The organism is Proteus faecis (assembly GCF_003144395.1).
GTDB lineage: Bacteria > Pseudomonadota > Gammaproteobacteria > Enterobacterales > Enterobacteriaceae > Proteus > Proteus faecis.
Window position 1 is genome coordinate 173,015 of sequence record NZ_PENZ01000007.1, and the last position, 57,455, is coordinate 230,469.

Genomic DNA, 57,455 nt, shown 5'->3' on the forward strand with positions numbered 1-57,455 from the left:
TTATTAGGGGCATCGTTATTAGCTATTGTGCTATTTATGACGATAAATCTAAACGGCAATATCTCTTATATTCTGACCCACCGTGCTTACATTATTCTTACGATGATTGTGGTAGCTTTTGCCGCAGGTGTCTCCACGATATTGTTTCAAACTATTGCCAATAACCGTATTTTGACCCCATCACTTATGGGGTTAGAAGCCCTGTTTGTGTTGTTACAAACCGTGTTTGTTTTCTTTGAAGGTGATATGCCTGCCTCGTGGATGCTAAACCTATCAAAGTTCTTCTTAGAATCAACATTACTCGTACTATTTTCCGTTGTACTCTACCGCTGGCTGTTTAGCTCTGTACGCTTTAACATCAATTTAGTCCTCATGATTGGGATTATTTTAGGAACTCTATTTCGTAGTTCAGCTACGCTATTACAACGCTTGATGGATCCTAATGAGTTTTCCATCTTACAAGGTCGCATGTTTGCCACCTTTACTCGTGCCACTCCTGATCTTATCTTTTGCTCTTTAGCCATTATTGTGGTTGTTGGTGTTTTACTTTGGCGTATGCGTTATAGCTTTGATGTAATGGCATTAGGACAAGCCAATGCCATTAACCTCGGTATTAATTACCGTAAACAGACCACTTATATTCTATTACTGATTTCTGTTTTAGTTGCCGTTTCTACCGCTTTAGTTGGCCCATTAACCTTCTTGGGTTTAATTGTAGCTAACCTGGCTTATCATATCAGTGGCAGTAGCCAGCACCGTTTCTTGATGCCCGTGGCCTTCCTACTGGGTACTATTGCCTTAATCGGTGGACAACTGGTTTTAGAATATGGCTTAAAAATGACAGGAACACTTTCTGTTGTGATTGAGTTTGTTGGTGGGATGTTCTTTATCTATTTGGTGTTAAGAAGACTTTAATATGATTGAAATCAGCAAGATATCAAAACATTATCAAGACACAACTGTTCTCGATAATATAACAACAACAATTCAACGTGGCGGTATTACTTCGATCATAGGTCCTAATGGCGCGGGGAAATCCACACTACTTTCAGTTATTGGACGTTTACTACTTCCTGAAAGCGGGATGGTTAGCGTTAATGGTATGGATGTTGCTGCAACTGATAGCGATGTTCTTGCTAAGAATCTCTCAATACTACGCCAAGAAAACCAGTTTGTTAGTCGTTTAACCGTAGAAGAATTAGTCGGTTTTGGACGCTATCCTTACAGTAAAGGGCGTTTAACACTAGACGATAAAAAAGTCATTGATGAGTCATTAGCCTTTTTAAATTTGACTGAATTTCGTCATCGCTATCTAGATGAGTTATCAGGCGGACAACGTCAACGTACCTATGTTGCGATGGTGCTATGCCAAGACACCGAATATGTGATGCTTGATGAACCACTGAATAATCTTGATATGAAACATGCAGTGATAATGATGAAACTTCTGCGAAAAGCCGCAGATGAATTAGGAAAAACCATTATTATCGTGATCCATGATATCAATTTTGCCTCTGTTTACTCTGACTATATTTTAGCCATGCGTAACGGACAACTGTATTATCACGGTTCACCAAAAGAGATCATGAAAGCGGATATTATTGAAGATATTTTCGATACACCCGTTGACGTTAAAGAGCTCGATAATAAACTCATTGCTATGTATTACTAATTCCATTTAGCTCAATTATCTTCAATAAAAAGCATGTTCTTCTTCTCATTAACAACATGCTTTTTTATTGCCCTTTCCCTTGCTGAAGTAACTCTGAACCAATATCTTCAAAGATAGATTGCCATTCATTATCATCGATATCCATTAATCCAAAATAACGCAATAAAAAGGTACCTTCTGTCGCTAAAAATGCCAATCGAGCACGTTTTCCGGCTTCTGTTGTCGTATCTACACCTGCTAATCGTTGCTGATACCACTCTTTTGTACTTTGTAAATATTCAGGCGTTTGTAGCAATGCAGCCATCAAACTCGCGCCTTTGGCAAAAGAGACTTTATCGTGATGATGTGTGGCGTGAATATGTGCAGTGACCCGATTATCAGGTGAGTTATTATTTTCAACGATTTTTTTAAATTGCGTTTCATAACTGCCTTCCCAGTGTTCAAACATGGCATCAATCATTGCCTCTTTACTGCTAAAACAGTATTGAACCCCTCCTTTTGAGATCCCCATTTTTTTGGCAACTGTGTCAATCGTTAATGCAGCTGCCCCTTGCTCCATCACAATGTCGAAGATAGCTTCTAACAATTTTTCTCTATCAATGGTTCTTTGACGCCCCATAAAAAAACCCCTTTTCAATACGACCGTATGGATTTATATTGTAGCCGTTAATAAAAATAATACACATAAAAATAACTGAGATTTCTATGATAAAAGATTATAAACGTTGGATAGTATTACTTCTGGTATCTAGCATGCTGTTTCTCATTGTTGTAGATGTAACCGTGCTTTATACCGCATTGCCACGTTTAACTCATGATTTAAACGCAAGTGCATCAGAAAAACTTTGGATAATGAATGCTTATCCATTAATTGTTGCCGGATTATTACCCGCAGCAGGTATGCTCACAGACAGAATAGGTCATAAAACATTATTTATTAGTGGATTACCGCTATTTGCGCTCGCTTCATTGTGTGCCGCATTTTCACCTACAGCAACCTCATTAATTGCTTCTCGAGGTTTTTTAGCTGTGGGGGCAGCAATGAGTATGCCAGCAACACTATCAATAGTGCGTCAAGTTTTTAGCGATCCACAAGAGCGCGCTATTGCCATTGGTATTTGGTCTGCAGTTGCATCTGGCGGTGCAGCTTTAGGGCCCTTAATTGGCGGTATTTTATTAAATAACTTCTGGTGGGGTTCTGTCTTTTTAATTAACGTCCCTATTGTTCTTTTGGTGTTGCCGTTTTCTATTTGGCTTATCCCTAAGTTTTCAGGACATGGTGATCATAAAATTGATTATTTAAGCTCAGTACTCATTTTAGTGGGTTTGATCAGTGCCATTTATGCCTTAAAAGAGATAGGAAAACCTTATACACAGTGGAGTGAAGCTACGACTGCCACCCTTATTGCCGTCGCCTTTCTCACTCTATTTACTCTACGTCAACGTAAACAAACTCACCCAATGATTGACTTTAGGCTATTTAAAAATCGTTTTTTTAGTATTGGTATTTTAATGGCTGTACTTTCTATGGTGATCATAGTGGGCATTGAATTATTGCTTAGTCAACGTCTACAGCTTGTTGCCGGTTTTACCCCACTTAACGCTGCGCTGGTCATTTTACCTATTCCTGTTGGTTCTGTACTTGCTTCGCCATTGGCAGGTTATTTCTTGGTGCGTTTAGGTGAAGTTCGCTTAATTATTGCTGGATTTATGCTCACTTTAGTGGGAAATCTGTGGTTAATTGCCGTTTATCAAACAACATCACCCATGGTGTTAATGGGTAGCTTATTCTTAATTGGCTTTGGTTTAGGTATTATTTTTACCACCGCATCGGCGTCAATTATGTTGAGTGTTGCCGATAGGCAAGCAGGAATGGCCGCATCAATTGAAGATGTCGCTTATGAGCTAGGTAGTGTGATTGGTGTGACATTTATGGGCAGTTTGATGAGTACGGTATATACCTTAAAACTGGTATTACCTAATTCATTAACCGTTGATGAGGCGGTATATGATAGTTTAGATGAAGCGCTTATTGTGGCAGAAAAATTGCCAATTGACGTGGCTTCTCTTGTAATATCCCAAGCAAATTTAGCCTTTGAAAATGCCTTTTTCGTCGTATTAATCGCCACAGCAATTATTACAGCACTTAGTTTGATTTTTTTACCTTATTGCTTACGTAGCACAGTAAGATAAAATCCACTTAATGATAAATAACCTCACGCAATATAATGGTGCGTGAGGTTATTAACTGCAATATTAAGTGATATTAAAGCGTAATAATTCCTTTCATTAATAACCCTACTACGACGACATCAAGCAATAATAAAATGGCTAAATAAAGTATCTCTTTTGCTTGGAAAATAGGTTTATTATCATGTTTTTCTTTACGTGACCAAATAAAAATGGGCAATCCGCAAGTTAACAAAATAGGCACTAACGCCACATACTGAATTTGGCTTGCATACAAAATAAAGAGGCAGAAAATAACACCTAATACACCACTCAATAATGCTAATTGTCTTCCCGTTTTTGCATATTGATCATATTGGCGATTAATACAAATCTTGGTGATATAAAGTGTTGTAGTAATATAGGCAGGAACAACCATTAACGCGCTAATGTTATACATTGTATTCCACGCATTATTAGAAAAATAAACTAATAGCATTGCCGCCTGCATAACAATACTACTTACCCACAATGATGTATTTGCCGCTTGATTTTTATTCGTACGAGCAAAGACCTTAGGAAATGCGCCCTTTTGACCTGCAACCATTGGGATTTCAGCACATAACATTGTCCATGCTAACCACCCCGCTAATACAGAAATAATCAACCCAACATTCATTAGCCAATCTCCCCAATTTCCAACAACTTTCGCTAATACACCCGCTGTTGATGGATTACTTAATTGAGCTAATTGTGTTTGAGGCATAACACCAAAGGGTAATACTGATAATAGAATATAAATAATTAATGCCAATAAAAATCCTAATAAGGTTGCTTTACCCACATCTTTCTTATTTTTTGCTCTACCCGATAAAACAACAGCACCTTCCACACCAATAAATGACCACAATGTTACCGTCATCGGTGCCAAGATTTGTGACATTAACGATACAGGCTCTGACTTATTACCAACAGTGCTCATGATTTGAGGAGATGTTCCCCAAAAATTACTAAATAATTGGTAATAATCAATAAGAACACCAAGCACAATAACAAATAAAATCAATGGCACTAATTTAGCAATGGTTCCGAGTGTATTAACAAAGCCTGCTACTTTCGTTCCTGATAACACTAAAAAGTTATAGCCCCAAATTAAAATAGAACCACAGATAATCGAATTTAAGTTATTACCGTCAGTAAAGACACCGGGGAAAAACTGATCAAATGCATCCATCAAGATAACGGCAAATGCCACATTACCAAATGCAGTCATTAACCAATAACCCCAAGCCACATTAAATCCAATAAAAGAACCAAAACCCTCTTGTGCATACATATATACACCTGCCTGAAGGTCGGGTCTTAAATCCGATAACAAGCGAAATGCATTAGCAATAAAATAAACGCCAATACCCGCAATAATCCATGCAATAAGCACAGGACCTATTGCTGAACTTGCTGCGGTATTTTGTGGCAAGCTAAACACACCACCACCTAACATTGAACCTACAACAATTGCAATGAGTGCCAATAAGCCCAATTTGGCACCACTATTTCCCGTTGTATTCGTGGCGTTACTTGATGATGTTATTTCAGATTTGTTCGCCATAAAAAACCTCTTATCTCCAGATAATCCTATCTGGCACTTTAATCAGTGCCAGATATTTTGATAAAATTGTTATCTCGTTATTGATTATTGACGGCCTTTCTTAATAGCAGAAACATGGCGTTTAAATTTTATATGTGAAGGCAACACTTTCGCCTCGCGTTCATCTTCAACAATGGCTCTAACCCAAAAATCTCCGTTTTCATCTACATTAATTCCCTGAATTTCATGCTCAAATCCTGGGAATTCTTTATCAAAGTTCTGTAATGCTTTAAGGTAACCAATAATACCTTGATCCCCTTTAGGTAGGCGTTCACCAGGCATAAGTACAGGAATTCCTGGTGGGTAAGGGACTAACATAGTCGCAGAAATACGGCCTGAAAAATCATCTAGAGGGATATGCTCTGCTTTATAACGAACCACTTTTTGGTAAGCATCAGCAGGGGACATTACAGGTGTAGGGTCAGTATTTACCGCCTCACTAATATGTTTCATTAAATCCAACTCATCCATCTTATTGTGCATAGTTTGGCAAAGTTGTTTTAATGTCATTTTTGCATATTTAGGAGACGCTTCTTTAAGTGATGGGATTGCTTCTGTCGCTAACGCATTTGAATCATAGAGTTTTTTAAAGGTGAGTAAACTTTCTAATAGTGTTCCCCATTTTCCTTTTGTCACTCCGACAGAGAACAGAATTAAAATGGTGTAATCTCCTGTTCTTGCGATCTCAATACGACGATCATCTAAAAATTTCGTGATGATATAACCAGGAATACCCATTTTTTGGTATTGGCCATCCGCGGTAATTCCGGGGCAAGTTATCGTCACTTTCACAGGATCTAGCATACTGTCGCTATCGGCAATATCTTCATCAGAAAAACCATGCCATTTATCACCCGCTTTTAATGTCCAGCAATCTGACTCTTGGCTTAACAGATTAAGAGGCGCTTGCTCAAAACTGTGGCTTTCACCTGTTTTCGGATCACGTACTTGGGTCGGTTGTAATACATCAAAGAACCACTCTGATTCACCATTCTGTTCTTTTAATTGACGTTTGACAGAGACAACCGCCTTACGAAAACCAATGGCTTCTTCAATCGATTCCTGTACTAAAGATAGACCTGATTCACCTTTCATCATACCAACAGCAACATCAATAGAAGCAATAATTGGGTAATAAGGCGATGTTGTGCCATGCATCATAAATGAGTCATTAAAATCATCAAAATTTAAAGGTGCACGATCACTTTTCTTCACATGGATCATCGATGCCATAGAGAGTGATGGCAACATTTTATGTGTTGATTGCACTGCAAAAATGGTAGGACGGTTTGGCATATCCTCAGCAACATCCATCGCAAAACGATTTTTATACAGAGGATGAAAACGCGCATAAGCATACCATGCTTCATCAAAATGAATACGAGGTACACTGACGGCTAAATTCTTTACGACATCATTGACATTGTAACAAAAACCATCATAAGTACAGTTGGTAACCACGGCATAAGTAGGCTCCGTACTAACGGCACCTTCTGCTAGCGGGCTCTCTTTTATCAGTTGACTAATACTTGCTTGTGATAATCGTTTGGTTGGAATAGGGCCAATTAATCCATATCCATTACGTGTTGGTTTCAAATAAACAGGGCGTCCTTGTGAAAGCGTCAAACCATGATTAAGCGATTTATGGCAGTTTCTATCAACGACTACGATTTCATTAGCGCCTACAGCACCTTGAGCAACAATACGGTTAGAGCCTGATGAACCAGACACACCATAAAATGTCCAATCAGCACCGAATAGCTCTGCGGCAATTTCTTCTGATGTTTTTGATGGACCGGCATGAATAAGATAATCACCCATTTCAGCCGTAGCGACACCAATATCCGCCCGCATCATATTTTCACCAAAGAAATTAATAAACTCGATGCCAATAGGATGTTTTAAATATGCCATACCGCCCATATGCCCAGGGCAATCCCAGTAATAATCACCATCCTCAGTGAAATTTTTTAATGTTTTAAAATAAGGCGGTAAAAGGCTTTCTGCATAGCGATGGATTAACGTATAAATGCGATTCGCCGTAAATGTAGCTGTTTCTGAATAAAGATAGATATATTCGCTAACTTCTTTGAGAATATTGATAGAGACATTATCTGTAATATTTTCTTCGGAGATTAATAATATCGGTGTATCTGAATTTCTCTGTCTGAATAATGAAATAAAACCTTCGGCTTCTATATTCATTTTGGGATTGTTATTATCCCAAAAAATACCAATAGCACTATATTTTGGGCTTTCTTTTATATATTTAATGCCATGATGAATATTATCTGCAATTTGGGCTACAAATCCACGTTCAGCAATTGCTTTTTGTAAAGATGTTAATGCCTGTTTAGCCGGGCTATCTTCTTTTAGCCCAGATGAAGAGACAAATAATACATTATGATTAAATTTCACGGACACCTCCATAGGTATCAAATACCTATATTTATTAGGTTTACATTACATTACTCATTTTACTTCACAAAAAATAAGTTAGTCATTTCACAATAATCAAATTAAAATTTAATAAAATCATTCAAATATAAAATAATAGTTAATATGTCCAGCATGATAATAAAAATAAAGAACATGCGTTCTGTGGGCGTAAATATCACTTTTTTCTCTTGGTATCGAGACCACACAAAGAGGGGAATACCCAAAGTCAGTAAAATAGGAACCATTGCTAAATACTTTATTTCACAGGCATAAAACATAAATAGACAAAAGGCTAATCCAATAAAACCACTAACCAAGGCTGAGATTTTTCCTTTATCTGCATATTTAGAAAAATCACCTGATAAGCAGAGTTGTAATAAATATGCAGAAGAAGTTAAATAAGCAGGTAAAACCATTAATGCGGAAATGGCTAACATTGTTAACCAAGCATTATTGGAGAAATAAACAACAAAGACGACTAACTGCATAAATAGGCTACTGACCCAAAGTGATACGCTAGCAGCGCCATTTTCATTTTTAGTGGCAAAGGCTTTCGGGAAAGTTCCATTCTGAGCCGCGGCCATAGGAATTTCAGCACAAATCATTGTCCACGCTAACCAACTGGTTAATACGGAAACCAAAACGCCGATATTAATTAACCATTCCCCCCAATCTCCTGACACTGTTTTTAATATTCCTGCCGTAGATGGGGTTGGTATCATGCTCAATGTTTTTTGAGATAAAACACCAAAAGGTAATATTGAAATAAAAATACAAATAATAAGTGAGACGATAAAGCCGATCAAAGTGGCTTTACTCACATCTTTCTTATTTCGAGCGCGTCCAGATAACGCAACAGCGCCTTCTACACCGATAAAACACCACAAAGCAACATCGAGTGGCGCTAATATTTGTTCTGAAATAGAACCCAGATTATCAGCGGGTATAGAGGCAGAATTTCCCCAAAAATTATTGGTGAGTTCTTCATAATTAAGAAAATAAACGAGAATAAAAACAAAAATACTTAAAGGAATTAACTTAGCAAATGTACCAATAATATTAATTGCACCCGCTAGCTTTGTACCAGATAAAACAAGGTAATTAAATCCCCAGATGAGAATGGAGGCACCAATAATAGAAGGAATATTATTTCCCCCCTTAAAATCACCAGGTAAAAAATAATTTAAAGTATCCATAACCATAATAGCAAAAGCAACATTGCTAAATATGGTCATTAACCAATAGCCCCACGCCACAATAAAAGCGACAAAAGATCCAAATCCTTCACGAGCATACATATAAATACCCGCTTGGAGATCTGGACGAACGTCAGATAGCACCATAAAAATGCGAGCAATAAAATACATGCCAAAACCACAAATAAGCCAAGCAACAATAACTGGACCGACTTCCGATGTTGCAGCCATATTTTGTGGTAGACCATCAACACCACTGCCTATCATTGAACTAATGACGATAGCAACAAGTGCAAGCAAGCCTATTTTTTGGCTTGTATTTTTATTAGAAGCGCCCTTTGACATATTATTATTAACCCTATTGCAACAATAATTTTATTAAAACTATTAGTTAATTTTTAATTATAGTTAAATATAAAAATGATACAGGTTTTATCCTATATATCACTGTAATAATGATGTGTATAACCTATTTAAGATGAACAATCGTATACTATGTGATAATTATTTAATCATCTTGAGATAAAAAATAACAAACAAAACAACTAAAAAATAGATATAAGTCAAAAAAAATACTCACATAAGAATAATTATAATTTATTCATTGTGTTAGACATAAAAAACTAATTATTATTAATCTTATTAAGATGATTATAATTGTATATTTAAACCTTTATAAAAAAGTCACCATATAAAAAATTCAAGTAGTTAAAGACAAAAAACCTTATTTAAAAACAATCTACATAGTTAATATTACTTACGTATTAATATGTAGATGTTTATATTAAGAATATACTTTTTAAATAGGTGTTCTTAATTTGGATATTAAAAACAATCTATATTTAATCCATCCATACTAAAGTGAGAAGGCGATTGCCCCATCTGCTTTTTAAACATCGTTGAGAAAGAGCCAGCGCTGTTATAACCCAAATCAAAAGCAATTTCGGTGATCCCACGACCGGATAAGATTTGTGTTAATGAATTCAACAAACAGACTTGTTGTCGCCATTGTGAAAATGACATCCCTGTTTGTTGACGGAAAAAACGGCTAAAAGAGCGCTCACTTTTATGTAATTTATCTGCCCACTGTTGAGGTAAAGAATCTATTTTAGGATCACGAATAAAATCACGGCATAATTTCGCTAATTTACTGTCTTGCGGAATAGGTGCAAAAAACGGTAACGGTTTTGCTTTCGCTAATTCACATAAAATTAGCTGCATTAAAAAGCCATCTCGCCCTTTTTTATCATATTCTGCGGGCACATCTACCGCTTCAAGCAATAGTTGACGAAAAAGAGGAGAAACACTGACCACTTCACATTGTTTGCTATGACGAGGTGCTGCTGAAGGCTCAATATACAAGCTTCGGGTGCTCACATCTAACATACGAGTTTCATGCCCAGTTTCTGGCGGGATCCAAACGCCACAAGACGGTGGAATAACCCACTCACCATCATCTGTACTCACTTCAATTAAACCTGTGGCAGGGTATAAAAACTGAGCTCGGCGATGTTGATGAGTTTCTAACAACGTATTGGGCAAATAGTCTGTACCCAGCGCAATAACATCTCGGTCAAGTGAATCAACGCTTTTTAAAGGTACATTTCTCACAATTTAGGTAGCTCTCTTTCTATTTTCGTTCTTTTAATATAGCAGTTATCCCACACTCTACACACCAGCAAATAATGACCTATATAATTAAAATCGCTATATATTTAAATAAACAATGCAAGTGACTTATATGAAATTTCAACCTTCTTGATATCTATTTAATAAATTCTATTAACAATCAAAAAACGCGCTTTTAACACACCTCGGAAATAGGCTGAAATTCAAATGTCATTGTCTGGTTTTAGAATGTTGGCAAAAGATTAATCAACTACTATCCCTCTCGCAGAGGTGATTTAGAGCACTCTGCAATTATCTATGCATTCAATAATAATGCAGCGGATACCAGACATTCCCTTTATTCATAGCCTAGAAAAATCACGCACATTCTTTATATCAAGTATCGGGTATATCGGGATCCGCCTATTATGTTTAAGGTAGAGTTCATATGAGCAATCAGTCCGATCACGATAGTGATACAAAGAGTATTCTCAACAATGTTAGCCGCCGTCACTTTATTCAAGCGAGCTCAGCATTAGTCACCCTTCCTTTTCTCGCATCAAACTCTTTTGCTGCGACAACAGATAACGCTATCCCAGTAAAATCAATAATGACCGAAGAGGGTGAACGCGTTGTTTCAACTTGCAGCAGCTTTGACTGTGGCGGTAAATGTGATATTCGAGCCCATGTAAAAGATGGCAAAGTCACCCGAATTAGTACACGCCCTGATGCTGACTTAGATGAAGAAATGCCAATTATGCGTGCCTGTGTACGAGGCCGTGGTTATCGTAAATTTGTCTATCACCCAGACCGCTTAAAATACCCAATGAAACGTGTAGGTAAACGTGGTGAAGGCAAATTTGAACGTATCACGTGGGAAGAAGCGACCACGCTTATTGCACAAAATATGCAACGTATTAATGATCAATATGGCCCAGCATCTCGCTTTGTTAGCTTAAGCACAGGTGTCACTGGCGGTATTTTCTCAGGTGCGAATATGTTACGTCGCCTGTTTAATATCACTGGGGGTTTTCTGGAGAACTATCACTCTGTCAGTAACGGCAATACTCTTGCTGTCACCCCTTATACTTACGGCACCGCCGCCAGTGGTAGTACACTCGACACGTTAGAAGATACCCCGCTTGTCATTTTATGGGGTCATAACCCTAACGAAACTATTTTTGGCCATTCAAACCATTTCTTCCAAAAAATGAAGAAAAACGGCACTAAATTTATTGTCGTTGACCCTCGTTATTCTGATACCGCCTCTTCTTTAGCTGATCAGTGGATCCCATTACTGCCAACAACAGATAATGCCATGATGGATGCGATGATGTATGTCATCGTCAGTGAGAGCCTGCACGATCAAGCATTTATCGATAAATACACTATTGGCTTTGATGAACACCAAATGCCAGAAGGTGTAGGTAAAAATGAATCTTTAGTTGCCTATTTGATGGGTAAAAAAGATGGCATTAAGAAAACCCCTGAATGGGCAGAACCTATCACTAAAGTGCCTGCTGATACTATCCGCCAATTAGCCCGTGAATATGCTTCGACAAACCCAGCGGCATTAATACAAGGCTGGGGTCCTCAGCGCCATATTTGTGGTGAACGGACGGCGCGTGGGGCAACATTACTTGCCACTATTACCGGTAATGTGGGTGTTCGTGGTGGTTGGGCTGCTGGTTATGGTATGGCATTAAACTCTGAACTGCGTAAAACCATCGCGGGACCAAGTCTATTAACCAATCCAGTAAAAGCGAAAATCAATATCACCAACTGGGTACAAGCATGTGAAGATAAAAATTTAGTCACACCTGAGAATGGGTTACTGAATGCCGAGAAACTTGATACGGAAATCAAGATGATTTTCTCAATGGCCGGTAACTACATGACAAACCAAAATACCGATATTCTTCATGCCGCGAAAGTACTTGAAGATGAATCGAAAGTAGAATTTATTGTTTGTAGTGATCTCTATCTGACACCAAGTGCAAAATACGCCGATATTTTACTGCCAGAAACTAGCTTCTTAGAACGCTGGAACATCGGTGGTACATGGAGTTATGGCGACTATATTATTCTTTCTGAAAAAGTGATTGAACCTGAATTTGAGCGTCGCACTGACTACGATTGGTTACGTGAAGTTGCCAATAAATTAGGGGTGGGCGAACAATTTAGCGAAGGTAAAGAGACAGACCGCGATTGGATTGAATATTTAGTTAATGACGCCAGTGTTAAACGCCCTGAAGACGGTATTCCAACCTTTAAAGAGCTATTGGTTAAACGCCGTCATCTATTAAAACATCGTCCTCATACTCAAAATGTAGCGTTTGAGAAAAATATCCAAGATATCGAGAATAACCCATTCCCAACGCCATCAGGCAAAATTGAAATTTTCTCTAAACGCTTATATGACATGAATAATGTCGATATTCCTGCACTCTCTCATTATGTACCCGCCATTGAGGGCCCTGAAGATAGGTTAACAGATAAATTCCCGTTACAACTTATCACATGGAAAGGGCGTAACCGCGCAAACTCGACGCAATTTGCCAACCCGTGGTTACAAGAAGTACAACGCCAAGAGCTCTGGTTAAATCCGCTAGATGCCGAAGATAGAAACATCAAAGAAGGCGAAAAAGTCAAAGTATATAACGATCGTGGGGTAACGATGGTTCCCGTCAAATTAACACAACGAATTATGCCTGGTGTCGTCGCCTTGCAAGCAGGTGCTTGGTGGCAACCTGATGCAAAAGGTATAGATCAAGGTGGATGTGCCAACGTATTAACATCATCCCGTAGCACCGCAATGGCACACGGCAATGCTCACCAAACATTATTGGTCGAGGTAGCAAAAGCATGAGTAAATTTATCGTTTATCCCGCTGTAAGTAGCAAGCAGTTAGGATTTTATATCGACAGCGCTCGCTGTTCAGGTTGTAAAGCGTGTCAGGTGGCTTGCAAAGATAAAAACAATCTTGATGTTGGACGCAAATTTCGTCGTGTCTATGAAATCACGGGTGGTGGTTATACCCGTAATCCTAAAGGCGCGCTGATCAATAATGTCTTTGCTTACACGTTATCCATCTCTTGTAATCATTGTGACGACCCGATTTGCGTTAAAAACTGTCCAACAACAGCAATGCATAAGCGTGAAGGTGACGGCATCGTCATGGTAGATACAGATAAATGTGTCGGTTGTGGTGCTTGTGCGTGGTCTTGCCCTTATGGGGCGCCACAGATGAACCCTGAAACCAAACAGATGTCAAAATGCGATTTTTGCATCGATTTGCAACAAAAAGGTGAACAACCGGTTTGTGTCGCCACTTGTCCACTAGGTGCAATCCAATTTGGCCCTATTAATGAACTCCGTGAACGCTATGGTGATTTAGATTATGTCACGGGTTTACCTTCACCTGAAATAACACATCCCAACCTTGTTATTAACCCACATCAGGGTGCCAATAATGACGGAATTAATAATAAGGGAGAAAGAAAATGAATGAATGGTCATTATTAATCTTCACATTTATGATGAATGCGACCATTGGTCTTGCGTTAACAACAGGGCTTTTTGCGCGTCGCCTTTCTCATTATCTCAATACAGAAAGCTACTACCGCTTTATGCTATTGGCCTTATTTATTATTTGTGGATTAGCAGGTTTAGGCTCTATTGCCTCAATCACTCACTTAGGTGTGCCATTAAATGCCCCTAATGCGATTAGAAATGTTTTTTCTGCTTGGCTAAGTCGTGAAGTTGCCATCACAGCTATATTTGTTGGTTGTCTAGGTTTAACCTTTTTATGGCTCTGGCGCACTCGCAAACTCTCAATGCTGTTATTAAGTACCAGTATTCTGATTGGGCTATTTGATATTTATTGTATGGCATCGATTTATCGCCATACCTCTATTTTGACATGGATGAACCCTAACACTTACATCATGTTCTTCGGGGCGATGTTAACACTTGGTGCCACTATTTTCTTTTTGATGATCAAAGTATTACAACGCATAGGCAGTAAGTTAGGTATTGAAATACCACAAGACTCTTTCCCAATGCGCTGGAAATGGCAATTATGGGGAATAATGGCATTTAGCTTAATCGGTCGACTACTGTATCAACCTTTTTATGAGCAATATTTAACTAGTATGCTCTATAGCCAAAAATCGGTGACATTTCCGTTATCACCTATTCAAGTCTATTACTCCATTGGTTCGTTACGGACGACATGCTGGATCTTAGCCACCTTTGCAGTATTGGCTTGTGGCTATAGTTTAGTGAAATTCCTCACACCCAAAAACCAAGATAAATCAACAGAGTCTATCTTTGCGCTTGGCTGTGTGATCGCAATTATCGCTGACTTTATGTTGCGCTATGTTTTCTACTCAATTCACTAGTTGTCATTGAGCAAGTCGTTTAAATAATAAAAAACAAACCTCATTAATTGGGGTTTGTTTAAGGAAGTATCAAAAATTATGAGCAGACTCTCTTATTATGCAGCTGCATTTAATTTATTGGGAATTTGTTATTTATTCCCACCAGATGATGACACCAATAAAACTGCACTCAACTTTTTTAAAACAGGGGATTTTATCACGCAGTGGCCTTGTAAAATTGAAAACCATCTGTGTGAACGTTTAATTGATTCCGTTTCTATCAATACAGAGCAATTAAAAACTCAATGGCAAAATCTTTTTGTTGGCCCCAATGCGTTGCCCGCTCCTCCTTGGGGTTCGGTCTATTTAGATCCTGAAGGTTTATTACAAGGGGACTCTACCCTTGCACTGAGTGAATTTTTAAAACGAGAACGTTTAAAAATAAACACGCCTTTTCCAGAGCCTGTTGATCATATTGGTTTGATGTTATTTCAAGCTGCGGTATTGGCATCAGAAAAAAGAGAAGACGCGGTTAATGAATTACTTTCCCTTCATTTGACCACCTGGCTACCTCACTATTTAAATAAATTAAAAATGAGTGGGTATAGCCAATTTTATAGCACGTTAACAGAACTGGTAACCATCACGGTGAACGCATTCAGAAAATAGAAACTTATTAACAAATTATCATCCTAACATAATTATTTAAGGTAATTTGGACCACGCACCCAAATTACCTTTTTTTATTTAGACATTCTTTTTAGATTATTATGATTTTAATCCTAAACGTTTTGTTAAACGACGTAGGTTAGCCGGATCAAGTGATAATTCTCGTGCAGTAGCCGCCCAATTTTGGTTATTACGCAACAATGCTTGTTTAATTAAACTTCGCTGAAATTCATCAGTTGCTTCTTTTAAATTATTTTCTTCAGAAACTAGGGGGTGAGAAACAGAGTGAACTGGATTTTCTGTACCTAAAGCAAAATGACTAACTTGTAAAATAAGACTGTCTGTCTTATTCCCTGCCCTCGCTAATACGATTGCACGATGAATAGTATGTTCTAATTCACGCACATTCTCTGGCCAGGAATAGTGCAATAAATAAAGGCGTAATTCAGGGCTAATAATCACTTGAGTAAGGTTAAAACGCTGACGATATTGCTCACAGAAATAACCCACTAATAGCAAAATATCTTCGTCTCTTTCTCGTAATGGCGGAACATGCAAAGGAAAGATACTTAAACGATGGAAAAGATCGGCACGGAAATTTCCCGCTAATACCTCCTCCCATAAATCACAATTTGTTGCTGCTAATACACGCACATTAACGCGTAAATTGCGATCATCACCAATTCGTTGAATATCACCATATTGTAAGACACGAAGTAATTTTGCTTGGAGAGATAATGATAACTCCCCTATCTCATCAAGAAATAGCGTTCCATTATCCGCCATTTCAAATTTACCGCTACGATGACTAATTGCGCCGGTAAAAGCCCCTTTCACATGACCAAATAATTCACTTTCTGCCACACTCTCAGGAAGTGCTGCGCAATTTAAATAGACTAACGGATTATCTGCACGATGAGACATTTCATGAATGGCTTTTACCACCAGCTCTTTACCGGTTCCTGTTTCGCCACTCACTAAAATATTCATCTCTGCGGGTGCAACAATTTCTATCTCTTTTTTCAGTTGCATCATCGAAGGCGATAAACCAATAATTTCTGTTTTTACTGTCGGCTTAAACGTATTGATTGGTGTAAATAACATATTTTGATTTTCGAGTTGCTCAATCAATAACGCATTATTTAATGCCCCAGAAGTTAATGTCGCAATTAACCTAAGCTCCTCATCACTAAAAGTATCAAACTGATGAGGATCCATTCCATCGAGTGTTAAAGTGCCAATTAAATCTTGTCCTGCAAATAGTGGTAACCCCACACAAGCATGAACTTTTAAATGTTCTCTATCTGGAATAAGGCCATCATAAGGATCCGGTAAATCACTGTCTGCAGGGAAACGTACCACATCCCCTGCTCGCGCTATAGTTTCAAGACGAGGATGCCCTTCTAGTAAAAAACGACGCCCTAATACATCAGGTACAAGGCCATCTATGGCTAATGGGATAAACTGGTGAGGCTCATAACGAAGTAGTGCTGCAGCATCGCAATTTAGTACTTGTCGAAGTGTAGTTACCAGTCGCTGAAACCTATCTTGGTGACCAACACCTTTTTGTAATTCAATGTCAATGTTAGCCAACACATCAACAGAAAAGCCCATAAAAACACCTCATAGTCATTATGACCGTTATTATGGTCATTTTGACATAGTAAAACGCCCATGCGCCATTAGCCTGACGCATGATGACCTATTTAACCGACAATTTAATGGATCATATTAGCTTAGAAAACAACTTATTATTTCCAAGAGCATTAGCTGGCGAGTGATAGTTCATACACAGGGGATCTCATCACCCCCTGCTATTTTTGTGACCACAAGCAAACCCTACCGTTCACCTTGAGTATCTATTAACAAACGCTGATTTATATATTCGATAGTCTCGTCTATGGTCATAATATTATTAACGACATTAGTAATACCTTGTCCGATAATAATTTCGGCTTGGCGTAAATTAAATAACTTACCATTAGGTACCGAAGATTCTCGTATTCCCTTATTAATTTCTTGATAAGCCAATGTCATCCATGGATAACGATGACTAATTTCTTGATTATGATTGAAATTTTGATGATTACTGTTTCCACCTAATAAAATAAGGTGATCCATTACTATTGGGGAATAAAGCCAACGATAAAATTGCTCTGCATATTGTGATTTTTGGCTATAACGCGAAACCCCTAATACGCCACCGCCTAATTGTGGAATACTTCCGGGTACAGGTGCAAAACCTATTTTAGGTAAAATATTACTATGAGCAACATCGTTAAATAAATTCATATAAGCGATCAGCATTGCAAGATGCCCTTGCTCAAATTGCCTAACCGACTCACTCCACCACTTATTATGAATATTCTCAGTAATCGACAACTGTTTTAAATACTCTTCTAATATTTCACCCGCTAAAGGCATTTTTAATCTAGGAATATTATCGTTTCCTATTAAACACCCACCTTTGGCGTAATAACGTAATAGATATTCTGTTGCAATCAACCCCGCACTACCCAATGTTGTTGAAGCGCCCATTGGTCGACTTAATTGCCCTTCTTCATGTTGTTCAGTAAAAAACTGCGTCACATTATCATATTCTTCAAATGTTGTTGGTACGGTTAATTCATTACCTGTTTTCTCGTAATACATTCTTTTTAAAATAGGATCTTCAAACAAGTCTTTTCGATAAAACAGAAGTTGCGCACTGGCATCAAAAGGCATCGCATAAGCAACATTATTTACTAAACTAAATTTCTGCTGAGTAGGTAGTGAAAAATTATTTAATAAGTCCGTTAGCCCATTACCAATCTTATCTAATGGCTGTAATATTCTTTCAGCAAACCAAGGAAAACAGGCCATATCAATACGCAATAAATCATAATAGGGATGCAAATGTAACTGGCTTAAAATTTGATAAACTTCATCGTAAGGATGTATTGCTAAATTAACTTTAATCCCTGTTTGACGATAAAAATGAGGTAACAGCTTTTTTAATGCGCTAGTTGAAGGACTGGGCAAAATCAGTAAATTAAGACTTATATCTGCTTTATCCTCACTCATAACGGCCGGCGTTAAAGTATAAAGATGGTCACTTTGATTACGCACACAAGTCACATTAGTTCCAGTTATTTCACTTTCGTCTTCTACTTGCATTAATGCATCTACGACTTCTAATCCAAGTTGAGCGTAATTCATAGGAAAGTAATACAACCCTTTTAATACAGGTGGAATATTATCGCTCAATGCAAAAATAGGAGGACAATCATTATGACTACCGAAATAACTCGCTTGCGTTAAATAACGTGCTTTCTCTATATCTTGAGCAATAAATATGTCTGGGATTTGCTCCAGAGAAAAGAAATCAAACGCAATTTTATAACTCTCTTCATCTGATGCACAAAGCACCACATTTTTTTTATTGGGAGCCGTTTCTAAAAGTCGATGTTGTAATTGAGTGGCAAAGTTTTGATTATTTAAATAATCGCTACTCCCCATAAAAATACCCACTAATTTACCTGGCGTTTTTGCAATTTGTTGACAAATTGCTTCGGCTGCTTGGGTAAAATCAAGCGTGAAGAATTTTTGCGTATTCAGTGGCTGGCGATAAACAAATGCAACTTGAGAAGGGGGTAATTTTAACGTGTCAAAATAGATATTGGCATCTTTAAGACAGCTAACGGTGATCACTTGTTTATAGCCACCCGCAGCAATTTTCTGTAATGCCTCTAATTCCGTTGTTTCAAGATCGTCTGTTAAAAAAAGATCGTAAGTAACCTCGGTGAAATGAGCAATAGACTGCCTTAGCGAATTAAAGAAAACCGCATATTTTTCAGAAACTAATTGGGGTAAAAGTATCGCAATTTTATGGCTCTTACTGGTTCTTAACAGTTGAGCCTGTGTATTTAATTGATAACCCATTTGTTTGGCGGCTTGATACACGGCTTCAATTTTCTCAACACTTACATTTCCACGTTTATTCAATACGTTAGAAACCGTTCCATGAGAGACACCTGCTAATTTTGCAATATCTTTAATCGTTGCCATTGACCTTTTTCCATCTCAATTTCTGCTTTCACTAGCATACCTGAATTATTTATCGCGACTACTGCTAATTGATTTGAACGTTCCATTTAAAAGTTGTTTATAAAACAAGCTCTTGTTACTTATGGTAAATAAATAATTATCAATCTCAATTGAAAAATATAACAATATTAATCAATAAGATAATAAATTTAATTTGAATAAGATCACTGATCTGATCTTCATTTATTGGCAAACAACCTCCACCATTTTATTATTGGAACGTTCAAATTCATCTATACCTTATAGATAGCCAACACCAGATAATTAATAAAATCATAATAAAACAATAGGATAAGGGGATTTCTTATGAAACTTCATTTTTTAGGGACGGCTGCCTCAGAAGGCATACCCAATCCCTTCTGCCGTTGTGAACACTGCCTGAAAGCAAGAGAAATGGGTGGGAAAGATATCAGAACTCACTCTTCTGCCATTGTCGATGACATTATGTTAATCGACGTATCACCTACATTTAGTTATCAATTAATGCGTGATGGAATGGATGCCACTCATTTTGAGAGCCTTCTATTCACTCACACGCATCCTGATCATTTCAATGTTGGCGATCTGTTTAGTCGAATGGAAGGTTATGGTTTTGAAATTAACCATCCCCTTCATATTTTTGGTAATGATCGCGCAATTAATGGCTGTATCGAAGTTTTACCTGGTTACAGCAAAGAGCGTTTTGCTTTTCACTGCTTAATTCCTTTTGTTACTGTCGAAAGAAACGGTTATAAAATTACGCCATTGCTGGCTAATCATGCTAAATGGGAACTCTGCTATGTTTATCATATCGAGAAAGATGGCAAGGTGATTTTCTATGGTCATGATTCTGGTTGGTTCCCTGAATTGACATGGAAATGGTTAGAAAACAAACCTCTTGATATTGTTGTTTTTGAATGTACTTATGGACTCAATGGTAAAGATCGTACTGATAATCATATGAGTCTAGAAACCGTATTTGCAGCGAAAGAAAAACTACAACAGCAAGGTTGTTTACATCAAGATACACAAATTGCCGTTTCACATATTTCACATAGTGGTAAATTGCTTCATCACGAATTAGAAGCTGTTTGTGCTCCTCACAATATCCGCGTTGCCTACGACGGGTTAACGTTAGAAACAAATTAAGAGGAGAACGATGATGGATATGAAAATAACCTCTCGCTTACTGATTATGATGTTTGTGCAATATTTTATGCAAGGTGCATGGAATATGACCATGGGGCTAGTATTAAGTAGCTATGGTATGGCAAGCATTATTGGTAATGCCTACGCTTTATTAGGCGTCGCAACAATTATCTCCCCATTATTTATTGGTATGGTGGCTGACCGTTTCTTTGCTTCACAAAAAGTCATGGGCATCCTTCATTTAATTAATGCCGCAGTCATTATTTGTGTTCCTCAATTTATTGAAGCACAAAATAGCGGTATGACTTTATTTTTAATTTTCATTATTGGATTATTGTTTTATCCAACAACTGCGCTTTCGAATAGTATTAGTTTCTCTCATATTAACGGCGTGAAATACTTCCCTATTATTCGTGTATTCGGTACGTTCGGCTTTATGGCTATCGGATTTATATTAGGTGAAATGGGCTTCTCTGGTAGTACTATGACTTGGTATATCGCTTCGGCTGTGGGAGTTTTACTCGGTTTCTACTGCTTTACTTTACCTAATACGCCACCTAAAGCGAAAGGTAAGCCATTCTCTGCTCGTGATGTTTTATGTTTAGATGCACTTTCATTATTTAAAGATCGTTATTTTGCTATCTTAATGTTTAGTATCTTTATTTTAATGATCCCTAAAACAGCTTATTCCGCTTATATTCCGGTATTTATTAAAGCATTAGGTTTTAATAATGCAGCGTCTATTATGCAAATCGGTATAGCTTGTGAAGTGCTGTTTATGTTTGTGTTGTCATTCTTCTTGATGAAGTTTGGCTTCAAAATCACGCTACTTTTAGGTGCTGTTAGCTGGATCATTCGCTCAATATTCTTCTCTTATGCAGCGGTAAATACCGAGTTTTATTTTATCGTTATCGGATTGATGTTGCAGGGATTATGTTGGGACTTCTTCTTTACTGCTGGTGATATCTATGTTGACCGCAAAGCCAAACCAGAAATTCGTGCTCAAGCACAAGGTCTACGCTTTATTGTCTCTAATGGTTTCGGCTTATTATTTGCTTCCACTATTTGTGGTCAAATCTTTAATTCAACCGTAACAGAAACAGGCGATGCAGCTTTACCACAATGGTCAACATTCTGGATATACCCAGCAATCGTTGCCACCGTTGTAAGCATATTCTTTATCTTCTTCTTTAAAGATGACGTGAGTAAAAAGAAAAATAACGAAGATAAAAAAGCACAAGAAAGTATTGCAACACCCTAGTTTTAAAATAAAGGAATAAGCCAACGTTAGGAGCAAACCATGAATGCATTAATACAGTTTGTTGACAGCATTGGCCCTTTATCACTTTCAAGTATCGCTAAATTACTGGCCGCCTTTATTTTGGGCGGCCTTATTGGCTTAGAGCGTGAATCAAAGGGGAAACCAGTCGGTTTTAAAACCTGTGTTATTATTGCTGTTGCCAGTTGTTTATTAACCATTGTTTCTATTCAATCCGCGGAATATTACGCCAATATCTCCGATAATATTCGTAGTGATCCCATGAGATTAGCCGCGCAAATTATCAGTGGTGTCGGCTTTCTTGGCGCGGGTGTTATATTGCATCGACGTGATGATGCTATTTCAGGCCTGACAACAGCCGCCATTGTATGGGCATCAGCGGGTGTTGGTATTGCTTGTGGCTCAGGTTTTTATTGGCATGCCATGATTGTGACCGTTCTCTTTTTTATGGCTATTCAACTTAGCCCGCAAGTGGTGCTCTTTCAGATGAAAAATCAACGTTTAGGTAAGATAAAAGTGCGTATGTTATTTACTCATGAAAGTGGTGTTCCTCTGTTAATTGAGTATTTAAAAAGCCATAAAAACGTGATTGAAAATCTGACTATTCGCGATATCAAAAAAGAACGCGTTGAAGTGAATTTAAAACTGTTAGTGAGACAAAAAATTACCTTACCTGAATTTTATTGTTCATTAAAACAGCTTGAACATGTTCATTCAGTTTCTCTTGATCATTAATATATTTAAAAATAAAAAGTGCGCTTTATTTTAGAATAACAACACTCTTTTTTATTGCGCACATTTTTTGATTATTAATTTATTTTAACTACATCTATTTATGAATTATTTTTTACTAAGATGATAACGATAGACAGTAGCTTCTAAAAACTTTTCTTCTGGTTTCCAGTTTTTAATAATATTAACAGAACCACCATCAGCATAATAATTACCATCTTCTTGTAGAAAAATATCGATATTATTTACAATATATAAATCTGTTTCACACTCATCTGAACAAGCTGATGCAACCTCATTACTAGTAACATAAACCGCACTACCTTCTGTCGTCGTGCCTTTAACTTCAACACGCCTAATCGTATCATTTTTATGACATTCTAAATCATAAGGACTATTAGAAGAGGTATCTAATACTTCAAAGCCTTGCTGTTCATAATGTTCTATTGCCTTATTCATTGCATACAACTCAATTACCTTTTTCTTTTTAACATCAGCAACTCGACCTTGATAGCTTAATTTTTCTTTTTTCAATATCTCGGGAAGTTTATTATCAATATCTAAAGTATCTATTTTTTCCCAGGCATAAATAGCACTTAATGCTTTATTGGGTTTTTTCTGATAATCAAGTACATCATATAAGACTTGAACTGGTTTATTGCCATTATGTTCTATATAAGACAGTCGACCGATATAAATAAAAGGTTGGCTACTACTTTTTATTTTTTCATGAGTTCGAACAAATAAAATAACTGTTTCTCCAGTAAAAATTTTTCTCATATGAGGTGTTTCTATTGTATTTTTATTCTGAGACTCCCAGTGAAACTTTTTACCATTATCAAGAAATATATCATTATATTTGTGACTGCTTTCTTTACCGCTTTTATCCAATGTGACAAATAAAACAATACAATTATTAAAACTTGTTATTCCCGTTATCTCCTTATTATTATTCAAAGGTCTTACATTAGCTGTTACCAAAGCTTCATTTTTACTATATGCATTTCCAACAACCAAGTTTTTGTAATCAAATACTTCATCTTTTCGCTGCATCATAGAACCTTATTAGATAATTTATATATTGCTAATTATATTAGCCCAAATATATCAATCATCAAAATAAGAGGGTTAGATCTATAAAAAATTTATACATATTGTGACTGAACACCATCAGAAAACTGACACCAAGAGAGTGCTTTAACTTTCAAGGTTACCCAGCTGACTATAAATTACCCAAAGATATGAGTAATGCTAATTTATATAAACAAGCTGGAAATAGTGTTGTAGTGCCAGTTATTGAACGAATCGCACAACAGATAAAATTAGCGCTAGGATAAACTGTAATAGTTTTGAAATTAAAATCCCAAATCTCAATTTTCTAAACCAATTATTATGGCCGTAAGACAAAGCGCGATAAAACGTTTATTTTATCGCGCTTTGTCTTAACAGAAATCTATTTACTATTCTTTATTTTTTAATGGATTAGCAAAGCGTTCTAGGTACATCATGCCAAAGATTGTTGAAGCATAATCTGTAATATGTCCTACATCTCGATAAACCGGTACACCGTCTATATCGGTTAAGCAGACATTTTTATCACATTGTACATCTTTAGGATCAATGATAATTAAAGTTGGATAGTCCTTTTTTAATTTAGCAAATAATTGATTCATCCATGTATTCCCCTCACCTTTATAGTCTTTCGGGTTACAGTTGTTATCTGCAAAATCTTTTCTTAATTTTGCATTTTCATAAAAACAGGTCATAAAACCACTTGGCATAGAATTGACTGCTTTAATAAAAACGGGCTTGGCCCCTGTGGCAATAATAATATCAAGTGCTTCACGCATCGCTTTTTCAACACGTTGACGAGACGCTTCGACGGTTCTCACATCACCTAATTTATTAATCACATGATTTGACGCATAGTTATTCCAAACTTGTCCAAATATTACATAATCAAAGTGGCTATTCTTAATAAGTTGATAATATTTCACCGTCTGATCGTAACAACGTTGATAAACTGCATTTTTATGATTAGACCAGTCATAAAGGTAAATATTAGGAAGTGTAATACATGATGAAGTTGCTTGAGCATATACATCTATCTTGGCGTCTTTACCTAATATATCCATAAAGCCCCAATAATGATTTGCATGAGAATCACCAAATAAAAAAGCTTTTCTCTGACTTCCCACTGCACCAATATGGCATATTTCATCTGGATCTGAGGCTTCAAAATTCATACATTTAGTTCGATTAGGATAATCAAACTGGTTCAATTTAGCTTCTAAATTAACGTAATTTTGCCCAAGCCTTGCTCCAATGCCTTGATATTTTTCATTTAATGCATTTAACCCAAATGCGCATAAAATAGGAATAATTAACAAAAGTGTGATCGAATATTTAAAGGCTAAGCGTTTTCTTCTAAACGGCTTTTCAATAAGAAAATAAGAAGTTATTGAGAGTAATAAGGTTAATGCTAACAGTGATCCTTTCTCTAGTTCTGTATTAAACACTCCAATATAACGTGCAACTGCAAATAATGGCCAATGCCATAAATAGAGTGAATAAGATAATAACCCGACGATCACGATCGGCTTTAATGAAAGTATTTTTTTTATAATACTCTCATGCTGCCCGGTATAAATAATAAGTGCAGCACCAAGACAAACATACAACGTATTAAAGTTCGGATAACCTGCAATAATATCGTTTTGAAATGCGACCCAAACAATAACACCTAGCGCAATTAAACTAATAACATCATTTATTCTTCGATTAAGTTTTATCTTTGTTGGGAAATAGGCAACACATGCACCCAACATAAACTCAAAGATCCGCGTACTAAAATAGTAGTAATTTTTCGGTTGATCTTTTTGATAATAAAACACAAAAACAAACGAAATAACAGTAAATAACGCCACCAAATAAAAATGATTAACGAAGCCTTTTACGTTGATTTTATGCAGAAAATAAAGTGCAAAAGGTAAGAACAGATACCACTGCCACTCTATTGCTAAAGACCATGTATGCAATAACGGTAAAAAGAGTGCATCTTGTGCGGCATAGCTGGTTGTCACTCTCGCAAAATATTTATTAGAGAGAAAGGCTGAGGCGTATTTTTCACTATTTGTAATATCTAAGTAATCGCTAGGAAGGTAAAAAAGCCCTGAAATCACTAAAACAGCGATTAATACAACTAGATAAAGTGGTTGTAATCGCCATAATCGACGATTATAAAAATCATGAAATGAAAAATTACCTTGAGATAATGAAATTTTAATTATCAGCGAGATCAAAAAACCAGAGATCACAAAGAAAATATCGACGCCAATAAATCCAGAAGGAATTAAGTGATTATCTAAATGGAAAAGGATAACTAGAATAACAGCGACTGCTCTTAAACCATCTATATCTGCACGATATTTTACATTCATAATTTAAACACATAATCCGAATAAAAAGAATCGCTGGATTATATACCAATTAGCCATATCGCTTTAGTCACAAAAAGAAGAAGATTATTTAATATTGACTATTAATAACACCTAAATGGCCATAATTGATTAAACTCCATCGTTAAACCCAATTGCACTTCAGATGAAAGTGAACCTTTGCTCACCACAAATTTGGGATGCCGAATAACGATAGGGGTATTAATATCATAAAGTATTAATGATGATCGGCTTAGTTCTAACTCATCATAAAGTGTCTTCATTTCTGCTGATGACGTATTTTCACATAATCGCCCAAGCGTGATATGAATAATATTTTTATGAAGAGTGTTATCAATGGGGATCTGCTGATAAATATTTTGTCTAAATTGTTCTAACTCCTTTGAAATACCCGTTAATATCACACTGCCGTTGGATGTTAGGACAACATTATTAAATAAAATTTCAATTCGTTTTGTTTGATTAAAGATTTTTGCAATCTCATGGCACCATGACAATAATACGGGGCGTTGCAGTTTAAACTGTTCATTTTGTTGATTAAAAATCGTTAATAATGTGGAGTGATATTCTTGTGGCTGAGCAAATTCAATAAATGGAAACTTAAGTGCAAGTTGATCACAATAAGCCATTAGTTTCTGACTAAAGGGAATAAAGCTTTCCTCAATTTCAGGCTGAGAAATCATTAATTGCCCCATATTTAAACTGACATCAATAATACTTTCATCATTAATTTGTTGTTGCCAACTTTCACCTGTTGCCAATTTTTTAAGTGTTGCTTGTGTCAGAAATTCGTATGCCATCCGCACACCTTAATTAAGAATAAAATAATCACTCATACTTTGGTTTGAATGACATTTAAAATCAAGTTTTAGAGCAGATAATAAAAAAGTGGCTTTCTTCTGAAAGCCACTGTCACATCAAAGGGGGAGTGATGTTAAAAGATGAGTCTATCTATAAATAATTCAATTAAAACTAAATGGATTACAGAAAATTAGCCGCTTTAAACTTCGCTAATGCATCGGCTTTTTGAGCTGCCGTCATTGGGCGTAATGGACGACGAGGATCACCCACATCAATACCATGTAGTTGCATCGCCACTTTTCCTGCTGCAACACCACCGTATTCGACTAACACACGAATAATCGCAATCACTTTATCCATGCAAGCTGTAACGCCTTCATGATCACCGGCTTTAAATTTCTCAATAATTTCAAGGTATAATGGTGCAGCATAGTTATATGTACTGCCGACAGCACTTGATGCACCGCAGGCTAATCCCGCAGGAATAAATTCATCAACACCAAATGGAACGTCATACTTTCCGCCATCTACACGTAAGCAACGCTGGAATTCATACATATCAGGGGAGTTAAATTTCATACCTGATAGATTTGGGATCACTTTCCCCGCGGCTTGTAGGAATTTTTCCATATCAATATTTAAGCCTGACATGGTGGAGTGATAATAATAAAAACCTTTAGATGGGGCGCTAGTTGCAGCCAGACGACAATATTCAACAAGATCATCAACATTGCCCGGTTTAAAGAAACAAGGACCAATAACGGATGTTGCTTTGATATCTAGTGTTTCAGCATGGCGAGTAAGTTCTACTGTATCAGCAATACTGAGTGCACCTGTATGAATAATAAGATCAAGCTTACCTTGACTGGCATTAACCCAACGTTCAGCCACTTTCTTACGTTCTTCAACAGAACAATGAATACCTTCACCTGTTGTTCCTAATACATAAGCACCTGTCACACCGCTTGCAATTAGGTGTTCTGCTATTTCATCAATGACAGGGTAATTAACGCTTCCATCTGCTGCAAAAGGAGTATGAGGTGCGGCAATCAGCCCAGAGAGTTTGTTCATGATAACTTCCTTTGGAGGTTAATTTCTTTTGTGATATTTTTATGGAGCTTAACTCTATATTAAGGAGCAATACTTCAGAACGCAATAACGAAATCAGCATTAAAGGAAGAGAAAAATGAAAGTGTGATCTTTAGCCAATTTCCACTAAAGAACACACAATGTAGAGATAAACTTATGAGGAATGAGTCTGTTGTAGCGCATTCAATGTTCGTAATTTTTGCTCTTTAACCATGTCAGGCTGAGCTTGCACTAATAACGTATAAAGAAGATCTAATACAAAGAGCTGTGCTGTTTTTGTACCAATAGAGTCACCTTGCAGTTTCCCTTGTCGGTTACCATTAATTAAATAGTGATCAGCATACTCCATAATTTGTGAGCCTAAATTATGAGTCAACGCGATCGTGCTCGCTCCAGCTTCTTTAGCTAATTTAAGAGCATGAACAGTTTCAGAAGAATTACCTGAATGGCTAATTCCAATAGCAACATCACCTGGTTTTAATAACGATGCTTGCATATACATAAAGTGGTTATTTGTAACAGCATCAACACGATAACCAATTCGCATAAGCTTATTTTTTAAATCTTCGGCTGTAATTCCTGAAGAACCTACACCACAAATAAAAATATAATTTGCAGATAATAAAGCATTTACAGCATATTGAACTTGCTTCATATCGAGCAGATTCAATGTCTCTGATAGTACGTTATTAATCGTTGCTTGAAGTTTTAAGCCAATGGTATGGATATCGTCTTGATGGGTTACTTCTGCATCCAGAATAGGTGACTCTTCATTATCAGAGGTCGCCATTTCAATCGCCAAATCCATTTTAAAATCTTGAAACCCTTTATAACCCAATGTACGACAAAAGCGCACAACAGTTGCTTCACCTGCTTTTGTCGCTTGTGAAAGTTGAGCAATAGAGAGCTGAGTAACTTCTGTAGGATGAAACAGGATATAGTCTGCAATACGCTGTGATACTCGCGTTAGGCTATTTTTCATTGCGCCTAGCGTATCAAGTATTTTACCCGGTTTTAATCGGGTCGTTGCCTGTTCTGTCATGGAGATTATCCTTGGTTGCAGAAGATACACGGGAAAAATTCTGCCAACAAGAGTACCAATTCCAACCGGTTAAAAAAAGCCTTGCTAATACAATAATGTGATAATAAAAAACGCTTTATTCCTCAATGTCATCAGTTTACAACGTACTGATACATCAGAAATAAAGCGCTTAATAAAAACAGTCATTGTTAGTCAGTCAATACGGAAACATCTAGCTTAACAACAACTTTCTTCAGTGTATTTGCTCCCATTTCAGCCGAAATTCCTGGTTTATGAGGTTCATAAGGCATAAAAACAGCAAACATATTTGGGGTTAGCGCTAAGGTCTGTTGACCAATTATTGTATCGGTTAGTTGATAATCATCAGCCTCATTATAAGGTGTCACATCTTGAGCTGATCCCTGTATACCAAAATCAATAATTTCTTCACCACTAAGCAATATTTGAATATCAATATAACGCTGATGTAATTCAGCTCGCTTCTGTTCCCGAGGCTGCGTTTCAAACGTCATCACATTCATAAATAACGTTTCACCATCAATTTTATAACTACCCGGAGCAAGTGAAGCAGGATCAAGTGTTAATGCTTTTTCCATCGCGTCACGCAACGCGGGATTCATTTCTGGCATCGTAGCCAAATCGGATATATATCCAAATAACATAGATTATTCCCTATTCATTTCCTGACGTTTCACTATCATCTAATGAAATTTGTTTTGCTGATGCGAAAAGCGGTGCGGTAATTGCTCCCGCAATAACAACAGACATTGCGCCAATCACTCCGTAAAAGAAGAAATTAAGATCACTGCCATAACGTGCAACTAAGACGGCAATAATACTGACAATGATCCCGACAACTGCGCTACCTGCATTCGCGCGTTTAACAAAAATACCTAGCATAAACAAACCTGTCATTGGGCCACCCATTAAACCAAGCAGGCTATTAAAGGCATCCCAAATTTCGGATTCATCAGATAAAACTAACCAGATTGCTGCTAAGCTACTGAAGACACCGGCAACAATAATAACTAATCTTGCGACTTTCATTTTTTGTTCGGCACTGCGTTCAGATTTACTTAAACGAGTGTAAATATCAGAGTTAAAACAACTTGAGATACTGTTTAAGCTACTCGAAATACTAGATTGAGCTGCAGCAAAAATAGCGGCAATAATTAATCCAGCAATACCAACAGGTAATTCAGTCACAACGAACAGAGGTAAAATTCCCCCGGTATTAAAACCTTCAGGTAAAAAATTAGGATTCTGTTTGTAATACACAAACAAGGCAGACCCAATAGCAAAGAAAAAGATAGGAATAGTGGCAATTAATTTCGCATTTGTGATTAGTGTACGTTTTGTTTCTTCAATAGAATCCGTCACAATATAACGCTGCACAACATCCTGACTTGCTGTAAACTGTTGAATATTCGCGAATAAAAATCCGATCATCAAAACAGGAATAGTGCTATCAGTCCAACTCCAACGTAATTGAGTCGTAGGAAAGAATTTATCGGCTTGTGATGTCACCGTGAAAATTTCACCAATTCCGCCATCAACTTTAAAGCAGATCATAATAAAAATAAGAACAGCGCCACCTGAAAGCAATAATCCTTGAATAACGTCAGTCCAAATAACGCCTTCAATTCCGCCCATCCAAGTATAAATAATACAGAGCAAGCTAATCAGTACGATTAAAACAACAGGGTCAATGCCCATAAAAGGACGTAAAGCAAGCACGGTTAAATAAGTAATAATGGCAACTCGTCCAATATGAAATAACATAAATGAAAGGCTGGCAAATAAACGACTGCGTATATCAAAACGTGCTTCTAAATATTCATAAGCCGAAGTGATTTTTAATTTTCTAAAGAAAGGAATATAAAAATAAAAAACTAAAGGCAAAATAATAATGCCCAAGTATTGTCCGATTATAAAGGTCCAGTCAGAGGTATAGGCTTTTGCTGGGATTGACATAAAAGTAATGGAACTTAAAGTGGTCGCAAAGACAGAAATCCCTGCGGCCCAACCAGGAACTCGCCCTCCTCCACGAAAATAATCATCTGCTGTTTTTTGGCGTTTAGAGAAATAAACACCGACGAGTAACATAGCCGCCAAATAACCAAACAACACTGCATAGTTAATAAAACCAAAATCATGTAATTGCATTTTGTAGTCCTGCCATATATAGGGTAAAAGGTAATTTTTTCGACAGTTCTTTTATTGCTCTCTAGCCCAAAGGACAGCGCCCCAAAGCCCGGCATCATGATGATAATGAGCCGATAATATTGGCACTTGTAATGCGACTGGTTGTTTTAATTGGGCGGCTTGAACAAGTTCGATATATCCCTTTGCCAGCCCGACACTTCCCCCAAGAACGACACAATCAGCATCCGTTATTGCTTTAATATCGGTCACCAAATTTGCAATGGTGTTTGCTGAACGTTCAATAATAGCTTTTGCTTGTGAGTTTCCTTGATGAAAGGCAGCAAAAATCGCTTTTGCATCTTTTCCAGCAAGTTCCTGAGTCGCTTGCGACGCAATTGCACGACCAGAAGCAATAGCTTCAACACAGCCATAGCGACCACAACCACAAAGCGGACCATCAGGATCGGCAAGCGTGTGACCTAAATGACCAGCAATACCTCGTTTTCCTGTAAAAAGTTGTCCTTGCTGGATAACACCACCACCAACACCTGTTGATACGGTGATAAATGCCATATCAGATATCGTTTCACGACGATGATCATATTCAGCCCATGTCGCTGCTTGAGCATCGTTGAGTAGCCAACAAGGTAATCCTGTGAGTTCAAAGAGTGTTTCTTTTAAAGGAAAATCTTTTAGCCCACCTAAATTATCAGGATTCAATGCGGTCAAAATGCCATTACAAATAATCCCTGTTGATGCGACAGCAATGCTATCTGCATAACTTTTTAGTGGCGTAGTAATAGCAACTAAGGCGTCATAAAGCTGCGTTGGTGATGCACTTGCTGGTGTAGCTATCTGAGTACGTTGTGTTAATTGGTTATCTCGGCTAATTAATGCTGCCGAGATCTTGGTTCCTCCAATATCAATTGCTAATGTATTCATTTATCTAACTCCTGCTGCCACTTTAATGCCCGAACAAACCAGTCACAGACATACTCAAGGCGGGTTAATGCAGAGCCTACCGTAACGGCCCAAGCACCTGCTTGCATTCCTCTTGCAGCTATCATTGGTGTGTTATAACGCCCTTCAGCAATCACTCGACATCCCTTTTCAGCCAATGCAGTAACCAGCGGTAAATCTGGCAATTCTGGTATTTCGCCACCGGTATAACCCGACATTGTTGAACCAATAAATTCAGTGCCCAACTGTTGGCAATACATACCTTCCTCAAAGGTGGCACAATCTGCCATCGCCAATTTCCCTGAACGATGAATATGAGCTAATAACGTTTTCACGGGTACAGGACGCACACGATCAGTACCATCAAAAGCAATAATATCGGCGCCTGCTTTAACCAAGTCATCAATATCACTAAGCCACGGAGTGATCCTCACGGGGCTATCAGGTAAATCACGCTTTACAATGCCAATAATCGGTACATCAATAAGAGGACGAGTTGCTCTTAAGTTATCAATCCCCTCAATACGCACAGCGACTGCTCCCGCATTTACCGCTGCTTGAGCCATTGCTGCAACAATCTCTGGCTTATCCATTGGGCTATTATCAACAGGCTGGCAAGACACAATTAATCCACCTTTTTGTTGAATATCTTTAGTCATCTTTTCAATTAGCGCCATTTTGAACTCACTGCCCTCTCTTTTGAAATGTAACTCCAAATAATAATATTTTACGGAGTTTAATTTCTCAAATAGAAAAACAGTAATTTGTGAAGAAGATCAAACAATAACCAGCACCTTGTAACTGATTGATAAATATATAAAATAAAGTGTGGAATGATGTTCACACCACGCTTTCTCTTATTTATTCTGCTTTGCTTAACTTAAATTAGAAATGGAACATCTGACAATCATCACTGAGAAGGCTTACAGCCATATCGCCAACTTCAATATTAAGGAGTGAAAGTACTGTTGCTTTGATAAGAACAAGCGAGGTTATACTTATAATTACGTTTTTTATTATTATATTTTATGGCGTCGCATATATTTGGATATAATCATATTCCACTTTAAAGTTATTAAATTTATATATAACTAAAAATTTAATAAAACATTCTCTGCAATAACATTTATTACCTGCCTTCTTCATAAAAATTGACTTAGCTTCCAATTGTGTATTTTTTTAAAATTAGCCCTAATAACAAGAAAGATAAACCTCGCTGATTAGCACTTATTTTAAAAATAGAGCTTTCTTTAATTTATTTTTGTGATATAAAAAAAGGGTCGCGTTAGCAGTGACATCCACAAAATCACTGCATTTAACCATATTCATATCAATAAAGAGCAAAAGAATGAAAGCACATGTCAACATTTTACGACTACTAAGCCTAAACCTACTACTTCGTTAGGTGGCTAAGCTTATTCATCTTTTGCAAAAGCCACCAGCAAGGTGGCTTTTTTGTCTGTAGCCTTCTGGTGGAGCTGTTTTTAGGGGAGTTCTATGATGTATAGTTTCACCACAAGGATTAAAAGTTGCAGTAACTTACCAACAACCTACTGTTTGGCAATGACCTCCATAACACACATGATTCAACAGGGGGAAAAATGAGCCAACAATGGACATCACGAATCGGCCATATCTTAGCAGCCGCAGGCTCTGCAATCGGTATTGGCGCAATCTGGAAGTTTTCTTATGTTGCCGCCAGTAATGGGGGAGGCGCATTCTTAATCGTCTTCTTATTATTTAGTTTTGTAATCGGACTTGCGGTATTACTGGCTGAAAATATTTTGGGTAGTAGCACACACGCTGAAGCCGTTAACGCATTTAAAAAAATGATGGGACGCAATTGGGTCATCATTGGCGTTATTGGTGTATTCAGTTCATGGTGTATTTATAGTTTCTATAGTGTTGTCGGTGGTTGGACAATTGGCTATACCGTTATGGCGGCAACAGGTCAGTTGAATATTACTGATAGCGCTGAATTAACAGGTATTTTTACCCGCTTTATTAGTGATCCTTTATGGCCTATTTTGGCTCACCTTACCTTTGCAGGATTAACCTGCTTTGTGGTTTTAGCTGGTGTACAGCGCGGGTTAGAAAAAGCCGTTAAAATCATGATGCCACTGTTATTTATCATTATGATTTTATTGATTATTGTTGGCATCAGCTTACCGGGTTCTTCTGAAGGTTTAAAATTATTCTTATATCCTGATTTCAGTAAGTTAACACCTCAAGGCGTATTAGATGCATTAGGATTAGCCTTCTTCTCACTGTCTATCGGTTTAGGTATTCACATCACTTATAGTGCTTATTTAGCAGATAATAAAGGTATCGCTAACTCCAGTATGTGGGTCGTTATTCTGTCTTGTATGGTGTGTGTACTTGCCGGATTAATGATCTTCCCTGCATTATCTGCCGCAGGCTTAGAACCCAATGCTGGCCCAGGTTTAACCTTTATGACGATGCCAGTTTATTTTGCCAACTTGCCCGGTGGTAATATTTTAGCAGTGACTTTCTTTGTCTTGTTATTAATGGCGGCGTTAACCTCTGCAATTTCATTACTGGAGCATATCGTCGCTTATGTGCAGATGCGTTTTCAATGGACTCGTCGCCGTGCTGGCTTAGTCGTTACCGCCTCTATTATGTTGATGGGTATTCCTGTTTCATTATCTTTCGGACCGATGAGTGACGTGACTCTGGGGGGCAAAACCGTCTTCGATGTATTGGATTACCTGACTTCTAATATTTTGATGCCTCTATTTGGTATTGCAATGTGTTTAATCTTTGGTTGGTCACGTAGAGCGAATGCATTTATCCCTGAAAATATCACGGGCTTAAAACGTCAAAGCTTATTATTGGTATGGCGTTATATTGGTCCAATTTGTATCGGTATTATTTTAGTGCATGGATTGATTGGTTAATTATCCATACAAAAAAGAGTCACTCGAATGAGTGACTCTTTAATTAACGGATACTTATAGATACTTGATAATTTTATTTATAACTCTGTTTAATTTCTTGAGAAATCGCTAACCCACGTTTTGCTTCTTTTTCAGCAAGTTCAACGGATAAGCCGATATAAGAACGAGGATCTAGCATTGCTTTAATTTCATCTGCATTAAAGGTAGCGCTAATAATTTCATTCTTCATTAGGTTAGTGTAAAAATCCTCACCATCGGCTGCGGTTTTAATAGCTTCTTCATATAACAGTGAATGCGCTTTATCTTTACCTAATTTTTCTGCCATTTTCATCATAACGTATTCGGTATTATCTAATCCCTTATTTCTCATCACGTTATGTAGCATTCTCTCTTCATGAGGAACAATGGTTCTTGAAAGCTCTTCCGTTCTTAATAGAATTTCTGTTGTTAATTCTAATGCTTCTTCAATTAAACCATCGAATAACATATAAGAACTGCTGTCACCTTCATAAGGTCTTACCGCAGAGTACATCCCCACATTAGGTAATGAGTACAGTTTCTGTGAGTTAGCAATAATTCCTTTCGCTAATTTTGGATTAATTTTATGGGGCATCGTGCTACTCCCCACAGTACCTTTGGTAAATCCTTCAGAAACCTCTGCAATCTCTTCTAACGTGGTGCTATAAACTTCTTCACCAATTTTATGGCAGATATTTGCCATCAATGCCAAGTTCATCATGTACTCTAATTTATGCGTACTTAGGTTACGTGATGGAACTTCCATCGCTTGCATACCCACTAATTCAGCAACGCGTTTTTGTACTTTCATCCCCACTTCAGGCATTGAGTTAAAAGCACCTACTGCGCCCCCCATCATGATAGTGAATACACGCTTTTCACTCTCTTTCATTCGTTGGTAGCAATCAATAAAATCACTGATCCAAACCGACACTTTATAGCCGTAAGTAATCGGAATAGCATGACGACCGTGCGTTCTACCTGCCATTACCATATGTTTGGTTCTTTCGGCGAGATTAGATAAGTTTTCGATGATTTCGCTTAACAACAACATAAATTTGTTGTGTACAGTTTTCATCATATACAGCTGTGAACTTTGCTGTATATTTTGAGTGGTAATGCCGTAGTGCACATATTTACCACTCTCTTCAGAGCATGCATTCACCAAGACTTTTAAGAAAGGCACAAAACCATGACCGATTTTTTGATAAATACGGTTCATCTCTTCAAAATCAATATTCTCAATAATCGCCTTTTCTTTAATTTCATCTGCGGCAGACTGTGGAATAAAACCGTATTCAGCTTGTGCTTGCGCTAACATTGCTTCAAACATCAACCAAGTTGAATATTTAGCTTCATTGGACAGCAGATTTTTTATACCGCGATCGTCGATTGTTTTGCTTTTAGAATCGTATAACGCTCTCATCATGTATCCTTTTATTTCTTCATTGCTTCATCAACAGCATTACGAACAAATTCGACTTTAGGGCCATAAACGACATGGACATGGTTTGCTGCCGGAAAGAAGAATGCTGTACATCCAGACTCCAACATTAATTCTTTATCTATTTGATTAACTTCATTAATATCGATACGTAATCGTGTAATACAGTTATCAACATTACGAATATTTTGTTTGCCACCTAACGCTTGGATTAAAATTTCTGCAATTTCGCCATAACGTTTTTCTTTGATTAGCGTATTTTTCATATTGCTTGATTCTTCTCTACCTGGCGTTTTGATATCAAATTTGACGATAGCCCAGTAGAAAATGAAGTAGGTCACAACAGCCAGTCCGCTACCAATCAGCACTAAGAAGATCCAGTTAGTGTGTTCGTACAGTAAACCAAAGATAGTGAAGTCAAAGACTGTGCCTCGGATATAACCGATCGCTACACCCGCAAAAGAGAGCAGAACGGCACCAATACCGACGATAATCGCATAAATTAAATAAAGTAACGGTGCGATAAAGACGAAGGTAAATTCAAGAGGTTCTGTGACGTTACCTAACATGGCAGTTAAGACCATCGTTACCAGCATCGACTTAACTTCAGCACGATTCTCTTTTTTCGAAGTTTTATAAATCGCTAATGCAATTGCAGGGAACAGGAACAGTGTCACTAGCATCTGCTGCTGAGCCATAAAACGTGTCAGGCTTGGCATCATTGCCCAATATTCACTACTTGGTCCTTGGTTAAATAACACTTCTGTCATTGCTGGAACAACACCTACATAGGTTTGCCCATCAATCACATAAGAACCACCCGCTTCGGTAAATCTAAATAAAACGTTCCAGACGTGGTGTAAACCAAATGGGATAAATAGACGCTCACCACCTGCGGTAAAGAACGGTCCTACAGGACTTAAGAAGACAGCCGAGAGCTTAGTTAAGCCCATGACTAAGACTTCCCAAATAAATGGCAATAATGCTCCTACGCCAATCATCAGTCCGACCATAATAATGGCGACAGATTTTTTCCCTGAGAAAAAGGCAAATGCCGTTGGTAATTCAAGGTTATAGAATTTATCCGTTGCCCATGCGGCAATTAATCCCGTGATAATTCCTCCCGCGGCACTGATATTCATGGTTTGTATACCAAGTACCTTGATTTGCCCCACCTGTGTCATAATCGCAGGATCAGCAAGTTTTCCAGTCAATACCAGCCAGATATTGATAGTACTTATCAAGGTTAAATAGCCGACAACAGAGGCAAAGACCGCGATCCCCTTATCTTTGTGGCTCATACCATACGCCACACCCATTGCAAATAAGAGAGGTATATTGTCAAACACAACACCAGCAATAGAACGGATACTCACTAATAAAGCATTGACTGTTTCATTCCCTAAAAAAGGAAAGCGTGCAATCATATAAGACTGAACTAAAGCACCGCTGATCCCTAAGATCATACCAATAGGTGCCAATACGCCGATAGGTAGAAGTAGAGTTCTACCAAAGCGCTGAATAGATTCGCTGAACTTTTTCCTGGCCATATTTTTTTCCTTATGACTTCTCGAATATAAAAGAATTACCGAGGTACTCTATCTTAGGGATTATAGGAAATGAATGACGCGCTGGTTTTAAATATTATCTCAGGTCACAACTTATGACTTAGGTCTTTTTATTAATGTTCAAATTAATCAATAATGATGAATAAATGATTTTATTCTATTAAATAATATTTATTTGAGAACAGAGAAGTAAGATTGAAAAGAAAGACTATTTTAGAATAAATGATGATTATTCTAACGGGATATATTAATACTATTCACGCTTTAATAATTAAAAGAGGATTTAATAAATCATATAGATGATGTTATCTCTTTTTAAAGTAGATTTTCCAGCTCATTAATTAATAAATCTACCAGCATAAAAAAGCCAATGCGGGATTTGGTATCATCTTTTTTTGTATCATGATTATCTGCAAAACAAAATAGAGCATGTGTTGCGTAACTAGTTAATTCATTAGTATTAAATGCTGTCATGCTAATGATATTGGCATCTTTTAACTGCACAATTTTTGCTGTCTCAATGATTTTCTTGGTTCCCCCAGAAAGGGAGATAAAGATAACCGTGTCATCTTCATTAACAAGACGCGTAAACGAGTCAGATAAGTTGTAATCATTAATAAAAAAGCAATGTAGACCTAATGCAAACAATAGGTGTTCAAGATAATACCCTACGGCTTTGCTTGTGCCTCTTGCAACAATAAAAATATTCCTAGAATGGCGTAAGGTTTTTGCACACTCCTGAATTTGTTCTTCGTTAATTAAGGTAAATGTTTTATGAATGTTTTTTTCTAACTGTTTTTTATAAGACGCCACATTAGTCTTTTCGACTTTATTTCTGGTCAAAATATAATTATTAATTTGGAATTTAAGCTCTTTAAATCCACTAAATCCTAATTTTTGCGATAAATTAATGATCACCGTTTTTGATACAAAGGTTTTGGCGACCAGATCATTAATATTTAAATACGGAATATCCGCAATATTATCGGTGAGATATTTTAATACTTTTTTTTCGCTGATCGTTAAATTGTCATAATTTTTTAAAAAATCCAGCATATCTCACCCAATAAATTCATCTAAAGCATTCTATGAAAACAACTAACATCAAAAAAGCAGTTCTGTTCTTTCTGCGAGTTTATGTGAAATAAAGTGCATAATGAGTATACGTTAAATCATACAGTTATGTAGGAGCAGAGTGATAATTTGTGAAATAGGATAATATTGGGCCCATATTTAATGAACCCAATACGTGTTATTCATTACCCCAACGATTAAGAAACATGGCGATATCATCAATGCGTTTTTTATCAATACCCGCTTCTTCTGCCATCTCTTGCTGAGCGCTCTCACTAATCTCTTCATTATTCATTAATCGGGTGAGTAGCAACTGGAAATAGAGAGCAAGCGCATCTTCTTCTGTCTTCGCAACAGGCTCTATCGATTCCATCGCATACTCTTCAACCATATCATAATATTTAAAGTGAATTTCATTGTTCATAAGTTGTTCCCAAGAATTAACGTTTATATTCGTCATACTTAAATTAATAAGAGTATATCTCTACATTCGCCTGATAACCTAAAATTCGCTATCATCCACTCTCTTCTTTTTTGCGGATAAGCTGATGTCTACGATTATCGATACTTTTATTGCCCCACCTTGCCATGATGAGATCGAGATCCTTTATCAAGACGAGCACTTAATACTTATCAATAAACCGACAGGGCTATTGAGCTTATCAGGAAAAAATCCACAAAATATCGACTCAGTACATTATCGATTAGTGAAGCTATTTCCTGAATGTACTCTTGTTCATCGACTTGATTTTGGCACATCTGGGTTAATGGTTGTGGCACGCAATAAGTCAATCAATGCTCTTTTGTGTCAGCAATTTAGCCAGCGTACTGTAACCAAAGTATACAACGCACTACTGTGTGGACATATAGATGAGAATGAAGGAATAATCGATGCGCCAATAGCAAAAAATCCGGCTCTGTTTCCGCGTATGTCGATTTGCCCTGTTAATGGCAAGCCTGCACGCTCTCGTTATCAGGTTATTGAGCGTTTTTATCATACATTAGAAGATGGAACATTATTGCCTTTAACTCGCGTACAATTCACGCCTGAAACAGGGAGAACTCATCAACTTCGTATTCACAGCCAGTTTATCGGGCATCCTATTTTAGGTTGTGATTTATATGGTGAGTATGACGGAGGTTTAATTAAAGAAACTAAACGGACTCAACGACTTATGCTTCATGCAAGTGAACTTCATTTTATTCACCCCATTAGCCAAGTGCCAATAAAAGCGTGCAGTGAGAGCCCGTTTTAAATCACAAGATTTACAGTTTAAGCGCTTTTACTGTTTCATCGATATCAAGTTCATCTTCAGTAAAAACAATTTCTGTTCCGTGCATTGTGGTGATCGCAAGTTTTCTCAACGTGCGCATATTATTGGCATTATCCGCTGATTTAGGTCTGATGCTATTCATTAAAGTACCGACAGAAAGTACAGTGTTTTCTTTATTGATATGCGTATCAGCAGATACTTCCTCACTATAAATTCGAAATGATTTAATGGATGTTAACTTAATTCGCTCACCAGCAATATAAACATACTTGCTATCAGGGATCACTTTCACAGCGTAAGCAGATAGGCCTTTAGTATTTGTGGTTGGTTCAAACGTGACGTTTGCATCTGTCTTTATCAAAGCAGGGTTGGCAACTTTAATCACATGAAAATAACGGTTATCACCGTTTTCATCTTTAATAAATCCAAAACCTTTATCTTCAAACCACTTTGTGATTATTCCGTTCATTGCCATTATTATCGCCTACTTAGTCATTTATCTACAAAAATTTCCTGATGCAGTATAAAGCACAATGCTTATACAGACTATGCCTGTGAGCGAATAAGCACTTTGCTTATTACCACATCAAATCATCTGGGATTTTAAAATCAGCATAAGGATCGTCTTCATCTTGTTCTGTCTCGCTAAGTGCGTTATTTAACAAGATACAGTCCACATCTCTTTGTGTAATTTTATCCGCTACACTTGCTGGAATAATTGCGTATTCCATTTTACCTACACTATCCAGACGAGCAATGGCAAGACGCCCACTAATCAATTGAGATTGTGTCAGTTTATCCACCACGATGTTTTTAATCACATTATTGTCAGTGAAGTTAAAATCAATATCACCTTTTGCTGGCGTAATTCTATTCATCTCAATCAGTTGCTTAACTTGCGCTTTATATTCTTTAGATAAAGCTGCTTGTTTTTGTTGTTCACTAAGCAGTTTATCGCGCTCAAGTTGGGCTTTTTTATTTTCTTCTACGGCTTCTCTTGCTTCTCGCGCTTGAACACGTGATTTTTTTGCCGTTCTTTGGACCTTTGCCATTTTTTTACTAGTCACAAGCCCTGCTTTTAACATCTGCTCTTGTAAGGTAAGTTTTGCCATTTTTATGCCTAAATTTGCTCAATCATTTTTGAAATTATACCTGTAATTTCCAAGAGTGCATCAGATTGTAAGATTGGTGGTTTATTAGAAAAAATAGGCCTTGTGAGATTTGAACCTATCCGTGTATTTAGAGTATATTGGAAAAACTATCACCAAATCTTCTCTTATAACAGGTAATACTAATAATGGCTCTGATCCCAAAAAACTATGCACGTTTAGAAAGTGGTTACCGTGAAAAAGCACTGAAAATCTACCCATGGGTATGCGGACGTTGTGCGCGCGAGTTTGTCTACTCGAACTTACGTGAACTAACCGTTCATCATATTGATCACGACCATACCAATAATCCAGAAGACGGCAGTAACTGGGAGTTATTGTGTCTATTTTGCCATGATCATGAACACTCTAAATACACCGAAGCAGACCAATACGGCACAACCGTTATCGCCGGTGAAGATGCACAAGATGATATTGGTGCAGCAACCTATAATCCTTTTGCTGATTTAAAGTCGATGCTCAATAAGAAAAAATAGTATTAGTAATATCTGCAAATAATATAAAAATAACGCTGTTGATTTAGTGAATATAATAAAAATAGTAAGGCTCCTCTTTTTACTGATCTATTTCAGTAAGCCTTCCTATATTCTAGCACTCAACATTTTATCCATATTTAATTATCATAATGAAGTTTTTAACACTCATTTTATTAAAAAATAATTGGCAAATTAAATTCATTTAAATAACCAGATAACCAATACCATTAAAGAGTTATTTTCATTAGAAAACACAATCAATTTATTAAATAGAAAACCAATCACTCCACATCAAAAAAACCTTTGTTTTCTTTATATTAATTGGATCACATCTCAATATTTCTATATAACTTCTTAAATAAATTAATAATAAGTGCAATTAATTATGAACACCATAAAAGAAAACTATTTAAATAGTTTATTAACTTATAAGAAAACAATAAGATAAATTTAAACTCATTAGCAATATAATAAATCTCAAAATTTCAAATCAATACAAAATTACCTTGATTTCTTCATACTCACTTAGCTAAATTAAAACCAAGGAAAATCTAATTAAGTTATTATTTTAAATATTTATGGCATTACTTCTTATATATTAGCGATAAATAACATCACCATTTCATTACTGCTTGATATATAAAACTATTGGCTAACAATTAGCATTATTAGGAAGTTATTCAAACAATGAATAAACAACGTTATTTAAAATTGGGACTGTTCTTTTTTTATTTTTTATCTATTCCGTTAATTGCAGAGCCATATACTTCCCCTACACCGGCAGAACAAGCCGTGTCGATTGATGTTCGAGAACAACAGCGCCAACAAGAACGTGAACGAATATTACAACAGCAAAATAGACCCAATGTTGATACTCGTCTTTCTCACTCAGATATCGAACTTCCTGACTACCCTCTTAATGAAAAACCCTGTTTTTTGATTAATACCCTTACGCTTGAAGGCGAAGCTTCTCATGATTTCCAATGGGCACTAAAAGCGGTAAATGACGCTAAAGATCATTGCCTTGGTGGACAGGGTATTTTGTTAGTCGTGAACAAAATTCAAAATGAAATATTATCAAAAGGCTATGTCACCACTCGAGTTATGGTACAAGAGCAAGATCTTACACAAGGTCATTTAACGCTCACACTACAACCCGGTCGTATTGATACCATTCGTTTTGAAGATAATGTCTCGTGGCGTGCTCGTTTATGGAATGCGATCCCCACATCATCAGGCAATATTATTAACTTACGTGATATTGAACAAGGGCTGGAAAATTTTAAACGGGTACCGAATGTCACAGCAAATATTCAAATTGTCCCCGGCAAAGAAGATGCCACCAGTGATTTAGTGGTGAGTTGGCAAGAACAGCGCCCTGTACGGCTAAGTTTGGGGTTAGATGATAGCGGTTCAAAAAGCACTGGCCGTTATTTAGGTTCGGCGACATTGGCCATTGATGCACCTTTCTCTCAAAACGATCTGTTCTATGCCAATATCAGTAAAGATTACTTTGATCATGGTCCTTTTGGTAATCGCTCATATACGTTTAATTATTTTATTCCCGTAGGATATTGGTCATTTTCCGCAAATTATAACCATTATACCTATCACCAAAATATTCCTAACGCTAATGAAGTACTTCGTTATAGCGGCAAAAGTGACAATGCACAATTTACGGTGTCACGACTGCTATTCCGTAATCAATTTCATAAAACCACCCTGAATATACGTGCTTATCGTAAACATTCGACCAATGCCGTCAATGAGATTGATATTGACCAACAACATCGTCGTACCGCGGGATGGGAAATTGGGCTCAATCAACGCAGTTACTTCGGTACTTCTACATTAGATACCAACATTAACTGGCGTCGAGGTACAGCGGCATTTCATGCATTGCCCGCACCAGAAGAAGCAACTGATAGTGGCAGTGCAAGAACAGGTCTGTTTTTAGGTGATATCAATTTTAATCAGCCTTTTTCTTTGGGTAAGCAGCCTTGGCGCTGGAACACCTCATTACGTGGTCAATGGAGTCAACACGCGTTAACGCCACAAGACCGCATGGCGATTGGTGGGCGTTATACCGTGCGCGGTTTTGATGGCGAGCAAAACCTATCGGGTGAAAAAGCCCTGCTTTGGCGCAATGACATTGCGTGGAACCTGTTTTCTCAAGGACAAGAGCTCTATTTAGGTATCGACTATGGTCGAGTTGAAGGACAAAACACACGCTACCTCGTGGGACACCAATTAGCGGGTACAGCATTGGGTTTACGCGGCTCACTATGGTCTCGAATAAGTTATGACATTTTTGTGGGTACACCACTTTATAAACCCGAAGGGTTCCATACTTCAGGTGCGACCGCAGGTTTTACTCTTAATGTAGAGATTTAGTCTTTCTGTGGCAGTTATTCCCTTGGTTTAACTAATCCTTTCTCTTTTTTTTGGATTGTTGATTTTAAAGGTATTATTTATGAATAAGCATTGTTATCGCCTTATCTTCAGCCGTACCCATGGGGAATTACGTGTTGTTTCAGAATTAACCAAAAGTTGTAGTGCTGAAGCAGGACAAACAAGGGGCTCCCAAGGTGTACGTTTATGGGTAACACTACGTCGCACCATATTGTTATTATGGCTAGTTTTAGGCAGCAATAGTGCATTGGCTGATGGTATTATTGCCGATAATCGAGCACCTCAAAATCAACGTCCTGATGTTATTAATACGCAAAATGGTCTACAACAAGTCAATATTGTTGCCCCCAATAGTGCAGGCATATCTCATAACCAATACCGTCAATTTGATGTTGAGCAAAAAGGGGCAATCTTAAATAACTCTGTGGTAATGACGTCAACACAAACCGCAGGCATGATCCAAGGAAATCCTAATTTAAATTCCAATACAGCCCCTGCTCGTGTCATTCTCAACGAAATTAACAGTAATAATCCTAGCCAGATAAAAGGTTTTCTTGAAGTTGCTGGTAGTAAAGCACAAGTGATTGTTGCCAACCCAGCAGGCATTATTTGTAATGGCTGTGGCACCATCAATGCAGGAAGAATGACCTTAACAACAGGTAAACCCCAGCTCGATAGTGACGGAAGTCTAGTGGGTTACCAAGTTGAACGAGGCGTGATCCGCATTGAGGGGGGTGGCTTAAATGGTGATAGCCGCCATGATACTCAATATGTGGATTTATTAACGAGAGCAGTAGAAATCAATGCCGGAGTATGGGCAAAAGAAAAAATTGATGTCGTTGCCGGTCGCAATAATATCGATGCACAAAATAAAGCTACCGCACTGAATAATAAAGAAAATAAAGACAGCAACATTCAACCGGAATTTGCCATTGATATGGGACAAATGGGGGGAATGTACAGCGGTCAAATTCGCATGGTGGGTACTGAAGATGGCGTTGGTGTTCGCAATCAAGCAGGTCACTTGCAAGCCGATAAAACCTTAACCGTTACCAGTAATGGACAATTAGTTTGGCAATCGACTAAAGCACAAGAAGCCATCACCCAAGCAGGTAGCAATATCATGTTATTGGCAAAAGGTGATATGACACACCAAGGTAAATTACATAGCGGTGGTGCATTACATGTTGAAAGCCAAGCAGGTGCGCTTATTCAATCAGGCACACTAGCCGCAGCGCGAGATGTCACCTTAACCGCTAAAAAAGAGATACAGACACAAGGTAATTTACTTGCTGGCAGCAATCTAAATAGCCAAATCAACCAAGGTGCCAACCTTACCTTAAGCAGTGAAAATAATATTCGCGCTAATGGTCATTTGCTCAGTAAAAAAGAGATTAATGCAACAGCGAAGAATGTCGATTTAAGTCAAAGCCAAATTGCGGCATCGACGTTAACACTGAATGCCACACAAGGTGACGTGCGTTTAAATAACACGCAAATTGACACCAATAAAACAAATATTGTAGCAACAGGAGATATCTCGTCTCGACAGGCACAAATTAAAACCCAAAACTGGGATATCAATACCAATAATCTCTTTAACCAAAAAGGAATTTGGACACAAACGGGAAAAAGCGAAAGTGGTTTAGCATTACGCGGACAACTGGATAATACCGAAGGCAGCATTGAAGCCTATCAATTAAAACTCAATGCTGGCAGTCTACATAATCAAAACGGCCGTTTAGTTACACTTAATAGCGCAAAACAACATTGGCAATTTCAGGGTGAACTCAATAATCAGCAGGGCATATTAGGTAATAATGGCGCACTTACTCTCGATGCGAATACTATTAATAACCAATCAGGTGACATTAAAAGCCAATCGGAATTAACGCTAACAACAAAATCAGGCATTGATAATCAAAAAGGTCGCTTACTTTCAGGTCATGAGTTGGTTTTAAATACCAATAATATAATTAATAACCAATTAGGTACGATCAATAGTCGCCAAGTCGAGATTAAAGCAGGCTCACTAAATAACACTCAAGGACAATTAGTTAGCCAAGACGCACTTACGCTTTCAACCGCAAAAGCGCTGAATAATAGCCAAGGCATTATCGCAGCAGGTAAAACATTAACCTTATCCACACAAGGCGATTTGAATAATAAAAAAGGAACGATCCAAAGCGAAAATTTATTTAATCTCTTCGCAAAAAATATCGATAACCAAGAAGGACAACTACTTTCTAGTAAAAATATGACATTAACAACGGAGACGTTAATGTCTGCTAAAGGCAATATCAGTGCAAAAGCACTTTCGCTTCAAGCCAACACCATCCGTAATATTGCTGGAAAGATCATTGGGCAAGAGAAGCTCGATATCACAGCAAATAAGTTGCTTGATAATACACTTGGCACAATACTGACGAATAAAGATCTGTCTCTTACCAATAGCGGCGATATTAATAATCAACAAGGTATTTTACAAAGTGGTGGCAATGCCAAACTTAAAGCCCAAAATCTTCAAAATAGCCAAGGAAAAATACTTGCTGGGCAACAAATCACACTAAGTAGCCAAGAAAAACTCGATAACCAAACTGGCGAAATTAGCGCTAAATCACTTGTTATTACGACAAACCAATTAGCTAATCAGCAAGGTAAACTTGTTGCGACTCAAAACCTTGAGTTGACCTCTCATCAATCCATCAATAATACCCTTGGCTTGCTTGAAGCAGGTCAACATCTCATGGCAAAAACGCACGGCATTTGGAATAACCAACGCGGTGTTACACAAGCTGAAAGTCAGGTAGTAGCTCACGCTAATACGCTTGATAATACAGAGGGATATTTACAATCAGCAGATGCTCTCACCTTAAATACTGACGGCAATGTAATTAATACCGCAGGTAAAATCACCGCGCAGCAAACATTAGATTGGCAAGGCGCTGAAACCAGCCAATTTAATAACAATAACGGGATAGTACACAGTCATGGCGCTTTAACCTTCAAGGGCGGTCAATTAACCAATCAACAACAAGGTAATATTGTTAGCCTAAAAGCATTACAACTCTGGTTAAAAAACGATTTACTCAACCAAGACGGTAAACTCACTAGTCATGAAAATACCTTAATTAAGGCAAATAATGTTATTAACACTCAAGGTGAGATAAATGCATTAAATCAGTTAGATATTCAGTTGGTTAATCAACTGGATAATCGTCAAGGCCGCCTTTTTAGCCAATCATCACAATACTTACAAGCGGCTAATATTCTTAATATAAAAGGTTGGATAGGCAGTTTGGGCAGTTGGTCTGCTAAAACAGCTATTTTTAATAACCAAGCTGGGCAAATTCAAAGCCAAAAAGCAACGAATTTAACAGGTAATATCTTTAATAATAACAACGGTATTTTCCAATCCAACGATAATATTGATTTGCGTATTGCAAATAATATTAACAATACACAAGGCAAAATCAGTGCACAAAAAGCGATTAATGCACGAGGTGAACTGCCTCAAAGTAAAATTGATTCTATCCTCAATCAATCAGGGCAATGGTTAACTGGAAATACACTGACATTACTTGCAAAAAATATCGATAATTCACTGCAAGGCTTGCTGTATAGCCAAAAACAGATGCAGCTTCTGGTTGAAAATGAACTGGATAATCACCAAGGAAAATTACAAAGCGCAGACGCTCTCTTATTAACGGCAAAATCACTGCAAAATCAATCGGGGTCAATTGATAGTCAACAGGCTATTACCCTAACCTTATCGGGTTTATTGAATAACACCCTTGGTAAAATTAGAAGTCATCAACATCAATCAATTCACGCTTCCCAAGTACAAAATCAGCAAGGGCAATTAGTTTCAACACAAGCGCTAAATATTAAAACAACCCAATTTGATAACCACAATAACGGCATCTTAAGTAGCCAAGGAATATTAAATCTCACTACAGATACGTTAAACAACCGTGATAATGGCTTGATTTGGGGCACAACTCGAAATGAGATTTCTGCAAAAAACATCGATAACACACAAGGACGATTACAAAGTAACGACCGGTTATCACTGATAAATCTGACTTCGCTTGATAACCAACAAGGGAATATTTTAGCCAATGACAGCATTGAGATTAATGCCAAAAATCCTCCTTTCACTCCACCATTAGTTTTATTAAATCAACAAGGTGTAATCCAAAGTGGTAATAAACTCACGGTTAATACGCAGACCATCGATAATCAAGGTGGAACCTTACAAAGTCAAAATTCATTAACACTGACTGCGGCACAAGACTATATACAACGAGCTGGCGATATACTAAGTAGTAATCATTCACTCTCCCTTTCTATTACAGGCGCTTTTACAAACTTAACCCACTGGTTACTACCCAGCGAGTTAACAATACAGAGCGCACAGTTTACTAATCAAGGCTCACTCGTCAGTAAAGCGCTTACTCTCACAAGCGATATTGCGCGCAACACCGGACGTCTTGAAGCAGATGATTTTGCTTTTAAGATAAATCGGTTGGATAACACGGCAACCTTAATGGGCGATAACGCAGTGATCAACGCGAACGTTATCGATAACAAAGGAAAAGATGCCGTTATCGCCATGACACAATCGGCGGATTTAACAGCGCGCGACAGCATAACTAATCATAGCGGTGCAATGATTTACAGTGGTGACAAATTATCACTATCAAGCGCACTGATTGAAAATAAAGCAAGTGTGATAGAAGCCGAAGGTGATATTTCGCTTAGTGCGAAGCAACTAAATAACTTACGTGAAGGCTTAAGTATTGAGCGAGAAGCTGAAACCAGTCATTACCGTTGGCATCGTTATAACTATTATTGGCGCTCTTTTGAAGTTGAGCATCATAACGATAGTCGCCAAATGACATCAATGACTCAACAACTCACTTTTAAAAATGAGCAAGCTGCCATCGAAAACACATATGGTACGCTACTTGAAATTGACCCAAATAATAAGCGAGCGCAAGTTAGGGTTAAAAACAATAAGGGGCAATTGACTGATATTTGGGTCAACTATCTCGCGTTAAAACCCAACAGTGATGGTAGTTATGCCATGACTTTCTATGAAACACGAGGTCATGCTAACCGCCAGAAAAATACACCAACCCCTTACCATAATACGGTGTGGCGTGAGCACAATCGTGGCTACAATGAAATTTGGGCTCCTGAACAACACCTTGATATCGATAATCTTCTTTATGTCAGTGACTATAGCGGCTTAAGAGAACGAACCGTATCTGGAACCGCCACTCGCGATAAATTGATTTCTGAAGGCATCGAAGCTCGTATTCTTTCCGGTGGAAAGATGAAAGTGAATGTTTCTGAGGTGCTTTTCAATGATGCGAGTACAATTATTTCAACGGGGAATCAATCCATTGAAGGTAGCGGAAAACTTGAGAACAAAGCCTATTCCGTTAATGAACATCGCCAAGAAAAGATTGTTGATCATTATGATATTAGTGGAAATCATTGGTACCCTTCATTTGATCATGATGAAACCACCGCATTAACTCCCATTGATAGCGTTATTTCAGGAAATGGTAATGTCACCATCAAAGGCACTTCCATTACCAACACCACGGTTAATGCGGCACAAATTAATGACATTGAAGCCGCATTAAAAGCAGTAGATGCGCAACGTGCTGAATTTGCACGTAATCCCCTCGCCTTTCAGATCGAGGGGGCAAATAAACAGGAAGTAAATACTGATTTTATTGTCAGCGATAAAACAACGTTAACTCATTCTGATGCAACCTCACCACTCGAACGCTCTCTTTTACCTGCTGAAATTGCACTGACTGAAAAACAACATTTAGGCAATATCGCCACCGAGATCCCCAATAACGGACTCTTTCGACAACATTTATCGCCAGATAGCCCATTCTTAATTGTTACTGATGAGCGTTTTACTCGCCGCAGTAAATTTATTAGTAGTGATTATCTGCTCTCTCGTGTGGATTATTCACCTTCTCAAGTGCATAAACGATTAGGTGATGGAGCCTACGAACAACGCCTTGTTCGTGAACAGGTTTTAAAATTAACTGGACGCCCTTCTCTTTATGAAGGGGATGCGATGACGCAGTATCAATTCTTAATGAACAATGGTGCTAACGTCGCCAGTGATTTTAATTTACGCCCCGGAGTGTCATTAACGCCTGAACAAATTGCGGCATTACAACAAGATATCGTTTGGTTAGTCAGTGAATCGGTGGATACCGCACAAGGCTCACAAACGGTGTTAGTACCAAAAGTATACTTAGCAAATAAAACCTTAAACTTACTCAGCAGTGGTGCCATTGTCAGTGGTAATAATTTACATTTTTCTGCCAATAGCGTGAATAATGCTGGGCAACTACTGGCAAATAAAGGCATCGACATTGATGCCAAACAATTTGCACATCAAGGTGGCGATATTCATGCAGAAAACATTAATATTCAAGCTGATAGCATTACACTGAGTACCCATTTACAAGACGCCTTACGCCAAGCGTCATTAAGTGGCAGCAATATTTCGTTAAAAGGCAATGATATTCAGCTACAAGGCGCAAAACTGGATGCATTAAACGATATCAATCTCAATGCCCGTGATAATTTAGCCATCACCACCGCAAGAAGTACGCATTCAGGGGAAATTAGTGTGATTTCCGGCGCAATGGGTAATCGCACCAGTGACGGAATAGAACCAGCAGGAGAACACCGTCTCGCCCAAATAAGTGGTGAATGGCAACGCGCACAAAGCAGCGAACTGAATGCTGGTGGTGATCTCAATTTAACCGCAGGAAAAGATATCACCTTGCAAGGTAGCCAAGCCAAAGCAAGTGAACAACTTACCGTCAATGCTGGCGATAGTCTCAATATTATTGTCGATAGCACCATCACCAAAACGCATCTTGAAGCCAATAGTAGTACCTCTTCTGTTAGCAATACTCGCAAAGAAGAACGTCTGCTATTAAGCACCTTAAGTGGCGATAAAGGGGTGATATTAAATGCAGGTAATGCACTTACAGCACAAGGTGCTCAAGTTGATAGTCAAGAGAGCAAAATCAGTATTAACGCGCAGCATATTGATATTCATGCAGCAAATCAGCATTTTGAAGATCAAGATAACGAGCAAGTTAACAGTGGCAGTAAACGTAGTGACCGTATGGTTGAAACCTCGCAAAATAGTGTTACTGGTAGCACGTTTAGTGGGCAACAAGGTGTCGATATTGTCGCACAGAAGCATGATATCAATGTTACAGGCAGTACACTGCACAGTGAAAAAGGGGTAATTGATTTAACAGCTAAACAAAATATCACCCTTAATAGCGCAACGGAGATACAGAGTGAGTTTCTAGAACAACATTCAAATAGCAAAGGCTTTTTAAGCTCAAGCAGTACCCACATTGTCCAACATAACCACGTTACACGCGAACAAGGTAGCGTTATCAGTGGTGAACAAGTCAATATCAATGCAGGTAAGGCTATTCAAGTTAGCGGCTCTTCCGTTGTGGCAGAAAATGATGTCACGCTAAAAGCGGGCAATAATGTAGATATTGTTGCAGCAACAGAAACGGATTCGCATTACTTACTGGAAGAGAAAAAGCGCAGGGGTGTCTTTAGTAATGGCGGTATTGGTTTCACCATCGGTCAGCAATCTTCTCGTCATCAAGTCGATGAACAAGGTACCACACAAAGCCAAAGCGCCAGCACCATTGGCAGTACCCAAGGTAATGTCAATATTACCGCCAATGATAAATTGCATATTGGTGGTGCTGATATTGTCGCCAATAAAGAGATCAATTTGACGGGTGATAGCGTTCAAATCGACCCCGGTTTTGATAAACGTACCCGTGAAGAGACCTTTGAGTCGAAACAAAGTGGCTTAAGTGTAGCGTTATCAGGCACCGTAGGCAGTGCACTCAATACGGCGGTGAGTACCGCACAACAAGCGAGAAAAGAGAGCGATGGTCGCTTAAGTGCACTACAAGGGACTAAAGCCGCACTCTCTGGTGTGCAAGCAGGACTTGCTTATCAACAAGACAGTTTAACTTCACAAGCCGCCGCCGCGAAAAATGCAGAAACAGGTGTGAAAGCCGGTGATGACGGCGCTGAAAAAGGCGCGACAAATACCATTGGTGTGAGCGTCTCTTATGGTAGCCAATCTTCGAAAAGCGAGACACACACTGAAAGTGCCGTTTCTCAAGGCAGTACACTCAATGCAGGGCAAAACCTCTCAATTACCGCCACAGGTAAAAATAAAGAGAAAACCAGCGGTGATATTGCCATTGAAGGAAGCCAACTTAAAGCAGGTAACGAAATCACCTTAAATGCGGCACAAGATATCCATCTCTCATCTGCGCAAAATAGTGAAAGCACTCAAAGCAAAAATAGCAGCAAAGGCGGCAGTGTAGGGGTTGGCTTAGGCGTAGGTGAAGGCGGTGCTGGTGTTAATCTTTCAGCCAGCGTAAATGCCGGTAAAGGTCGCGAGAATAGCAATGGCGTCACTCACACAGAAACCACCTTAAATGCCGGTAAGCAAGTGAATCTTACCAGCGAGCGCGATACAACGCTTAAAGGGGCACAAGTCAGCGGTGAACAGATCACGGCTAATGTGGGGCGTAATCTCACCCTAGAAAGTCAGCAAGATCGCGACCATTATGATGCCAAACAGCAAAATATTAGCCTTGGCGGCGGTTATACTCTCGGCTCTGGTAATCCAACCCTTAATTTTAGTGCGAGTAAAGACAAGCTACACAGCAATTACGACAGCGTTAAAGAGCAAACTGGGCTGTTTGCTGGCAAAGAGGGCTTTGATGTTAAGGTAAAAGAGCATACTCAGCTTGATGGCGCAGTGATTGCATCAACTGCCGATAAAGACAAAAACAGCCTTGAAACGGGCACGTTAGGCTGGAACGATATCCACAATAAAGCCGAGTTTGAAGCCTCACACAGTGGTGTCTCAATGAGTACCGGTGGACCTGTAGGCAAAGATCTGCTGAATAACATGGTCGGTGGATTACTATCGAACGCGAATAACCAAGATAATGCGCAAGGCACAACCAAAACCGCGGTTTCTGATGGTAAATGGCTTATTCGTGATACCGACAATCAAACCCAAAATATCACCCAATTAAGCCGCGATACTGAACATGCCAATGACGGCAGTATCAACCCGATCTTTGATAAAGATAAAGAGCAAAATCGCTTAAAACAAGCCCAGCTAATTGGCGAAATCGGCAATCAGGCGATGGATATTATTCGCACCCAAGGGGATATCGTGGGCTTAAAACAAGCACAAGCAAAACATCCAAACTTGAGTGTGAATGAGCTGCGTGAAACCAAAGAGTACAACCACGCGATGGAACGCTTTGGTACAGGCAGTGATTTACAAAAAGCCACCCAAGCGGTGACGGGGGCATTAACCGCATTATCTGACAATAATCTTGCTGGTGCATTAGCCAGTGGGGCATCACCTTATCTCGCCACTGAAATCAAGGAACGTACTACAGTCGATGGTGAAGTCAATATCGCCGCGAATGCGTTAGCGCATACGATTTTAGGCGCAGTGACTGCCGAGCTGAATAATCAATCGGCTGTAGCTGGCGGTTTAGGCGCTGGCGGCGGTGAATTAGCCGCTAGAGTTATCGCCTCAAACCTCTACCCTAATAAAACAATCAGCGAACTTACTGAAAACGAAAAACAGCAAGTCAGCGCATTAAGCCAACTCGCCGCCGGGCTTGCGGGCGGAATATCAACCGGTAATATAGAAGGTGCTGTTACCGCCGCACAAACAGGGAAAAATGCGGTTGAGAATAACTTCTTCAAGCCTCAAGATCTGCCACCGGGTATGGCTGATTATGGGCAGTCAGTTTCATCACTAGCGATTTCAATGGCCCAAAATGATGGCAGTATAGAAGAAATTAATGCAGCTTTAACGAAAGCAGTAAAAGGAACGCATCCAGAGGGGCAAGATCCGGCTCTTGGAATTTTGATAGCATGGGGTAATTTGACAGGTATTCCGCTTGATGTATTTTTAACACAGCAGGAAATGACACCTGAAAAAGCTGCTGAAATATTAAGCAACACACCACCAACAACAGAAGCGAAAACACTTCAATTTGTGGCAGCGAAAGTTTATTTAGCATTTGCAAAAAGCGGTAAGGAAATTCCAAGTTGGGATGCAGGAATAGGTCAATATCGCTTTAAAGATACAGGTAAAGTGATAGATGTTGAGCATCCTAATGGTAAGTTTAATGGGAACTCATTGCCTTATAAAAACACAGTTGGCAAAATTGAACCTAAAAATTATGTAGATATACTTTCTCCTGAAGCGAAGCAGCACATATTATATGGTGATAACCTTAAGAGTGGTGGACATATATTCCCTGGCAACCCAGGAAAGGCAACGTTTCCATCTAATTGGCCATCAGAAAAAATAATACATGAAATTGGTGATATAACCACATCACCAACAACTCAATGGTACGCGCAAACTGGAACTGGAGGAACCTTTACTAGTAAGGGTAAACCAGCTAGATGGGTTGCTTACGAAGAACGAGATGGAGTTAGGATCAGGGTTGTTTACTTACCTTCAACAGGTAAAGTAGTAACTGCGTTTCCTGATCCAAATCCAGTACCTAAAGCATATAAGCCAATTAAGTGAGAATGATACATCATGACTAAATTAGATATCCAAATTAAAAACTTTGGAACACTCTTTTTTGATCGCTTAGATACTGAGTTATTACAAGATGCAATTAATTACATAGAATATGATGAAAGAGGCCTAGCATTTGAAACTATTTGTGACCATATCAGTGAATATGACATCCCCATAACATCGGAGGAGTATCATATAGCAGTTAATATTGCTAATGAGCTAAAAATGAATAGTAATGATATCAGTTTACAACATATGAAAGAGTTAATAGTAAAAAAATAATAAATTATAGGGATCTCCATCCTATACAGGGATCTCTGTAGTGACACTGATAACATAACAATCGTATTTAGCCATAGGACTACCTCCTTCCTAAAATTAATGGAATTAAATGGTGTTATGTAAAGCATAGCTCAGGAAGCCTTTCAAAGTTTTCAAGGAAAAAGGAGAGTTAAAAAAGAAGCACATAATTTTTTACGAAAATCAATGCATAAAGAAGTATATCGAATGAATATTGATGAGTGATATACAATTGATTATAAAGAGTAATGTATCAGTAAAAAATGCGTTAAAAGGTGTACCACAATGAAATATTTATTTGAACATTATCAAATATGGGCTCGCAATGTTATTGGAAAAAAACTTCAAGCAGTCAATGGATTAATATACATTTTTGAAGTTCCTAATTTTACGACTCCTCAACAATTACAGTTTGTCTTTATTTCTAATAACCATGATCCTTCTTTTCATTGTAGTAAGGATGTAACTACTACTCTCGAAATAACATATTCTAATTTATTTCACCAATTCATTGGAAGCGTACTTTTAAATTCTTACATAAGGCTCTCTTTGTTGGCTCAACTCCGACTCACTTAACCAGATAATCAACTATCCAGTTAAGTGAGTGAATACGTAATGTTCTACATGCAATACATCACAACTAGAGGCATAAAACCTTTCTCGATACCATAAGATCATCAATAAATAGTAAATAGCGACCAACTAATACCCCCTTTTCACTCTCTTACACAGAATGGTGTATACTTGCCGGCAAGAAATTTATTCACGGTTATTAATAATGAAAGAAATCGAAAAAACACAAATTAAACTTCTTAGCGACCGTTTAGACCTTATTCGCCACAAAATGGCAAATATCTCACTGACGGAAGAAGCAGAAAAATACGCAGAGTTTGAGAAAGAAAAAGCGGCACTGGAAACTGAAATCGTTCATCTGAAAGAAGTGCGTAACAAAAAACTAAGCAAAGAAGCACAGAAGTTGGTGGGTATGCCATTCAAACGCATCATCACTAAGAGAGAACAAGCGGATATTGGCAAACTGAAAAAAGCAGTGCGAGGACTGATCATTGTCCATCCAATGACGGCATTAGGTCGCGAAATGGGATTGGATGGTATGACCGGTTTTTCTAAGACTGATTTTTAGTTAGAAAATTAATCCACCTAAAACCTATAATGACCCACTAATACTGGCTGGTTCTTAATATACTTTTCATTGTTATGAACCATCAGTAAATAATTAGCCTTCAATATTTACTATCTCCACTTCTGGCACAGAGCTGATCCTGACAATTGGAGTTAATATAAAAAAGAATAGAATAACTCCTTTTTTACCTACCTCTTTTCAGCAAATCTTTCAGCGCAGCAATATTCGCCCTCGCCCCTTCTGCCTCTTTTAATTGACGACGCTTTTAAGCATAGATATCAAATATCTCTTTGGCTTTTTCATCTGCGGCTTTCTTACTCATTCCACCAGCGCCTTGTAATACTTCACGATCGTTGAAACTTAAAAACTGATCCAGCTTAGCGAAAAACGCCGTAAACTCTCGCCCAATGCGGGCGGGGATATAAGGCGAAAAGCCCGCAGGGCTTTAAAGATCAATCAGACGTTGACTGACTCTGAACG

Annotated in this window: 40 protein-coding genes and 2 pseudogenes (1 of these 42 cut by a window edge); 19 read left to right on the forward strand and 23 right to left on the reverse strand. The window is 38.0% G+C overall.

Going from position 1 to position 57,455, the window contains the following annotated elements:
* Together DK858_RS01845 and DK858_RS01850 are read left to right on the forward strand one after the other, a co-directional pair.
* Positions 1–915: the 3' portion of an iron chelate uptake ABC transporter family permease subunit gene (locus DK858_RS01845; RefSeq protein ID WP_109395974.1), read on the forward strand. 93 nt of this gene lie to the left of the window's left edge; the window shows 915 of its 1,008 coding nt (coding positions 94–1,008); its start codon lies off the left edge, out of view; it ends in the stop codon at positions 913–915.
* Between the two features lies 1 nt (position 916).
* Positions 917–1,672, forward strand: a complete 756-nt coding sequence (locus tag DK858_RS01850; RefSeq protein WP_109395975.1) for an iron ABC transporter ATP-binding protein — start codon at positions 917–919, stop codon at positions 1,670–1,672.
* 64 nt (positions 1,673–1,736) lie between these two features.
* On the opposite strand, the gene DK858_RS01855 is transcribed toward DK858_RS01850, so the two are convergent.
* Positions 1,737–2,291, reverse strand: a complete 555-nt coding sequence (locus DK858_RS01855; protein ID WP_109395976.1) for a TetR/AcrR family transcriptional regulator — start codon at positions 2,289–2,291, stop codon at positions 1,737–1,739.
* Between the two features lie 86 nt (positions 2,292–2,377).
* Here DK858_RS01855 and DK858_RS01860 point away from each other — a divergent pair, with 86 nt between their 5' ends.
* Positions 2,378–3,865, forward strand: coding sequence for an MFS transporter (locus DK858_RS01860; RefSeq protein ID WP_109395977.1), 1,488 nt, complete (start codon positions 2,378–2,380; stop codon positions 3,863–3,865).
* Positions 3,866–3,938: 73 nt separating this feature from the next.
* On the opposite strand, the gene DK858_RS01865 is transcribed toward DK858_RS01860, so the two are convergent.
* The 4 genes from DK858_RS01865 to DK858_RS01880 all read right to left on the reverse strand — a co-directional run bounded on the left by DK858_RS01865 (position 3,939) and on the right by DK858_RS01880 (position 10,735).
* Complete coding sequence (locus DK858_RS01865; RefSeq protein ID WP_109395978.1) at positions 3,939–5,450, reverse strand: basic amino acid/polyamine antiporter; 1,512 nt, start codon at positions 5,448–5,450, stop codon at positions 3,939–3,941.
* Positions 5,451–5,534: 84 nt separating this feature from the next.
* Positions 5,535–7,907 carry an Orn/Lys/Arg family decarboxylase gene (locus tag DK858_RS01870; RefSeq protein ID WP_109395979.1) on the reverse strand — a complete coding sequence of 791 codons (2,373 nt, stop codon included), beginning with the start codon at positions 7,905–7,907 and terminating at the stop codon, positions 5,535–5,537.
* Positions 7,908–8,008: 101 nt separating this feature from the next.
* A complete protein-coding gene (locus DK858_RS01875; RefSeq protein WP_109395980.1) occupies positions 8,009–9,469 on the reverse strand; it encodes a basic amino acid/polyamine antiporter in 1,461 nt (486 codons plus the stop codon).
* A gap of 480 nt (positions 9,470–9,949) precedes the next feature.
* A complete protein-coding gene (locus DK858_RS01880; RefSeq protein WP_109395981.1) occupies positions 9,950–10,735 on the reverse strand; it encodes an AraC family transcriptional regulator in 786 nt (261 codons plus the stop codon).
* A gap of 445 nt (positions 10,736–11,180) precedes the next feature.
* On the opposite strand from DK858_RS01880, the gene DK858_RS01885 reads away from it, so the two are divergent.
* The 4 genes from DK858_RS01885 (at position 11,181) to dmsD (ending at position 15,783) form a co-directional block, all read left to right on the forward strand.
* Complete coding sequence (locus tag DK858_RS01885; protein WP_109395982.1) at positions 11,181–13,601, forward strand: DMSO/selenate family reductase complex A subunit; 2,421 nt, start codon at positions 11,181–11,183, stop codon at positions 13,599–13,601.
* Positions 13,598–14,239 (forward strand): DMSO/selenate family reductase complex B subunit, encoded by a 642-nt coding sequence (locus tag DK858_RS01890; RefSeq protein WP_109395983.1) that lies wholly within the window; start codon positions 13,598–13,600, stop codon positions 14,237–14,239. Before DK858_RS01885 ends, DK858_RS01890 begins: the two co-directional genes overlap by 4 nt.
* The gene (locus DK858_RS01895) at positions 14,236–15,135 is read left to right on the forward strand and encodes a dimethyl sulfoxide reductase anchor subunit family protein (protein ID WP_109395984.1); all 900 of its coding nucleotides are present in this window, start codon (positions 14,236–14,238) and stop codon (positions 15,133–15,135) included. Before DK858_RS01890 ends, DK858_RS01895 begins: the two co-directional genes overlap by 4 nt.
* A gap of 78 nt (positions 15,136–15,213) precedes the next feature.
* On the forward strand, positions 15,214–15,783 hold the full coding sequence (gene dmsD, locus DK858_RS01900) for a Tat proofreading chaperone DmsD (RefSeq protein WP_109395985.1): 570 nt from the start codon (positions 15,214–15,216) through the stop codon (positions 15,781–15,783).
* 99 nt (positions 15,784–15,882) lie between these two features.
* On the opposite strand, the gene norR is transcribed toward dmsD, so the two are convergent.
* Positions 15,883–17,397, reverse strand: coding sequence for a nitric oxide reductase transcriptional regulator NorR (norR, locus tag DK858_RS01905; protein ID WP_109395986.1), 1,515 nt, complete (start codon positions 17,395–17,397; stop codon positions 15,883–15,885).
* Between the two features lie 92 nt (positions 17,398–17,489).
* Here norR and DK858_RS01910 point away from each other — a divergent pair.
* A pseudogene (locus DK858_RS01910) lies at positions 17,490–17,564 on the forward strand (iron-sulfur cluster repair protein YtfE); the annotation flags it as partial.
* Between the two features lie 58 nt (positions 17,565–17,622).
* On the opposite strand, the gene DK858_RS01915 reads toward DK858_RS01910, so the two are convergent.
* Entirely contained in the window at positions 17,623–19,830 is a 2,208-nt protein-coding gene (locus DK858_RS01915; protein WP_109395987.1) for an extracellular solute-binding protein, read from the reverse strand.
* Between the two features lie 345 nt (positions 19,831–20,175).
* Between DK858_RS01915 and DK858_RS01920 the strand changes: the two genes are divergently transcribed.
* Genes DK858_RS01920 through DK858_RS01930 form a run of 3 tightly spaced genes read left to right on the forward strand, consistent with a single transcriptional unit; the run spans position 20,176 to position 23,011 of the window.
* Positions 20,176–20,997 carry an MBL fold metallo-hydrolase gene (locus DK858_RS01920; protein WP_109395988.1) on the forward strand — a complete coding sequence of 274 codons (822 nt, stop codon included), beginning with the start codon at positions 20,176–20,178 and terminating at the stop codon, positions 20,995–20,997.
* A gap of 13 nt (positions 20,998–21,010) precedes the next feature.
* Positions 21,011–22,258 carry an MFS transporter gene (locus DK858_RS01925; protein ID WP_109395989.1) on the forward strand — a complete coding sequence of 416 codons (1,248 nt, stop codon included), beginning with the start codon at positions 21,011–21,013 and terminating at the stop codon, positions 22,256–22,258.
* Positions 22,259–22,297: 39 nt separating this feature from the next.
* Entirely contained in the window at positions 22,298–23,011 is a 714-nt protein-coding gene (locus DK858_RS01930; protein ID WP_109395990.1) for an MgtC/SapB family protein, read from the forward strand.
* 105 nt (positions 23,012–23,116) lie between these two features.
* Here the strand turns inward: DK858_RS01930 and DK858_RS01935 are convergent, their stop codons facing one another.
* Positions 23,117–24,064 carry a DUF3427 domain-containing protein gene (locus DK858_RS01935; protein ID WP_109395991.1) on the reverse strand — a complete coding sequence of 316 codons (948 nt, stop codon included), beginning with the start codon at positions 24,062–24,064 and terminating at the stop codon, positions 23,117–23,119.
* Positions 24,065–24,186: 122 nt separating this feature from the next.
* Between DK858_RS01935 and DK858_RS18475 the strand changes: the two genes are divergently transcribed.
* The gene (locus DK858_RS18475; RefSeq protein ID WP_390897029.1) at positions 24,187–24,345 is read left to right on the forward strand and encodes a DNA cytosine methyltransferase; all 159 of its coding nucleotides are present in this window, start codon (positions 24,187–24,189) and stop codon (positions 24,343–24,345) included.
* Positions 24,346–24,468: 123 nt separating this feature from the next.
* Here the strand turns inward: DK858_RS18475 and DK858_RS01945 are convergent, their stop codons facing one another.
* The 8 genes from DK858_RS01945 to DK858_RS01980 form a co-directional block, all read right to left on the reverse strand.
* Positions 24,469–26,448, reverse strand: coding sequence for an acyltransferase family protein (locus DK858_RS01945; protein ID WP_109395993.1), 1,980 nt, complete (start codon positions 26,446–26,448; stop codon positions 24,469–24,471).
* A 101-nt stretch (positions 26,449–26,549) separates the two neighbouring features.
* Positions 26,550–27,266 carry a hypothetical protein gene (locus DK858_RS01950; RefSeq protein ID WP_109395994.1) on the reverse strand — a complete coding sequence of 239 codons (717 nt, stop codon included), beginning with the start codon at positions 27,264–27,266 and terminating at the stop codon, positions 26,550–26,552.
* A gap of 181 nt (positions 27,267–27,447) precedes the next feature.
* Positions 27,448–28,338 (reverse strand): dihydrodipicolinate synthase family protein, encoded by an 891-nt coding sequence (locus DK858_RS01955; RefSeq protein ID WP_109395995.1) that lies wholly within the window; start codon positions 28,336–28,338, stop codon positions 27,448–27,450.
* A gap of 172 nt (positions 28,339–28,510) precedes the next feature.
* Positions 28,511–29,398 carry a MurR/RpiR family transcriptional regulator gene (locus tag DK858_RS01960; protein WP_109395996.1) on the reverse strand — a complete coding sequence of 296 codons (888 nt, stop codon included), beginning with the start codon at positions 29,396–29,398 and terminating at the stop codon, positions 28,511–28,513.
* Between the two features lie 188 nt (positions 29,399–29,586).
* On the reverse strand, positions 29,587–30,060 hold the full coding sequence (gene nanQ / locus DK858_RS01965) for an N-acetylneuraminate anomerase (RefSeq protein ID WP_109395997.1): 474 nt from the start codon (positions 30,058–30,060) through the stop codon (positions 29,587–29,589).
* Positions 30,061–30,070: 10 nt separating this feature from the next.
* Positions 30,071–31,564 carry a sodium:solute symporter family protein gene (locus DK858_RS01970; RefSeq protein ID WP_109395998.1) on the reverse strand — a complete coding sequence of 498 codons (1,494 nt, stop codon included), beginning with the start codon at positions 31,562–31,564 and terminating at the stop codon, positions 30,071–30,073.
* A 51-nt stretch (positions 31,565–31,615) separates the two neighbouring features.
* A complete protein-coding gene (gene nanK / locus DK858_RS01975; protein ID WP_109395999.1) occupies positions 31,616–32,485 on the reverse strand; it encodes an N-acetylmannosamine kinase in 870 nt (289 codons plus the stop codon).
* Positions 32,482–33,180, reverse strand: coding sequence for an N-acetylmannosamine-6-phosphate 2-epimerase (locus DK858_RS01980; RefSeq protein WP_109396000.1), 699 nt, complete (start codon positions 33,178–33,180; stop codon positions 32,482–32,484). The genes nanK and DK858_RS01980 overlap by 4 nt, the downstream gene beginning before the upstream one ends.
* A gap of 924 nt (positions 33,181–34,104) precedes the next feature.
* Between DK858_RS01980 and DK858_RS01990 the strand changes: the two genes are divergently transcribed.
* On the forward strand, positions 34,105–35,421 hold the full coding sequence (locus DK858_RS01990; protein WP_109396001.1) for a sodium-dependent transporter: 1,317 nt from the start codon (positions 34,105–34,107) through the stop codon (positions 35,419–35,421).
* Between the two features lie 73 nt (positions 35,422–35,494).
* On the opposite strand, the gene DK858_RS01995 is transcribed toward DK858_RS01990, so the two are convergent.
* From DK858_RS01995 to DK858_RS02010, 4 genes are all read right to left on the reverse strand, one after another.
* Entirely contained in the window at positions 35,495–36,865 is a 1,371-nt protein-coding gene (locus DK858_RS01995; RefSeq protein ID WP_109396002.1) for a class-II fumarase/aspartase family protein, read from the reverse strand.
* Positions 36,866–36,876: 11 nt separating this feature from the next.
* The gene (locus DK858_RS02000) at positions 36,877–38,433 is read right to left on the reverse strand and encodes a PTS transporter subunit EIIC (RefSeq protein ID WP_109396003.1); all 1,557 of its coding nucleotides are present in this window, start codon (positions 38,431–38,433) and stop codon (positions 36,877–36,879) included.
* A gap of 333 nt (positions 38,434–38,766) precedes the next feature.
* Positions 38,767–39,507, reverse strand: coding sequence for a MurR/RpiR family transcriptional regulator (locus tag DK858_RS02005; RefSeq protein ID WP_109396004.1), 741 nt, complete (start codon positions 39,505–39,507; stop codon positions 38,767–38,769).
* A 196-nt stretch (positions 39,508–39,703) separates the two neighbouring features.
* Positions 39,704–39,949: a DUF2543 family protein gene (locus DK858_RS02010; protein WP_109396005.1), complete on the reverse strand. Its 246-nt coding sequence runs from the start codon at positions 39,947–39,949 to the stop codon at positions 39,704–39,706.
* Positions 39,950–40,073: 124 nt separating this feature from the next.
* Between DK858_RS02010 and DK858_RS02015 the strand changes: the two genes are divergently transcribed.
* Positions 40,074–40,781: an RluA family pseudouridine synthase gene (locus tag DK858_RS02015; RefSeq protein WP_109396006.1), complete on the forward strand. Its 708-nt coding sequence runs from the start codon at positions 40,074–40,076 to the stop codon at positions 40,779–40,781.
* A gap of 10 nt (positions 40,782–40,791) precedes the next feature.
* Here the strand turns inward: DK858_RS02015 and DK858_RS02020 are convergent, their stop codons facing one another.
* A complete protein-coding gene (locus DK858_RS02020; RefSeq protein WP_109396007.1) occupies positions 40,792–41,274 on the reverse strand; it encodes a cold-shock protein in 483 nt (160 codons plus the stop codon).
* Between the two features lie 103 nt (positions 41,275–41,377).
* A complete protein-coding gene (locus DK858_RS02025; protein WP_109396008.1) occupies positions 41,378–41,911 on the reverse strand; it encodes a DUF2058 domain-containing protein in 534 nt (177 codons plus the stop codon).
* Between the two features lie 185 nt (positions 41,912–42,096).
* On the opposite strand from DK858_RS02025, the gene yajD reads away from it, so the two are divergent.
* From yajD to DK858_RS02055, 5 genes are all read left to right on the forward strand, one after another.
* Positions 42,097–42,444 carry an HNH nuclease YajD gene (yajD, locus tag DK858_RS02030; protein WP_069369463.1) on the forward strand — a complete coding sequence of 116 codons (348 nt, stop codon included), beginning with the start codon at positions 42,097–42,099 and terminating at the stop codon, positions 42,442–42,444.
* A 687-nt stretch (positions 42,445–43,131) separates the two neighbouring features.
* Positions 43,132–44,838 carry a ShlB/FhaC/HecB family hemolysin secretion/activation protein gene (locus DK858_RS02035; RefSeq protein ID WP_109396009.1) on the forward strand — a complete coding sequence of 569 codons (1,707 nt, stop codon included), beginning with the start codon at positions 43,132–43,134 and terminating at the stop codon, positions 44,836–44,838.
* Positions 44,839–44,917: 79 nt separating this feature from the next.
* The gene (locus tag DK858_RS02040; protein WP_109396010.1) at positions 44,918–55,537 is read left to right on the forward strand and encodes a hemagglutinin repeat-containing protein; all 10,620 of its coding nucleotides are present in this window, start codon (positions 44,918–44,920) and stop codon (positions 55,535–55,537) included.
* Between the two features lie 12 nt (positions 55,538–55,549).
* On the forward strand, positions 55,550–55,816 hold the full coding sequence (locus DK858_RS02045) for a MafI family immunity protein (RefSeq protein ID WP_109396011.1): 267 nt from the start codon (positions 55,550–55,552) through the stop codon (positions 55,814–55,816).
* Between the two features lie 796 nt (positions 55,817–56,612).
* Positions 56,613–56,975 (forward strand): YibL family ribosome-associated protein, encoded by a 363-nt coding sequence (locus DK858_RS02055; RefSeq protein WP_162556432.1) that lies wholly within the window; start codon positions 56,613–56,615, stop codon positions 56,973–56,975.
* Positions 56,976–57,159: 184 nt separating this feature from the next.
* On the opposite strand, the pseudogene DK858_RS02060 reads toward DK858_RS02055, so the two are convergent.
* Positions 57,160–57,354, reverse strand: a pseudogene (locus DK858_RS02060) (hydroxyacid dehydrogenase); the annotation flags it as partial.
* Between the last annotated feature and the right edge of the window lie 101 nt (positions 57,355–57,455).

Coding starts and splice junctions, on each gene's coding strand:
- DK858_RS01850 (WP_109395975.1), top strand. CDS start 917: ATGATTGAAATCAGCAAGATATCAAAACATTATCAAGACACAACTGTT.
- DK858_RS01855 (WP_109395976.1), bottom strand. CDS start 2,291: ATGGGGCGTCAAAGAACCATTGATAGAGAAAAATTGTTAGAAGCTATC.
- DK858_RS01860 (WP_109395977.1), top strand. CDS start 2,378: ATGATAAAAGATTATAAACGTTGGATAGTATTACTTCTGGTATCTAGC.
- DK858_RS01865 (WP_109395978.1), bottom strand. CDS start 5,450: ATGGCGAACAAATCTGAAATAACATCATCAAGTAACGCCACGAATACA.
- DK858_RS01875 (WP_109395980.1), bottom strand. CDS start 9,469: ATGTCAAAGGGCGCTTCTAATAAAAATACAAGCCAAAAAATAGGCTTG.
- DK858_RS01885 (WP_109395982.1), top strand. CDS start 11,181: ATGAGCAATCAGTCCGATCACGATAGTGATACAAAGAGTATTCTCAAC.
- DK858_RS01890 (WP_109395983.1), top strand. CDS start 13,598: ATGAGTAAATTTATCGTTTATCCCGCTGTAAGTAGCAAGCAGTTAGGA.
- DK858_RS01895 (WP_109395984.1), top strand. CDS start 14,236: ATGAATGAATGGTCATTATTAATCTTCACATTTATGATGAATGCGACC.
- dmsD (WP_109395985.1), top strand. CDS start 15,214: ATGAGCAGACTCTCTTATTATGCAGCTGCATTTAATTTATTGGGAATT.
- norR (WP_109395986.1), bottom strand. CDS start 17,397: ATGGGCTTTTCTGTTGATGTGTTGGCTAACATTGACATTGAATTACAA.
- DK858_RS01915 (WP_109395987.1), bottom strand. CDS start 19,830: ATGGCAACGATTAAAGATATTGCAAAATTAGCAGGTGTCTCTCATGGA.
- DK858_RS01920 (WP_109395988.1), top strand. CDS start 20,176: ATGAAACTTCATTTTTTAGGGACGGCTGCCTCAGAAGGCATACCCAAT.
- DK858_RS01925 (WP_109395989.1), top strand. CDS start 21,011: ATGGATATGAAAATAACCTCTCGCTTACTGATTATGATGTTTGTGCAA.
- DK858_RS01930 (WP_109395990.1), top strand. CDS start 22,298: ATGAATGCATTAATACAGTTTGTTGACAGCATTGGCCCTTTATCACTT.
- DK858_RS01935 (WP_109395991.1), bottom strand. CDS start 24,064: ATGATGCAGCGAAAAGATGAAGTATTTGATTACAAAAACTTGGTTGTT.
- DK858_RS01945 (WP_109395993.1), bottom strand. CDS start 26,448: ATGAATGTAAAATATCGTGCAGATATAGATGGTTTAAGAGCAGTCGCT.
- DK858_RS01950 (WP_109395994.1), bottom strand. CDS start 27,266: ATGGCATACGAATTTCTGACACAAGCAACACTTAAAAAATTGGCAACA.
- DK858_RS01955 (WP_109395995.1), bottom strand. CDS start 28,338: ATGAACAAACTCTCTGGGCTGATTGCCGCACCTCATACTCCTTTTGCA.
- DK858_RS01960 (WP_109395996.1), bottom strand. CDS start 29,398: ATGACAGAACAGGCAACGACCCGATTAAAACCGGGTAAAATACTTGAT.
- nanQ (WP_109395997.1), bottom strand. CDS start 30,060: ATGTTATTTGGATATATATCCGATTTGGCTACGATGCCAGAAATGAAT.
- DK858_RS01970 (WP_109395998.1), bottom strand. CDS start 31,564: ATGCAATTACATGATTTTGGTTTTATTAACTATGCAGTGTTGTTTGGT.
- nanK (WP_109395999.1), bottom strand. CDS start 32,485: ATGAATACATTAGCAATTGATATTGGAGGAACCAAGATCTCGGCAGCA.
- DK858_RS01980 (WP_109396000.1), bottom strand. CDS start 33,180: ATGGCGCTAATTGAAAAGATGACTAAAGATATTCAACAAAAAGGTGGA.
- DK858_RS01990 (WP_109396001.1), top strand. CDS start 34,105: ATGAGCCAACAATGGACATCACGAATCGGCCATATCTTAGCAGCCGCA.
- DK858_RS01995 (WP_109396002.1), bottom strand. CDS start 36,865: ATGAGAGCGTTATACGATTCTAAAAGCAAAACAATCGACGATCGCGGT.
- DK858_RS02000 (WP_109396003.1), bottom strand. CDS start 38,433: ATGGCCAGGAAAAAGTTCAGCGAATCTATTCAGCGCTTTGGTAGAACT.
- DK858_RS02005 (WP_109396004.1), bottom strand. CDS start 39,507: ATGCTGGATTTTTTAAAAAATTATGACAATTTAACGATCAGCGAAAAA.
- DK858_RS02010 (WP_109396005.1), bottom strand. CDS start 39,949: ATGAACAATGAAATTCACTTTAAATATTATGATATGGTTGAAGAGTAT.
- DK858_RS02015 (WP_109396006.1), top strand. CDS start 40,074: ATGTCTACGATTATCGATACTTTTATTGCCCCACCTTGCCATGATGAG.
- DK858_RS02020 (WP_109396007.1), bottom strand. CDS start 41,274: ATGGCAATGAACGGAATAATCACAAAGTGGTTTGAAGATAAAGGTTTT.
- DK858_RS02025 (WP_109396008.1), bottom strand. CDS start 41,911: ATGGCAAAACTTACCTTACAAGAGCAGATGTTAAAAGCAGGGCTTGTG.
- yajD (WP_069369463.1), top strand. CDS start 42,097: ATGGCTCTGATCCCAAAAAACTATGCACGTTTAGAAAGTGGTTACCGT.
- DK858_RS02035 (WP_109396009.1), top strand. CDS start 43,132: ATGAATAAACAACGTTATTTAAAATTGGGACTGTTCTTTTTTTATTTT.
- DK858_RS02040 (WP_109396010.1), top strand. CDS start 44,918: ATGAATAAGCATTGTTATCGCCTTATCTTCAGCCGTACCCATGGGGAA.
- DK858_RS02045 (WP_109396011.1), top strand. CDS start 55,550: ATGACTAAATTAGATATCCAAATTAAAAACTTTGGAACACTCTTTTTT.
- DK858_RS02055 (WP_162556432.1), top strand. CDS start 56,613: ATGAAAGAAATCGAAAAAACACAAATTAAACTTCTTAGCGACCGTTTA.